Raw genomic sequence first — 57671 nt, forward strand, 5'->3', positions numbered from 1 at the left:
CGCGCAGCGCGAGCTGTCGCCGCGCCGCGACCGTCCGGTGGCCGGCGAGCCCGACAAGGCGCTGGCGCGGGCGCTCAGCCGGTCCGACGACTAGAGCATGATCCGGAAAAGTGGAAACCGGTTTTCCCTCGCGACAAACGCCAAAGGCGTTTGCGCGGAGATCATGATCTAAGGCGCTATTTCGCGCCGAGCAGTTTCGCGATTGGCGCCAGCAGCGATCCGCGCTGCGGCTTGTGGTCGATCCGTCCCGTGAGCCGGTTCGCGATGTCCTGGAACAGTTTTGGCGTGCGGCTCAGCCCCGATATCTCCGCGATCATCTGGCCGTTGTTGGCGGCGGTGCCGAACAGCTTGCAGTCGAACGGGATGACCGCGACCGGCTCGGCCTCGACGGTCTTGGCGAAGCGCTTCAGGTCGATCTCCGGCCGCTTGGGCATGCCGACCTGGTTCAGGCAATACAGCGGCGGCCGGTCGTTCGGGCGCGAGGCCTTGAGCACGCTCAGGAGATTCTTGGCGTTGCGCAGGTTCGCCAGATCGGGCTCGGCGACCACGAGGATGTCGTCGGCATTGATCAGCGCATGCCGCGTCCAGGCCGACCATTGGTGCGGCACGTCGAGCACGATGCATTGCTGGGTCATGCGCAGGGTGTCGAAGATCGCGTCGAACGCATCGGCGCCGAAATCATAGACGCGGTCGAGCGTCGCGGGGGCAGCGAGCAGGTTGAGATTTTCGGTGCATTTGGCGAGCAGGCGCTCCATCAGCGCCGTATCCGGCCGGTCCGGCTGGAACACGGCGTTGGCGATGCCCTGCAGCGGATCCTGGTTGTAGTCCAGTCCCGCGGTGCCGAACGCCATGTCGAGATCGATGACGACGGAATCCAGCGTCAGGTCGCGCGCCATGCTCCAGGCGACGTTGTGGGCGACGGTGGAGGCGCCGACGCCGCCCTTGGCGCCGACCACGGCGATGATGCGGCCGGTGATGACGGCCTCCGAGGCCGAGAACAGGCTGCAGACCGAGCGGATCACGTCGATGGTCTCGACCGGGCCGATTACATAGTCGTTGACGCCGCGCCGGACCAGCTCGCGATAGGCGACGCCGTCGGACGGGCTGCCGATCAGCACCACGCGGGTGCCGGGATCGCAGACGCTGGCGAGGTCGTCGAGGCCGCCGAGAATGTCGCCGCCGGGCCTGGTCTCGATCAAGATGACGTTCGGCGTCGGCTGCGAGTGATAGGTCTCGATGGCGCGCGGCATGCCGCCCGCCTTGATCGTGATGTGGGCCTTGCCGAGCCTTCGGTCCTGGCTCGCCGCGAGGATCGCGGCCGAGGTCTGGTCGGTTTCGCAGAATGCCTGCACCGAGACGCGCGGGACCGGCGCGATGTGATCGTCGAGGGCCGGGCCGGTGGGGCCGGGCTGCTCATCCTGGCTCTGACGGGACGCGTTGATCATTTGCCTGTATCGCTGAGCTTGGCCTTGTCTGACTCCGGATACGCCACCGCGGTCGACTCGCCCTTGCGGTACTTCTCGAACAGCGCGGAGCGGCGCGGCGTGTAGGCGGCCATCTCCGAGCGCGGCTGCTCGAGATCGGCCGGGTTGTCGATCATCGCAGCGAGATTGCGCTGCGTGGCGCAGCCGAAATTCTGATAGTGCTGGTTGCTGCTGTAGCCGGGATTGTTGATATTCGGCCCGAGATCGTCGGGCCACAGCCCGCAGGGACCGGCGACGGCGGCGATCTTCGGATAGCTCAGCCGGATGACGGCGAGCTGCCGCGGATCGTCAGGCATGGTGTTGCGCATCGAGATCGCGTGCGAGGGCACGCCGCCGGCGGTCAGCACGGCGCGGATCTCGCGATAGGCGTCGGCCGCGGCGCGCGCATTCGACGTGCCTGCCGGCACCTCCGCCATGATCCCGCCGGTGCCTTCGCGCAGCCATGAGCGCGCGAGCCCCGCGACGTCCACGCGCTGCTGGTAGGTCAGGCCGCCGCGGCCGTTGCCGATGAAGACGACGGTCGACTGCCGGCCTTCCTCGATCGCGATCGGATGGCGGATCTTGTAGTCGTCCGGGATCGTCGCGACGACCTCGCCGGTGGTGGTGTTGCAGGCGCCGAGCGTGAGCGCCAGCCCCGCGATGGCGCCGATCCGGCGCAGCGTGCGTCCGCCGCCTGGTGTGGATGTTGCCGACATGATCGTTCCCCCGTGCCCCGTCGTCCCGCAATCTCAGTCGATGATGAAGCCGAAGCCGGCCGGCTGCCCCGTGGCCGCGTCGACCCTGGCGGCGATGCCGTACAGCCGGTTCATGCGGCCGAGCAGCGCCGACTCCGAGTCGGTGGCCGGCGCGAAGCCGTCGTCCGGACGCGACAGCTCCTTCTGCGCCACGGCGCGCACGACATAGGGCGTCACCAGCACCATCAGCTCGGTCTCGTTGTTGACGTAGTCCTGGCTGCGGAACAGCTGGCCGAGCACCGGCAGCTGGTTGAGCCCGGGCAGGCCGTTGATCGCCTGCTTGGTCTGGTTCTGGATCAGGCCGGCCATCGCCATCGAGCCGCCGGAGGGGATCTCGACCGTGGTCTCGGCGCGGCGGGTGCGGATCGCGGGGATCGTCACCGACGAGGTCGAGGCCGAGGTCAGCGCATACGACACCGTGATCGCATTGTCGTTCGACAGCTCCGACACCTCCGTCATCACCCGCAGGCTGATGCGTCCTTCGCTGAGCACGACCGGCGTGAAGTTGAGCGAGATGCCGAACTTCTTGTAGGTGATCGAGGTGCTGCAGACCCGCGTGGTGGGATCGCAGGAATAGCCGCCGGGAATCGGGAATTCGCCGCCCGCGATGAAGGTCGCGGATTCGCCGGAGATCGCGGTCAGATTGGGCTCGGCCAGCGTCTTGGTCACGCCCGCCGTCTCCATCGCGCGCATCGTCGCCGAGACCGACGACAAGCCGCCGCCGGTGGCGGAGAGGCCGTTGGTGCCGACCAGCGACCTGCCATAGGCGGTGAACGGGTTGGTGTTGTTGAAGTTCACGACCGCGGTGCCGTAGGTCATGCTGGCGCTGAGATCGATGCCGAGCTGCTTGACGATCTCGCGCCGGACCTCCGACACGTTGACCTTCAGCATCACCTGGTCGCGGCCGCGCACGACGATCGAGTTGACCACCTTGTCGGCACCGCCGACGAGGCGAGCGGCGATCTCGCTGGCTTGCTGCGCCTCGACCGGGCTCGACACCGAGCCGGTCAGGATCACGCCCTCGCCGACGCCGTCGATCTTGACGCCGGGAATGCTCTGGCTCAGCGCCTGGCGCACGCCGTTGAGATCGCGCTTGATCGCGATGTCATAGGCCGCGACCTGCTGTCCCTCGCCGTCGAAGAACACGACGTTGGTCTGGCCGACCGCCGCGCCGATGATGTAGGCGCGCCGGGCCGAACGGACGACGGCGTTGGCGACCTTGGGATCGGCGACCAGCACGTCCTTGACGTCCTGCGGGAAGTCGACGACCACGGACTTGCCGATGCCGAGCGAGAGGAAGCGAACCTTCGACGACCCGACCGACACCACAGGCGTCTCCAGCCTGTCGTCAGCCGCCTTCACCGGCTTCAGCGCCGGATTGAGCGCGAGGCCGATCACGGCCGATGTCGATAGCGCGCGGACGACCCACGTCCCGAATTTTGCGCGTTGATGCCCACCCATCATCTTCCTCGTCCTTTCGGTCACTTCTGCGCCGTGAGCGAGCTCGTGATCCCATAGCGAATGATCTCGATGGCGCTGCCCCGTCGCGCCATCTGCTGCTGTTGCTGCATCTCGGTCTTGTTGCCGTCGGCGGCGTTCACGTCGGCGATGCTGCGCAGCGCCAGCGCCAGCGAGCCGGCCTGTCGCGCGCGCGCCAGGGTCTCGGCCTGCTCGGGCTTGAGCTCGAGCGTCACCGTCTTGCCGACGACGGTGTTCTGGCCTTCCTTCTCCTTCGGCGCCTGGTCGATCGCGAGCACGCGGACGTTGGAGAGAATGATCTCGGAGCTGACGAAGTCGGCGGCACCGGGCTTGTCCGGATTCTTGTCGCGCTTCGACAGGATGACGTCGACGCGGTCGTTCGGCAGGATGAAGCCGCCGGCGCCGGTCTCGGGCGAGATCTCGGTGGAGATCGCGCGCATGCCTGCAGGCAGGATCGCCGCCATGAAGCCGGAGCCGTCCGCCTTCACCAGCTTCTGCTCGCGGATCGGCTCGCCGATCACGAACGGCGAGCGGGCGATGGTGCCGACCAGCTGATTGGCCGCCTCGGGACGGTCGCCGCGCCGGATGAAGATGTTGCTCGCGGCCTCGGGCCAGGTCTGCCAGATCAGGTCGCCGGGCTTGATCGCCTGACCGAGCCCGATGTCGTTCTTGGCGACCAGCACCTCGACCGTCGGCAATTGCACGACCGGCGCCGCCGGCGTCTGCCGCTGGCCGTCGGAATTGCTGACCAGATAGGCCGCAACGCCGCCCGCGCCGAGAGCGATGGTTAACACCACGATGCGTGCGGTCATCATACGCGTGACTACTTTGCTTACTCATACGCCTGGGGCGACGCGCGAGCCGACTGACAGCCGTCCCCCTCACTTACGACTAAGCGGCAATAGTATATGCGAAATTGAACAGCATAGGCGGCAGCGGCTGCCGTGCGGACCGATTGCGCAAGTGGTGAACAGGTTGTTAGCGAGCAAATAGCGAAACGACGCGAACGTGTTAGCTGTTTGCTGGCGGCGCGGTTGCGCGCGCTGATAGTTGCTCACTCGATTGAATGAAATTGTGAGTTGCAACCGCGCCTCGTTGGTCGCCCGTTAGGATGAATCATTGACTAATCACGTTGAACGCGAACGCACTCTCATCGTGAGACGGTGTGCGTCGTGACGCGATCGCGCCGCGGCTGATGCGATCAGCCGTTCGTGCCTGGAACGAACACGTGCCGCGCCCCACCGTAATCTGACGGGCCGGCATTTTCAGAAAGCGGAAACGGGTTGGACATACGATTCCGTTGAGCGGGATTTCCGTTTCGGATTCAGATTTCCTCAAGAATTTGCGCGCACGGTCCGGGGCATGGCGGCTTTGCCCATTTCGAGTTAGTTCGACCGAAAATGCACGCAGAAATTGTAACAAGCACATCGTGCCTCGGCGGGGGCCGGGCCATCGGGGACATCATGGGTTCGAGGGGAGACGTGCAATGTCGGTTGCTCGATTCCTGAAGCAGCGCGCGGTCAGGATTCAGACGGTCGGGTCCTACACGCTTTCGAACTGGTATTCCCCGGAAGGACGGCTGCGATCCTTCGCCTGCCGCACCACGCGGGTGTCGCCGTTTCGCGCGCTGCTCGAGGTGCCCGTGGTCGGCAAGGTCGGCGATCGTCTGACCTCGTATTTCCGCGACTTCGGCAAGTTCGAAGGCGAGATCAGCGACACCGTGCATGGCGGCTTTCTGCTCGAGCTGGAGATGACGCGCGCCGAGCGCGCCAAGCTCGCCGAGAAGCTGGTCTGGCTGGAGAAGAAGCAGAAGGATCCGTCGATCCGCGACTCCCGCCGCGATGCGCGCTTCGTGCCGAACTCGCCGCATTCGGCGCTGACGCTCGCCGACGGCCGTTGCATCCCGTGCTTCGTGATCGATGCCTCGATGTCGGGCGCGGCGGTCTCGGCGGAGATCCAGCCGGAGATCGGCACGCCGCTGGCGGTCGGCAGTTGCATCGGCCGCGTCATCAGGCATTTCCCCAGTGGCTTCGCCGTCCGCTTCGTCGACCAGTTGGCCGGCGCCAACGAGCTCGAACGGCGGGTGATCACGCCGCCGGCGCGCCCGATGCGGCGGAAGCTCTTGGTCCACGGCGATGACCGCCTGATCGGAGCGCCCGAGGACTTCTTCCTGGTGTGACGGCGGCGCTCCTGCGGCGTTCGACGGCGGCCGCTCCGGCCTGCGCGGTTTCGCGTATGGAGCGAAGGCGGAAATCGCGGCATGGGAACTGGAGGCCGTCCGCACGGTTAACGCGATGTTAATCGGCATCGTGAAAGCTTGCGTTGCCGGGTGCATTGCCAGGAGGACCAGTCCCATGGAGGCCCAGAAGACCGCGGTGGATGCCATCGTCGTCCTCACCGGCTGCGACCGCGACGCGGTGGCCGTCTTCATCCGCCGCATGTATCTCGCCGGCGTCCGGGACCCCAAGCGGCTGACCTTCAAGGGCCTGCAGGAGCTGACGCGGGCTTAGCATGATTGCAGCCGGGGCCGGCGACTGTTGCAGCCGGGTCACGCCGCAGAACTTTCAACCCCGATTCCCGTTCACAACCCATGTGCGAAGGGATGCGGCCGGCCGCGCTTGCGGCTAAATTGAGGCGCTTGGCCGGCATCAGAGCACCATCTGAATCCTCGCCCAGAAGGCGACACGGTTCTGCGCAACGCGCTCTGAGCGGCCGGATCATGGGTCCCGGACATGCTCAGACAGCTCTTCGCGCCACAGCTCATCGGCCTCTACATCCTGATCGGGGCCACCCTCTACGTCCATTTCCGCGGCAAGCAGCGGCTGCGCTTTGCCCGCCAGCTCGGCGACCACTCGACCTATCTCGCCCCCTACAACGTGCTGATGTATGCCGGCTCGGCCGTGCCCAACACGCCGGTGATCCCGGTCGAGCAGTTTCCCGAGCTGAAGACGCTCACCGACAATTGGCAGGAGATCCGCGAGGAGGCGGTACGGCTGTTCGACGAGGGCTTCATCCGCGCCGCCGCCGCCAACAACGACTGGGGCTTCTACTCGTTCTTCAAGAGCGGCTGGAAGCGCTTCTATCTGAAATGGTACGACGACTTCCTGCCGTCGGCGCGCACGCTGTGCCCGAAGACGGTGGAGCTTTTGAATGCGATCCCGAGCGTGCACGGCGCGATGTTCGCGATGCTACCGCCCGGCGGCAAGCTCGGCGCCCACCGCGATCCCTTCGCCGGCTCGCTGCGCTATCACTTAGGGCTCGTCACGCCGAACTCCGACAAGTGTCGCATCCTGGTCGACGGCGTGCCCTGCGTCTGGCGCGACGGCGAGGCCTTCATGTTCGACGAGACCTTCATCCACAGCGCCGAGAACTTAACCGAAATCAACCGCATCATCCTGTTCTGCGACGTCGAGCGCCCGATGAAGCTCGGCTTCATCGCCGCCATCAACCGCTGGGTCAGCCACCACATCGTCAAGGCCTCGGCGACGCAGAACGTCGAGGGCGAGCATGTCGGCGTGCTGAACAAGGTGTTCGGCAAGCTGTACGAGTTTCACTTGGCCACGCGCAAGGTGAAGGCGTGGAACAGGACGGTGTACTACACGGCGAAGTACACGCTGACGGTGGCGATCGTCGGGGCGATCGTGGTGTCGGCGTTTCGGTGAGGGGGGACAGAGTAGGGCGGATTAGCGGAGCGTAATCCGCAGTTGATGCGTCGCGCATGGATGGCAGGTTACGTCCACGGCTAACCTACGGCTTTCTAATGAATACCTGATAGTTTGGAGCGCGCACTCGGCGTGATCGAAGGGTTACGTCTGCTCTATCACGTTCGCGGCCAAGTTCGTGCGGCAATGCAATATATCACCCTGCTCATAGTAATCGGTGGGGTTAGCTTCTTTGCAGGAAGGCACGATCCAGTCCGAATCGGTCGGCCACCCTATCTCGCGCTTATCCGGCCTTTTCAAATTCTTCCTATATCATATCGCGTAAACGAGCACCAATATGGGGGACGATCCCCGATTTTGATAAGCGTCATGCAGCCTATGATTGAACGTCTTGGAAGGATGCGCAATAGTTGATCCGAGCTATTTCCGGCCGATGCGCGAATGGCACGATGCATATTGAATCTGTAAAGCTTCAAAATTTCCGCTGCTTTGGACCAACCCCCGTCGAAGTTTCGTTGGGTAGAGACCTGACCGCTCTGATCGGCGCAAATGGTGCTGGCAAGAGTGCATTTATCGAGGCGCTACGGCGGGTCTTTGGAGTGACCCGAGACGAGCGTACCCTAAGCCGAGCGGATGTACATTTCGGACCGAATGAAACGGCTGAAGATGTTGATAGCCGCGAGATCATCATAGACGTGGTGTTCGCGTTTCCAGAATTGGCGACCGGAGGGGCAGAAGCTCTCAATACGATCCCAGATGTGTTCCGGGTAATGACCGCAGCTGCCACAGGTCAGCCCCCTAAAGCTCGGATGCGATTGGAGGCGCTTTGGAAGCGAGGTGAAAGCTTTGTCGATGAGATCGACGCCGCTCTCTACTGGGTTCTGACACTTGGCGAGGTCGCATTTGGCGAGGATGGCGGCGCCGGCTTGGATAAGCAACGCGTCAGCAGTTCGGACCGCAACAGAATTCAACTCGTCTACGTTCCTGCCACTCGGGACGGGGCTGCCGTAACTCGGCATGCTCTACGCCAGCTTCTCCGGCGTATTGAACGCAGTGGTGATTTCGGCAATGACACCGAGAGTGACATTCAGGAAATCAGCGAAACGCTCCAAGAAACAGTCGATGACCTTCCCGCTTTGAAATGGGTTACCGAACGACTAGCAGCGAATTGGGGCTTATTGCATAGTTCCGCCCATTTAAAAACACCACGTTTCGTAGTGATTTCGCAGGAGTTTTCGCAGCTTCTGCGCAGCTTGACAGCACGACTTTCACCAATGCCGGATGGACGAGAGCGTGGTCTTGAAGAACTCAGCGAGGGTCTCACATCGCTCTTTTTTCTAGCGTTGGCCGCAACGCTCGCTCAACTTGAAGCAGAGCTTGCTAAATCGCCACCGCCGGAGGGCTTCACTGCGCTTGATGTCTCGCCTCCAGCACTTATCATCTACGCTGTGGAAGAGCCTGAGAATCACTTGGCGCCGTTTTATCTTTCGCGTCTAGTCAACCTTCTTACTGAATTGTGCTCTGGTCATCAGGCTATGGGCCTTATTACGAGTCATGCGCCGAGCGTGATGCGCCGCATCGGTCCTGAGTCGGTTCGACATTTCCGCCTTGATCCGACCTCATTAACAACAAAAGTGAACGCCCTCCGACTTCCTGATGATGACGACGAGGCTGAAAAGTATGTGCGTCAGGCAGTCCTCGCGCAGCCGGAACTCTATTTTGCAAGTCTTGTTATCTTAGGAGAAGGAGACAGTGAGGAGATTATTGTTCCGCGAATTGCAAAGGCGCTGGGCGTCGATCTCGACCCTTCATTCGTTGCATTTGCCCCTCTCGGCGGTCGTCACGTCAACCACTTCTGGCGACTGCTCGATGATTTGGATATCCCTGTTCTAACGCTTTTGGATTTCGATCTCGGGCGGCATGGCGCGGGCCCACTCCGCCTGAAGTACGCCTATGATCAACTTATGGCGATTTGGGATCTCCCCCCGCCGCGAAATATTCGCGGAAATCCGGAGCAGATGGCCTATTGGCGAAGCCGTGGACAAAAAGGCATTCGACTATGGCGTCGTTGGTTGGCTAAGCAAGGCATATTGTTCTCATATCCTCTTGATCTCGATATGATGATGATCCGCGCTTTCCCAGATGCTTACGGTGTCGCAGACGCCGACGAGCCCGATGATGAAGATAAGCTTGAAGCCTCGGTATTTGGGAAGGGAAATGGGCTTGACGACTATGACGAGAAAGCTCCAGCGGACGATCGGCCATCCATCAATGAACTCGTCACGTACGACAAGCTTTTCAAGAAGCGCAGTAAGCCGGGATCGCATTTGAAGGCAATAGCTGAACTCTCAGATGAAGAACTTCGTGACGGGTGCCCAGACCCTCTCAAGCAGCTGGTAAAGAAAGCAGCCAAAATCCTGAGCAGCCTTACTGGCAGAAAAGAGAATTGAAGTGGTTCGCCTCATACGCCCCGAAGATTGGCAACCGAGCGACGGGATACGCCTAGAGGACGCAGCGCACCGCGTCGTGACCTCCGCCGGGAACAAAAGCGTAATTGCAGGGCCGGGTTCCGGGAAAACAGAGCTGCTGGCCCAGCGTGCTCTGTATCTACTTCAAACCGGCCTCTGCAAATCACCACAGCGGATTCTAGCGATAAGTTTCAAACGTGATGCCGCCAAAACGCTGAAGGAGCGTGTATCGCGTCGGTGCTCGCCGGAGCAATCGCGGCGGTTCGATTCCTACACGTTTGATGCGTTTGCCAAAAGTCTCGTCGACCGATTTCTTTCTGTCGCGCCAGAATGGTGCAGGCCACCTCGTGACTATCGCATTGTCTTTCCGCACCGCAACGAGTGGCTGGACTTTCTGCGCGGTGTAAGGCCACCTGCTGAATTTGGCGGCAATGCCGCCGCTCATGCCCTTAGCGGTGAACAAATCGAACGATGGGGCCCGCTACCGTTAGAGCCCGATCCGCAAGATGCACTTTCCTGGGTGGCGCGCGAGTGGTGGCGCGTCAGCATTGGGGGCCAGCGGCCTAGCTTAACCTTTGCCATGATTGGACGCTTGGCAGAAGCAATTCTTGCTCACAATCCGCAGGTTCTAAGAGCTTTACAGCTTACTTACTCACATGTGTTTCTTGATGAGTTTCAGGATACAACCCGCGCACAATTCCGCTTCGTGCTAACGGCCTTTTCGCAGGCTACAGCTGCATTGACTGCCGTTGGGGATACCAAGCAGCGAATAATGACCTGGGCCGGTGCTGAAGCCGAGGTGTTCGCATGGTTCGAGCAATATTTTAATGCCGGCCGCGAGCGACTGCAGTTGAATCATCGCTCTAATCGGCGCGTCGTCCAAATCATCAACGATTTGGTCCACGCCATTGAGCCAGACGCGGTTGATACCTCCTGCGCCCGCCCTGACGCTACTATTCCAGAAGACGCTGCTGCCTTCTGGATTTTCGACACCGACGAAGAAGAGAGCGCAAGGCTAGCGGATGTGATTGCAGCAGACATTGAGGGCGGCCTGAGACCGGACGACTTTGTGTTGCTTGTACGCGCTCGGGCTGATGAAGCCGAGACGCGTTTGCGAGATGCTTTTGCAGCTAAGGGAATTAGGCTTCGCAATGAGGCTCGCTTAATCGGCGGGATTGGCGTGCAGGAGCTGCTTTCTGAAGAACTTGTTGGGCTGATTATTGGTCTTGTACGGCTCGCAGTCGGAGTGCGCGGTCATGATATTTATACTGCAGTGCAGGAATCGCTCGGTGCCATCTTGGGAATTGATTTTGAAAACGCCGCCGATACTAAGCGATTAGACATTTCACTGCGCGATATAGTCACGCGCATTAAAGAGCACACAGATGGGCGATCCGCGGAAGCCGATATGGAATCGCTCATTGGGGGAATCGTGGATGAGTTGGACGAAGCTCGGATTCGCCGGGTATTTCGGCAATACGAGAATGAGGACTATTTTGAGAACGTGCAGTCGGCGCTTGCCTTGCTTCTCGACGAGTACAAGGACATGTCTGACAGCTGGAAATCACTGATCGACGCCGCAGAGGGAATTGGTCAGGTCAAGCTAATGACGATCCATAAGAGCAAAGGCCTCGAATATCACACCGTGATCTTCGTAGGGCTTCATCAAAACGCGTTCTGGGGTTATCGAAACAATCGCGAAGAGGAGACAAATGCATTTTTTGTCGCGCTCTCACGAGCTCGAGAAAGAGTCTATTTTACGCGTTCCAAACAGAGCGGAGACACAAGGCAGATCCAAGGGCTTATTGATCTCCTTGCCGGTGCAGATGTCCCATTTATCGAATTTTAGACCTACGGCCGTGGGTTGCTTGCCCCGACCGTCGGGCAAATCACGTGCCCATCCGAAACCCTGTCAAGTCCTTCCGCAAAACATAAAACGCTTGATGTCTTCGGCTAATCAGCATTATGGTCCACGCATCCCGTTGCACGGTAGGGGACGGTTCGCGGTCGTCACGGACGTTGGCAGCGGAGAGCGGTGGACGCGGGGCGGCGGCGTGTGATGAGCACGGACGAACGCTTGGCTCGCGGACGGCGAAGGCGTGTGGTTCTGATACTCCGATGCTAGTATTAACCCGGCGATGAAGCTCGCTTCGCGCTGGGGATGGTGGCCAGAAAGCCCGGTGCACCAGGAAGAGCGCGCTATAGCCTGTTAAAACCATCGCGCGGGGAAGGCCGGGTCTGTCCGGCTGTACCTGTGGTGACTGCCGCCTGCTTTTTTCTGCAGGCGGGCCACGGGCCTCAGCCGAGGTCCGGCCTTCCTCGCGCCCTCCATTCTGAAGAGGGCGGGATCTGGAGCACAACTCGGGCGCGGGATGCGTCGCGAGACGGTGGATGCTCGTGTCCCTGATCAGCCCGATGCTGTTTGAGATTGTGGATCAGATGATGGTGCATGCCCATGTGCCGGCTGATGTCTTGTGCGGTCGTGCCGCGAGATTGCCGCTTGTGACGGGCCGTATGGTTCGAGACGCGCCGCAAGCGGCGCTCCTCACCATGAGGGGCGAGGTTATCGCCACGGAGGCGGTGAGCTCCCCTCCCCCTTGCGGGGAGGGGGTGGGGGTCTCCGGGCGTTGAACGATCTTGGGGGGCGATTTTTCTCCTCACGTGGCGTGAAGAGGTTGCGCCAAGTGTGCGTGCGCGATCGAGAGACCGGAATTTGGGGACCCCCACCCCCGACCCCTCCCCGCAAGGGGGAGGGGAGGCCACCGTCGGTGGGGCGGGTGGGGTGCTCCCTTCGGATGTCAGGCAAAGGAAAAGGCCGCGCTGGGCGCGGCCTTTTGACAGGTCTGCGGCGGTGAGCCGCCTTGCGAGGCGAGGCGGCTTACTTCGCCGCCGGGCCGATCGAGACCTTCAGCGTGCCGACGCCGTCGACGCCGCATTCGATCTTGTCGCCGGCCACGATCGCCGCGACGCCCGCGGGCGTGCCGGTCATGATGATGTCGCCAGCGGCGAGCTCGACCTGCTGGGACAGCTTCCAGATGATCTCGGGCACGTTCCAGATCAGCTCGGAGAGGTCGCCCTTCTGACGCTCGGTGCCGTTGACCGACAGCCAGATCTTGCCCGTCGCGGGGTGGCCGATCTTGGCCGCGGGCACCACCGCCGAGCAGGGCGCGGAGTGGTCGAACGACTTGCCGACCTCCCAGGGGCGCTGCATCTTGCGGGAGGCGAGCTGCAGGTCGCGGCGGGTGAGGTCGATGCCGACGGCGTAGCCGTAGACGTGGTCGAGCGCCTTGTCGGTCGGAATGTTGAGGCCGCCGCTCTTCAGCGCGACCACCAGCTCGACCTCGTGATGCATGTCCTTGGTGAGCGGCGGGTAGGGGATCACGGCGCCGTCCGGCTCCAGCATGTCGGCATGCTTGGCGAAGAAGAACGGCGGATCGCGCTCGTCATTGCCCATCTCGCGGATGTGCTCGAGATAGTTGCGACCGACGCACCAGATGCGGCGAACGGGAAAGACGCCGGCTTCGCCCACCACGGGCAGCGACGGTTGCGGCAGGGCCGGGATGACGGTGGAGGCGCTCATGAAACGATCTCGGGTGCGGTGAAATGGGCGGGTCAGGAGGTGGCGGTCATGGGGATCACATTCGGCCCCATGTCGCGCTGTTGCAGGCGGAAGAACGAAGCATAGCGGCCGCCACGGCGCAACAGATCGTCATGCCGGCCGCGCTCGACGATCTCGCCGGCCTCGACCACCAGGATGGCGTCGGCGTTCATGATGGTGTGCAGGCGATGCGCGATGACGATGGTGGTGCGATTCTGGCAAAGATGCTCGATGGCCTCCTGCACCTGCCGCTCCGACTCGGAGTCCAGTGCCGCGGTGGCCTCGTCGAGCAGGATGATCGGCGCGTTGCGGATCAGCGCGCGCGCCACCGCGATGCGCTGGCGCTGGCCGCCGGAGAGCTGGGTGCCGTGCTCGCCGACCGGCGTGTCGTAGCCGAGCGGGAAGCTCATGATGAAGTCGTGCGCGCAGGCGGCCTTCGCCGCCTCGATGATCTCGGCCTCGGTCGCGCCCGGCTTGCCGAAGGCGATGTTGGCGCGGATCGAGTCGCGGAACAGGTAGACGTCCTGGCCGACATAGGCGGCCTGCTCGCGCAGGGAGCGGCGCGACACGTTCGAGATCGACTGACCGTCGATCAGGATGTCGCCTTCGGTCGCCTCGTAGAAGCGAAGGAGCAGCGCCAGCACCGTCGACTTGCCGCCGCCGGACGGGCCGACCAGCGCGGTGACCTTGCCGGGCTCGGCTGTGAAGCTCATGCGGTTGAGCACCGGCTCGTTGTCGCGATAGGCGAAGGAGACGTCGCGCAGCTCGATCCTGGCCTGCGTCAGCTTCAGCGCCGGCTTGTCGTCGTCAGGCTGCTCGCTGGCGGGGCTGTCGACCACTTCGAGCAGCATGCGCGCGCCGACCAGCTGGCTGTTGAGATCGATGTTGAGCCGCGCCAGCCGCTTGGCCGGCTCGGTCGCCATCAGGAAGGCGGTCATGAAGGAGAAGAACTGGCCGGGCGTGGCGTTGAGCGCGACCACGGCATAGCCGCCATACATCAAACAGCCGGCGACCGCGAAGCCGCCCAGCATCTCCATCAGCGGGTTGGAACGGTTGGAGACGCGGGCCATCTTGTTGGCGTTGCGCTCGACCACCGCGATGTTCTCGTCGATGCGGGCGCGCATCGCGTCCTCGAGCGTGAACGCTTTCACGGTGCGGATGCCCTGCAGCGATTCCTGCATCGTCTCGAGGATGTCGGCATTGCCGGTGAACTGGCTGTGCGCGAGGCCCTTGATGCGCTTCACCAGCTTGCGCAACACCAGCATGGCCGGCGGCACGACGACCAGGCCGAGCAGCGACATCCAGGGATCCTGCGCGACCATCACGGCGATCATGCTGATCAAGAGCAGCAGGTCGCGGCCGATTGCGTTGATCAGCATGGTCAGGACGTCGGTGATCGACTTGGCACCGGCGGTGAGGCGCGCGAGGAACTCGGACGAGTGACGCTCGGAGAAGAAGCCGATGCTCTCGCTCATCAGCTTGGCGAACAGCTGGCGCTGGTTGTTGGCGAGGATCGCGTTGGAGATTTTCGACAGGATGACGGCGTAGCCGTAGGTCGAGACGCCCTTGACGAACAGCAGCAACACGGTGACGCCGGAGAGCACCGCGATGCCGGGGATGCTCTTGTCGACATAGGCCTTGTTGATGACCTGGCCGAGGATGTAGGCGGCGCCGGCGCTGGCGCCGGCCGAGACCGCCATCAGCGCGAAAGCAGTGAGATAGCGGCGCCAGTAGAGGATGCCCTGTTCCATCACGAGGCGGCGGATCAGGATCGCGGCGCCATAGGGATCGTCGGTGATCTTCTTCGGAAATTCGGCCATTCTGGTCCCTGGCCGCCGGGACAAATCGCCGGGCGGACAGCAGTGCTTGCCCGCTCGGGGCGGCTTTTTCAAGCCCCCCGGCGTCCGGCTAAGTCGTTGATTCTAGGCCGAGGCCCGCTGCAGCGTGCCGCTGTGGCGTTCCAGGAACAGTTTCTCCTCCCAGGTCAGGGCGTGGGCGGCGATTGTTTCCAGATCGTCATAGGTCGGGGTCCAGTCGAGCAGCGCCTTCAAACGGCTGGTGTCGGCGACCATGCTCATGATGTCGCCGGGGCGGCGCGGCGCGTATTGGACGGGAATGGCGCGACCGGAGACGCGCCGGACGGCCTCGATGGTCTCGAGCACGGAATAGCCGCGGCCGTACCCACAATTCAGCGTGACCGAGCCGCCGCCGGTGCGCAGATAGGCCAGCGCGGCGCGGTGCACCTGGACGAGATCGCAGACATGGATGAAATCGCGGATGCAGGTGCCGTCGGGGGTCGGATAGTCGGTGCCGAAGACGTCGATCTTGGCGCGCTGGCCGGTCGCGACCTCCATCGCGATCTTCATCAGATGCGTCGCGCCGACGGTGGCAAGCCCGCTGCGCCCGAACGGATCGGCGCCGGCGACGTTGAAGTAGCGCAGCACCACGTAGTTGAGGTCATAGGCCGAGGCGACGTCGTGCAGGATGATCTCGGCCATCAGCTTCGAGGTGCCGTAGGGCGAGGTCGGACGGGTCGGCGCGCTCTCGGGCACCGGCACCTCGTCCGGATTGCCGTAGACGGCCGCGGTCGAGGAGAACACGAAGCGGCTGACGCCGCGCTTGACCGCCGCATTCAACAGGCTGCGCGTGGTCATCGTGTTGTTGCGGTAGTAGAGCAGCGGATCGCGCACCGATTCCGGCACCACCACCGAGCCCGCCAAATGGATGATGCTGTCGACGCCGTGCTGGCTGATGACGCCATCCACGAGATTTTCATCGCCGGCATCGCCGATGAACAGCGGTACGCCGTCCGGGACGAATGCGGAAAAGCCGGTCGAGAGGTTGTCGATCACCACGACGCTTTCGCCGGCTTCCGCCAGCGCCAGCACCATGTGGCTGCCGATATAGCCGGCGCCGCCGGTCACGAGCACGGTCATTGTTTGACGCGATCCCTGTTTGTTTTCCGGCAAACTAACGCCGGCGAAGTGAAGGACCTCTTGCGTGCATAGCGAACTGGCGGCGATGCTTAATGTTGCGTATAGGGAACCGCTGCAATTGGAGTGAGTGGTGCAAGCCGAGCGTGTTTCTGCCGCCGATCTCGACGTGATCGTGCCCAACCTGCACCGGCGCTATTCCGGCGTGACGGCGACCAACCGGATGGTGGCGCCGAAGCTGGCGCAGCGCGTGCGCGCCGCCTGGCTCGGTTCCTACGCGCCGGATGGGATTGCGCGGATCGGTGCGAGCGGCCTCTTCAAGCTGTGGGGTCGGCGGCGGCCGCTGATCTGGCACGCGCGCCGCAACAACGAGATGATCGTCGGCGTGATCATGCGCGCGCTCGGCTGGCCGTTCAAGCTGGTGTTCACCTCGGCCGCGCAGCGCCATCACAGCTGGATCACGCGCTGGCTGATCCGCCGCATGGACGCGATCATCGCCACCAGCGACATCTCGGCGTCCTATCTGAAGCGCGACGCGACGGTGGTGACGCATGGCGTCGACACCGAGATCTATACGCCGCCAGCGGATCGCGCCGCGGCCTTCGCCGAGAGCGGACTGCCGGGAAAACATGCCATCGGCTGCTTCGGCCGCGTCCGTGCGCAGAAGGGCAGCGATGTGTTCGTCGCCGCGATGTGCCGGCTGCTGCCGCGCTTTCCGGATTTTTCCGCCGTGCTGGTCGGCGCCGTGACGCCCGAGCAGATGCCGTTCGCGAGCGAGCTGAAGAAGCAGATCGCCGCCGCGGGCCTGGAGCAGCGCATCGTCATCACCGGCGAGCTCGACATCGCCGACGTGCAGCGCTGGTACCAGCGTCTCACGATCTACGCCTTCACCTCGCGCAACGAAGGCTTTGGTCTCACGCTGATCGAGGCGATGGCGGCAGGAGCGGCGCTGGTCGCGGCGCGCGCCGGCGCGGCGGAGATCGTGGTCGAGGACGGCATCACCGGCGTGCTGGTGCCGCCGGGCGACGTCGATGCGCTGGTCGCTGCGCTCGAACCGTTGATGCGCGATCCGGATGCGGCGCGGGCGATGGGCGAGCGGGCGCGGCAGCGCGTGGTGGAGAGGTTCAGCCTCGAGGCCGAGGCCGACAAGATCGCCGCCGTTTATCGGCGACTGGTCTGAGCGATGATGTCGGCGACGAACGCATCGAGATCGCCGCCGGCGAACAGGAAGCCGGGCAGGCCGGCCGCCTCGGCGGCGGCGATGTCCGAGGTGCGGTCGCCGATCACGAAGCTGCCCTCGCGCCTGATGGGCCAGTGCTGCATCAGGTCGAGGATCATGCCCGGCGCCGGCTTGCGCCAGGGATGCTCGCGCAGATAGCGCTCGACCGAGCCTTCGGTGTGGTAGGGGCAATAGCGGATGTCGTCGATGACAGCCCCCTGCGCCGCGAGCTCCGCCCGCATCCAGTCGTGCAGACCCATGACGTCGTCTTCGCTGAACAGACCGCGGGCAACTCCGGACTGGTTGGTGAAGAGGAAGACGTGATAGCCGGAGTCATTGAGGCGCCGGATCGCGTGGGCCACATTCGGCATCCAACGGATGCGCTCGCGCGAGCCGATGTAGTTGTCGTCGTGATTGATGACGCCGTCGCGGTCGAGAAACGCCGCCGGCTTGAGCTGAGCAGTCGTCATCTAGCCCTCGTCCTGCATCAGCGCCGCTTCGATCACCTCGCAGATGCCGTGCGCCGTCGCGAGGTGGATCTGCTGGATCAGCGGCGTGTCGTCGCTCGGCGCCACCAGCATCTCGTCGCACGATTCGCCCATCGCGAGGCCTTTGGCGCCGGTGAAGCCGACCGTGACCAGCCCGCGCTCGCGCGCCTTGCGCAGCGCATTGAGGATGCTCGGCGAGCGGCCGGAGGTCGAGATCGCCAGCAGCACGTCGCCCGGTGTACCGAGCCCTTCGACCTGGCGAGCGAAGACGTGATCGAAGCCGTAGTCGTTGCCGATCGCGGTCAGCGCCGAGGTGTCGGTGGTCAGCGCGATGGCGGCATAGGCCGGCCGCTCCTGCTTGTAGCGGCCGACGATCTCGGCCGCGATATGCTGGGCGTCCGCCGCGCTTCCGCCATTGCCGACGATGAGCAGCTTGTGGCCGCCGCGCAGCGCCGCGATGATCCTCGCCGCGATCCGTCGGGCGCTGGCGAGCATCGCGGCATCGTCGGCGGCGCGCTCCATGGCGGCGCGGGAGCGGGCGAGATGGTTGGCGATCGGGTCGGGGGCGCGGGTCACGTGGCGGCTCGGGTTACGTCAGGGCCGGTGTATGGGGCGCGGTGCCGCTTCGCAAGCTAGTGCGCGACCGGTATGGCCGCGTCAGCAAGGATCCGCTGGGCGATGGTGGCAACATCGGTCGCCGGAATGTCGCGCATGCAGCGGTGGTCGTTCATCCGGCAGACCGGGCGGTGGCAGGGCTGGCAGGGGACCTGTGTCCTGGTCTGGACCGTCGCCGCAAGACCGTTCAGCGGCGCCCAATGGTAGGGGCTGGTCGGACCGAAGATACCCATAGTCGGCGTCCCCAGCGCCGCGGCGATGTGCATGAGCCCCGAATCATTGGAGATGGCGACGCTGGCCGCGGCCATGGCCAGGATACCGTTGCGCAAGTCGGTTCCAGTCAGGTCGCGGACGGCCGGTCCGCCGGCCGCGACGATCTCGGCGGCCAGCGCCTTCTCGCCGGGGCCGCCGACCACCCAGACGTCGAGGCCGGCATTGCGCAACAGCCGGGCCGCCTCGCCGTAATAGGGCCAGCGCTTGGCGGCACCCACCGACCCCGGTGCCAGCGCCACGGCCGGGCGGTTCCCCAGGCCATTGGCCTCGCGCCAGCGCGCGACGTCCTCCGGCGGCACCCGCAGCTGCGGGACCGGCCATTCCGGCGGCAGCGGCGCCCCGTCGGGCAGCGCCAGCGCGGCATTCTTGTCGATGAAGCGGGGCAGCGCCTTCTCGCCCCAGCGCCAGCGGTTGAGCAGGCCGAAGCGGACCTCGCCGACGAAGCCCACCCGCTCGGGGATGCCGGCCAGCGCCGGTGCCAGCGCCGATTTCCAGGTTCGCGGCATCACCAGGGCGGTCCGATAGCGACGTTCGCGCAACATCGCGGCGAGCTGCCATTGCCGGCCGAGCGCCAGCCGGCTGCGCGGCAGATCCCAGACGATGCCAGAGCGGACCCCGGGCATGTAATCCACCAGCGGCGCGCACAGCGAGGTCACCAGCAGGTCGACCGGCCGGTTCGGCCAGCGCTCCTTGAGCACCCGCACGACGGTGTGGCCGCGCACGAAATCGCCGATCCACATATAGGGAATGATCAGGATCGGGCTGGTGTCCGCCGCGTCCACCTCGACCTTGGTCGAATTCGAATTCATTCTTTGTCTGCCTGGCTTTGGCGCGCTGGTAGCCGCTCGGCCGCCGCAGGTAAAGTGGCCCGAGCGAGCCGACACCAAAGCGCTTACACTTTGCCGTCGCATGCGCTACGCGAGGGCGGGGTTTTCGGGATCAGGACGGGTTGCTGAATGTTGCTGGTGACCGGCGGCGCCGGGTTTATCGGATCGAATCTGGTTGCAGCGTTGAACGACGCGGGACGCACGGATGTCGTCGTCTGCGACACGCTCGGCAGCGAGGGCAAGTGGCGCAACCTCGCCAAGCGGCAGCTGGCGGACGTCGTGCCGCCATCCGATCTGGGCGAATGGCTAAGGGGCCGTCGGCTCGACGCCGTCCTGCACATGGGAGCCATTTCCGCCACGACGGTCACCGACGGCGACCTCGTGATGGAGCAAAATTTCCGGAGTTCGCTGCGCCTGCTCGACTGGTGCACCGAAAGTTCCACGCCGTTCATCTTCGCCTCGTCGGCGGCGACCTATGGCGACGGCGCGCAGGGCTTCGTGGATGATCCGTCGCTCGCGGCGCTGAAGACGCTGCGGCCGATGAATCTCTATGGCTGGAGCAAGCATCTGTTCGACATGGCGGTTGCTGCGCGCGCCGAGCGCGGCGAAAGGCTGCCGCCACAATATGCCGGGCTCAAGTTCTTCAACGTGTTCGGTCCCAACGAATACCACAAGGGATCGATGATGAGCGTGCTGACCCGCCGCTTCGACGACATCAAGGCCGGGCACACCCTGCAACTGTTCAAGTCGCACCGTGAAGGCATCGCCGATGGCGACCAGCGCCGCGACTTCATCTACGTCGACGACGTCGTCCGCGTGATGCTGTGGCTGTTGGCCTCTCCTACCGTCTCGGGCCTGTTCAACGTCGGCACGGGACAGGCGCGCAGCTTCAAGGACATGATGCTGGCGGCCTATACCACGCTCGGTGCGACGCCCCGGATCGAGTACATCGACATGCCAGAAGCGATTCGCGGCAGCTACCAGTATTTCACCCAGAGCAAGGTCGACCGGCTGTTGGCCGCCGGCTACAACGGCGGCTTCACGTCGCTCGAGGACGCGGTCGCTGGCTATGTCCGAGACTATCTCGATTCCGCCGACCGCTTCCGCTAGACGATCTGGTTCTGACCACTCACCGAGACTGCCGCTGATGTTCGACTTTGACGATCTCTCGCAAGCGATCGCCCGCCAGACGGTGCTGTGCATCGGCGACCTCATGCTGGATGAGTTCGTCTACGGCGAGGTGTCGCGGATTTCCCCCGAAGCGCCGGCGCCTGTCATCGCGGTCCAGCGCAGCGAGATCAACATCGGCGGCGCCGGCAACGTCGCGCGCAACATCGCCGCGCTCGGCGCCCGCTGCATCTTCGTCGGCCTCGTCGGGCAGGATGCGGCCGGCGACCAGCTGGAGGCCGAGCTCGCCAAGGAGGGCGGCATCGAGAGCGTGCTTGTGCGCGATCCCTCGCGGCCGACGACGCGCAAGGTGCGTTTCGTCTCCGAGCATTTCTCCACCCACATGCTGCGCGCCGACTGGGAGCGCGCCTCACCGGCGATCGGCGAGGTCGAGCAGAAGCTGATCGAGGCCATCCTGCCGCTGATTGCGCGGGCCGACATCGTGCTGCTGTCGGACTACGCCAAGGGCGTGCTCACCGCGCGCGTCCTGCGCAACGTGATCGACGCGACCCGCAAGGCCGGCAAGCGCGTGATCGTCGATCCCAAGAGCGCAAATCTCGCGATCTATCGCGGCGCGAGCGTGCTGACGCCGAACCGCAAGGAGTTTTCGGAAGCGACCCGCAGCCGGGCCGAAACCGGGCACGAGATCGCCGCAGCCGCGCAGGATGCGATCTATCTCGCCGACTGCGAGGCAATTCTGGTGACGCAGAGCGAGCGCGGCATGACGCTGGTACCGCGCGAGGGCGATCCGATTCACGTGCCGGCCTATCCCGTGAAGGTGCGCGACGTCTCCGGCGCCGGCGACACGGTTGTTGCCGTGCTTGCCGCGACGCTCGCGGCCGGCGCCGCCTGGGCGGATGCGTTGCGGATGGCGAGCGCCGCTGCGGCGGTGGCCGTCAGCAAGCACGGCACCGCCAGCGTGACATCGGCCGAACTGCGCCGAAAGATCCTGCCGCATGCCTATCGTGCCGCTGAGGAAAAGATCATCGAGAGCGATGACGAACTCGCCGCCCGGGTCGAGGGGTGGCGGGGAGAGGGCCTGCGCGTCGGCTTTACCAATGGCTGCTTCGACATTCTGCATCCCGGCCACGTCAAGGTGCTGACCGCGGCGCGCGCCGCCTGCGACCGTCTCGTGGTCGGGCTGAACAGCGATGCCTCGGTCAGGCGGCTGAAGGGCGAGAGCCGCCCCGTTCAGGACGAGCGCGCGCGCGCCGAGGTGCTGGCCGCGCTCGAGGCGGTTGATGTCGTCGCCATCTTCGCGGAGGACACGCCGCTCCGCTTGATCGAGCTGGTCCGGCCAAGCGTGCTGGTCAAGGGCGGCGACTATACGCGCGAGCAGGTGGTGGGGCACGAGATCGTCGAAGCCGCCGGCGGCGAGGTGATTCTGATCGACATCCTGAAAGGGCACAGCACGACCGCGCTGGTCGATCGCGCCCGGAGCGAGGCGCGATGAGCGCGCTGGCAGGTCATCCCGGCCCAGCGCTGCTGGCGCGCCGCTGGCGCGATCCGGCGGCGTGGCGGACGACGGTCGATGTCGTGGCGATTCTGCTGGCGGCGTCGCTGCCGTGGTCGACGTCGCTGGTGTCGATCCTGGGCGTGGTCATGCTGATCACGATGCTGCCGTTTCTCGACGTCGAGCGTCTGCTGCAGGTCCTGAAGCGGCCGATCTCGCTGGCGCCGATCGCGCTCTTCCTGTTGGCGCTGATCGGAACGCTGTGGTCGGACGTGGCGTGGGGCGCACGGCTCTACGCGGTGGGACCGGCGGCGAAGCTTCTGGTGCTGCCCGCGCTGCTCTACCATTTCCAGCGGTCGGAGCGCGGGCTGTGGGTCTTCGCCGCGTTTCTCGCCTCCTGCGTGCTGATGGTCGTGGTGTCGACCGCGGTCGCGTTCAATCCTGCGCTCGCGCTCAAGGCCAATGCCGATCGCGGCATCTTCGTGAAGAACTACATCGACCAGGGCCAGGAGTTCTCGCTCTGCGCCGTGGCGCTGGCCTATCCGATCGCCCAGTTGCTGCGCGCCCGCCGCTTCCTTCCGGCCGGCCTGCTCACCGCGATCATGATCGCGTTCCTCGCCAACATGATTTTCATCGTTGTCTCGCGCACCGCGCTGGTGACGATCCCGATCCTGCTTGCGGTGTTCGGGCTGATCCACTTGAAATGGCGCGCCAACCTGCTGATCGCGGCCGGTGCCCTTGCGCTGGGTCTCGCTGCATGGACCGTGTCCCCGCAATTGCAGGGCAAGGTGGCGACGTTCACGAGCCAATATCAGGACTACAGGAACGATCGCGCCGTCACGTCGATCGGCGAGCGGCTCGAATTCTGGCGCAAGTCGTTGCGGTTCCTGGCCGACGCGCCGCTGATCGGACACGGCTCGGGCTCGACGCGTCACTTGTTCGAGCTGGCCGCGAGCGGGTCGCGCGACCTCTCCTCGAGCCAGGTCGTCGGCAATCCGCACAATCAGACGCTCTACGTCGCGGTCCAATGGGGAGCGTTTGGGATCGTCATTCTCTACGCGATGTGGGCCGTGCACCTCCTGCTGTTCCGCGGTGACGGGCTGGCGCCCTGGATCGGACTTCTCGTGGTCGTGCAGAACATCTTCACCTCGCTGTTCAATTCCCACATCTTCGATTTCCACGAAGGGTGGATGTATGTCATCGGCGTCGGCGTGGCCGGCGGCATGGTGCTACGATCGAGGATAGAGCCCGATGCGGAGCCCGTCACAGCATGACGCGCCTCTCGCAACTCACCTCCCGGAACCTGCTGATCGCCGCGCATGACCTCCTGGTCAGCGTCGTCGCGCTGTTCGCGGCGTTCTATATCCGCTTCGAAGGCGCCAGCACCTTCTGGGAGCGGGTGCCGCTGCTCTTGCAGATCCTGCCGTACTTCATCGCCTTCAGCTTCGTCGTCTTCTACTTCTCGAACCTTCTGACGACGAAGTGGCGGTTCATCTCGCTGCCGGACGCGCTGAACATCGTCCGCGTCGCGACCGTGCTGACGCTGGCGCTGCTGGTGCTCGACTACATCATCGTCGCGCCGAACGTCCGCGGCACCTTCTTCTTCGGCAAGCTCACGATCATTCTCTATTGGTTCCTGGAGATCTTTGCGCTGAGCGCGCTGCGTTTCGCCTATCGCTACTTCCGCTATACGCGGGTGCGACGGCACGCTCGGTCCGAGGACGCCGCCCCCGCGCTCCTGATCGGCCGTGCGGCCGACGCCGAGGTCGTGCTGCGCGGCATCGAGAGCGGCGCGGTCAAGCGCATCTGGCCGATCGGCATTCTCTCGCCGTCGACCGCCGACCGGGGGCAGTTGATCCGCGGCGTGCCGGTGCTGGGCGGGATCGATGATGTCGAGGACGTCGCCGCCGACTTTGCCCGTCGCGATCGGCCGATCGCGCGCGCCCTGATGATGCCGACCGCGTTCGATCCGGACTGTCATCCGGAGACCTTCCTGATGCGGGCGCGCCGGTTGCGCCTGATCGTGAGCCGCCTGCCGTCGCTGGAGAGTGGCGATGCGCCGAGGCTCGCGCCGGTCGCGGTCGAGGACCTCTTGCTGCGGCCGAGCGAGAAGATCGATTACGGCCGGCTGGAAGCGCTGGTGCGTGGCAAAACCGTCGTGGTGACCGGCGGCGGCGGCTCGATCGGCGCCGAGATCTGTCAGCGCGTGGTTGCGTTCGGGGCGGCGCGGCTGCTCATTCTGGAGAATTCCGAGCCGGCGCTCTATGCGATCACCGAGGCGCTCGCGGCCGATCCCGAGGCGAACGTCGCCGTCGAGGGGCGCATCGCCGACATCCGCGATCGCGACCGGGTGTTCGCGCTGATCGGCGAGTTCAAGCCGGATCTGGTCTTCCACGCGGCGGCGCTGAAACACGTGCCGATCCTCGAGCGCGACTGGAGCGAGGGCGTCAAGACCAACATCTTCGGCTCGATCAACGTGGCCGATGCCGCGGTGGCCTCAGGCGCCGAGGCCATGGTGATGATCTCCACCGACAAGGCGATCGAGCCGGTGTCGATGCTCGGCCTCACCAAGCGCTTCGCCGAAATGTACTGCCAGGCGCTCGATCGCCAGCTCGCCGACCGGCCGACGGGACGGCCGCCGATGCGGCTGATCTCGGTGCGATTCGGCAACGTGCTGGCGTCCAACGGCTCGGTGGTGCCGAAGTTCAAGGCGCAGATCGAGGCGGGCGGCCCCGTCACGGTGACGCACCCGGACATGGTGCGCTACTTCATGACCATCCGCGAGGCCTGCGATCTCGTGATCACGGCGGCCTCGCATGCGCTGGCGCCGCAGCGCCCGGATGTCTCGGTCTATGTGTTGAACATGGGCCAGCCCGTCCGCATCGTCGATCTGGCCGAGCGCATGATTCGCCTGTCCGGCCTGCAGCCCGGCTACGACGTCGAGATCGTGTTCACGGGCATCCGGCCCGGCGAGCGCCTGAACGAGATCCTGTTCGCGAGCGAGGAGCCGCCGGTCGAGATCGGCGTCGCCGGCGTCATGGCGGCGACCCCGAACGAGCCTCCGATGCAGACGCTGAAGGCATGGATCGCGGCGCTCGATCAGGCGATCGCGCGCAATGATCCGGTGACGATCAAGTCGGTGCTGAAGGATGCGGTGCCGGAATTCGGCTCGAGCGCGGCCTGAGTCTTCAATGGCGCCGCCGCGAGAAGCGGCTCAGCACCCAGGTGACGGCGCCGAGACCGAAGACGAGCAGGATGGCGTCGGCCGTCATGGAACGCTGCGCGACCGAGATGGCTGCGAGCGTCGCAAGCACGACATTGAGGATGAACACCTCGCTGACGACGCGCGAGACGGTGAAGCCGTTATCGGTGGCCTGTTGATAGAAATGCGTGCGGTGCGCCGCCCAGAATGACTCGCGCCGTGCCATCCGCCGCAACAGGGTGAAGGTGGCATCGATCAGATAATAGAGCGGCAGCAGCAGCGCCGCCGCGACGTAGCCCTGCCAGGCAAGATGGAGCAGGCCCCAGCCGAGCAGCAGCCCGATCGGCAGGCTGCCGACATCACCGAGAAAGACTTTTGCGACGGGACGGTTGAAGGGCGCAAAGCCGAGCATGGTGCCACCCAGCGCCGCAGCGATGGCGGTCGCCGGCCAGGGCAGTTCACCGGAGAGGCCAAACAGGGCGAGAGTCGCCGTGATCGGCACGGCCTCGGCCACGGTCATCAAATCGAGCCCGTCCATGAAGTTGACGAGGTTGACGAACCACAGGCCGGCGATCAGCAGCAGCGTGCGCTCGACCAGCAGTGGCATCGGAAACAGCTTGAGGTCAGCCGGTGCCGTGAACAGGATTAGGCCGACGGCGATCCCCTGCAGGATGAACCGCGGCAGCACCGGGATCGGCCGGATGTCGTCGACCAGGCCGACCAGCGCCAGCATCGGTGCCGCGATGAATAGCATGAGCAGCGGTGCAAAGCCCGTCACGGATGCAAAGGCGCCGCCGACCACGAGCGTTGCGCCGACGACGGCAATGCCGGCACCCTGGGGCGTCGGGATCTTGTGTGAGGAGCGCGCGTTGGGCCGCGCCAGCGCGTAGCGCTGCAGCACCGGGCGCAGCAGCACGATCAGCACACCGCACATTGCGGCCGCGAGCACGGCAATGGTGACGAGAATTGCGGCTGGATGGACGATCATCCGCGCGCGTCCGGCGCCGAGGTGAGGCGGTCATAGAGCGCGACCACCGAGCGGCCGATGATCCTGGCCGAGAGCTTGTCCTCGACCAGTTGACGGGCCGCCGCGCCATAGCGGGCGCGCAGCTCGGGCGAGGTCGCCAGCTGCGCCATGGCCTGCGCCAGCGCGGGCGCGTCCTCGACCGGCACGGAGAGGCCGGTCTGGCCGTGGATCGCGATCTCGCGGCAGCCCGGCGCATCGGTGGAGATCAGCGGCCGGCCGCAGGCGGCGGCCTCCAGCAGGCTGACCGGAAGACCTTCGCGATGCGACGGCAGCACGGCGACGTGGCAGCGGCGCCAGAGCTCGGTGATGTCCTTGATCTGGCCGAGCAGGGTGATGCCGGGTTCCTTCCGCCAGGCCTCGACCTCCTCGGCCGAGACCGAGGCCGGGTTGGCCGGATCAGGCGAGCCGGCGATCAGCAACTGGTCGTCGCGGCCCTGCTGGCGCAGCATGCGGTGCGCAGCGACCAGGGCGCGGACGCCCTTGTCGGTCAGCAGCCTTCCTGCGAAGCCGAAGGTGATCGGTCCGTCCGGCTCCGGCAGCGGCTGGAAGCGATCGGTGTCGACGCCCGAGCCCGGGATCAGCGTGATCTTGTCGCCCCGGACGCCCATGGCTTGAAGCGCGTCGCGATCATCCGGATTCTGCACCAGCACGCAGCTCGGTACCCGGTTCATCAGCCGCGGCAGCAGCCACAGCAGGCCCTGCTTGAGCAGACGCGAGCGCCAGCTCGCCGACGTGAACACATAGCCGAGGCCGGTCATGGCGTTGACGACCGGAGTGGTGCGTCCGAGCGCGGCGAGCGATCCGAGCACGCTCGATTGCAACCCGGAATGATGCACCACGTCGGGGCTGATCGCAGCCTCGACGGCGCGGATCGCGCGGATCGTGGGCAGGGCTGATGACGGCGACAGCCCGCCGCGCTGGAATGGGATCGGATGCAGCATGAAGCGCTCGGCGGTGATCGCGGCGGCACCGGCATTGACATTGGTCGCGACATGCACCTCGTAGCCGGCCTCGCGCGCTGCGCGCGCCATCGGCAGGCGGTGCATCAGGAAGGCGTAGTCCTCGTTGGCCACGTAGAGCAGGCGGCGCGGCGAAGGGAAGCGGGGCGGGGACATCAAACTCACGATCTCGGGCGGTCGAAGCGCCGTATAGGCCAAGAGCGACCCTCGCGCGAGCCGTTATCTGTCCTGTGACGGGCGGAAAACCACCTGCCGGGCACCCTTCGACCCCGAACGGCGGAGACGACGCCTCGAATGCCGCCGGTCCTCAGACCAGATGGAAGCTCGACAGGTGAGACAGCAGCTCGGCCGTCGACACGTGCTGAATCGTGATGGTGTCCAGTACCGCATCGGTGATGACGGCGTTGCCCGCGGCGTCGTCGTGGATGGCGGCCTGCAATGCGGACGGGTCTGCGAAGATGCTCTGGCTGAACGCGATCTTGTCGGTGCCGACCGCAAAGTCGGAAATGCTCACCTGACCGAAGTGCTCGGCGAACACGAAGGTGTCGTGACCCTGCAGCGACACCGATTGGGATGCCGTGCCGCCTGCTGACGCTGCCACGCCCGAGATCAAAGTGCCGGAGATCAAAGTGCCATCCTGGCCGTCAGTGGCGAAGTGGAAGTTGTCCTGCGACAGCGGGCCGACGAAATGCAGCGACGCGCTGTTCGCCCCATCGCTCAGCGACAGCATTCCGCTCGTCTCGTCGAAATGCATCTGAAGCGACGTGAATGCGATGCTCTTGAGATCGATCTGAGCGGCCGTGCCGCCGAATCCAATGAGATTGCCGCTGAAGGATGGCGCGGCGAGGACCAGGTCGACCGCGCCCGACGTCGTGGCCGCCTGTGCGCTCGCCGTCACCGAGCTGATGGTCGGGATCCCGATCGTGCCGTCGCCATTCAGGTCCTGATGGAAGCTGCTCTCGAGGGCTTCAAGGGACGACGAACTGCCGGAAACGGCGCCGATGGCATTGCCGGTGTAGTTGCCGCTGCTATCGGTGTTCCAGACCGTGTAGAGGTCGGCGCCGTTCATCTTCCAGGCGACCTGATAGCCGCTGCCCGAGGCCTCCGCAGCGATCGCCGCCCAGCCGCTGAGCTGGCCGGCAACGATGACGCTGCCGCCGAACATGACCTGCGTTGCGGTACCTCCCGACACCGGCGCCATCAGGTAGGTCGTGCCCGACAGCGACAGGCTGGTCGACCCTAGCGCTTCGATCACGCTGCCGCCCGGCGTCACGCTCGGGGCGCCGATGGTGCCGTCGCCGTTCAGATCCTGGTGGAAGCTGGGCTCCAGCGCTTCCAGGGATGCGGAGCTTCCCGCAACCGCGCCGATGACGTTGCCGGTATAGTTGCCGCTACTGTCGGTGTTCCAGACGGTGTAGAGATCGGCGCCCGCCATTTTCCAGGCGATCTCATAGCCGCTGCCGGACGTCTCCGCGGCGATCGGCGCCCAGCCGCCGAGCTGACCGACGGTCACGATGCTGCCGCCGAACATGATCTGCGGGCCGGTGCCGCCGCCGACGGGATTGAGGAAATAGCTCGACCCGGCCAGCACCAGGCTTGTCGATCCCGCGGCCTCGATGACCGTGCTCGGAATGCCGATCATGCCGTCGCCGTTCAGGTCCTGGTGAAAGTTCAGCTCCAGCGCCTCGAGCGCGCTGCTGGTCCCATTCACTGCGCCAATGGCATTGCCGGTGTAGTTGCCGCTGCTGTCGACGTTCCAGACCGTGTAGAGGTCGCTGCCGGCCATCTTCCAGGCGATCTGATAGCCGCTGCCGACGGCCTCCGCAGCGATCGGTGTCCAGCCGCCGAGCTGTCCGGGGCTGACAGTGCTGCCGTTGAAACTGATCTGCGGACCTGTCCCGCCTGCGACCGGATTGAGGAAATAGCCGTTGCCGGACTGTACGAGGCTGGTGGTCCCCACGGTCTCGATGACCGTGGTGACGACGCCGATCGTGCCGTCGCCGTTCAAATCCTGATTGAACGACGTCTCGAACGTTTCGAAAGCGGACGAGCTTCCGGAGACGGCGCCGATCGCGTTGCCGTTGTAGTTGCCGCTGCTGTCCACGTTCCAGACGGTGTAGAGATCCTGACCCTGGAATTTCCAGGCGACTTCGTAGCCGCCGCCTCCATTGGCTTCGACGCCGATCGGCATCCAGTTGCTGAGCTGGTGAACGACCACGTTGGCGCCGTTGAACCGCAGCGCCACCGAAATGCTGGTCCCGATGGTGTTGAGATCGTAGATCACGCCGTACTGGGCGAGGCTGACGGATCCGAGCGCCTCAACGATGGTGTTGGCGAAATAGGGCGCCGCACCGACGGCAGGATTGATCTGGGCCAGGCCCGCGCCCGCCACCGCCTGGTTGCTCATCGGTATGGCGGTCTGCTGCAGGATCTCCGAGACGTCGGCGTAGCTCAGCGTCGAATTGGCCGTCAGGATCAAGGCCGCGATCGCAGCAACGCTGGGGGCGGCTGCAGACGTGCCGTAAAAGGCGGTGAAACCCGAGACCGTCGTTGCGATGTTGTCGATGCCGGAGACCACGACAGGGCTGAGCTGAAGCGGCGTTGCGAGGCGTGTGCCGTCGTTGGCAAACAGGATCTCGGTTCCGGCTCCCGATGACGAAAAGCTTTCCGAGACCGGAGTATAGCCAAAGGCCGGCGTATTGGCGCTATTGACCGCTCCGACGGTGATCACCCCCGGTGTCATCGCGTGACCGAAAACCGTTCCGACATTGGCGCCGGTGATGGATACGGGGACACCGTTGCCAGCCAGGATCTCCTTGATCGTCGATGGCGTGGGACCCGAAACGTCCGCAATGACGATCTGATAGGTGCCGGACACCGAGAAATGCAGGCCGATCCACGGATTCTGATAACTGTTGGGAACGTGTCCGAGGTATTGTCCATTCTGGTACACGTTGACCGAGAGATGCGACGCGGCTTGACCCCAAGCCTGGTCCCATTGCACGAGCAGGTTGGCGCCCGCGGTCACGGTGATGGTTTGCGCGATGTTGCCGCCGAAGCTCAGCGCATTGCCATCGTAGTACATTCCTCCGATGCTGCCGGAGATCGAGGTCCAGGACGTCTGATAGGCCGAGCTTCCATTGTTGCCGGCCGACGTCACATAGGTCACGCCCATGGCCTGAACGGTCTGAATGGCCTGGGCGACAATGCCGTTCTGGAAGAACGGCTCGTCGGAGTAGCTCACATCATCGACGATGACCTTGCAGCCCGCATTGGCAAGCGCGATGATGCCGTTGGCGAAATCCTGCTCGCTCTGGAACGCCGTATAGAACGCAAGGCTCGCATCGGGCGCGATGTCGTGGATGATCTGCATCATCGCACGGCCTTCGTCACTGCCCCCGGAGGGCATGTCCTTCAAGATCTGGATCTTGGAAGCGGAGGGCAAGGCTCCGCTGGCTTCGTCAGCCGTCGCGCCGCCGAGATTGTCGAAGCTGCTGGAGAGGACACCGATCTTGAGACCGGCTCCCGTCACGCCGGTGGAATTTCCGCCGAGCGCCTGCACGACCTGGGCGCTGGTCGCACCCTGTCCATTCGCGGCCGACGCGATGGCTTCCGTCACCGCGTCCTGAAGCGACGGCGCGGGCTCGCCGCTCGGTCCGGCGTGCGCTGTCGCAACCTTTCCGGGGCCGCTCAGCGACCATGTCTGCAGCGATGCGCTGGCGCTTGACCACATCTCGACGCTGATCGAGAGGACGACTCCGCTCGAGTTGATGCTCTGCCCGGCATGCGCCGGTTCGATGGAGACGTTGCCGGCAATCGGTGTGGTCGGATCGACGGACGTCTCCTGGGTGACTTGCCAGGTCGAGCCGGCGGCCACCGTCCAAGCCGTTGGCTCTGCCGCCTCCTGCGCCGACGTTTGGGCCCGCGCGCTCACGTCGAAGAACTGTGCGACCACCGTTGCCCCGGCGTCGCCTTGCGCGAGGATGCCGGGCGTCTCGCTCGGAGCATCGGCGGTCGGCGCTGGGGCCGCAAGATCGATCTGCTCGGCCGGGCCGTGCTGCGTCTGCTCGATGGTGGAGGCCGGCTTGGGTTCGTCCGCGACAGGCTGCTGCACATGCAACTCATGACGGCCAGCAGCAGGATCGAAAATGAGGGACTCGGCAGCTTCACGCCAACGGTCAGGGATGTCTTCGGTGCGGCCAGATTCGTAAAGCATGCATGCAACGATGGTGATCCTGTCCTCGAGGCCGACAGGCGAATTGGAATTGAAGCATCGTGCAGTGATGCCCCTCGATCTTGTATAAAATTGTACCGAAGAATGGCGGCTCCGACCATACGCCATTGTTCGATCTGTCCGATCGAGTTCAACCATTGATTGTGTTCAGGAGGACGGCTATTGCCGCGGGTTCAAGCTAGCCTTCGCAGGGGGGGCCACTCCGGACAGAGGCAGAGATCGGAGAGGGCGTTGCGTCGGATTGCTCCCGTCAGCCCGCCCCGAAGACTGCTGGCGTGCCGATCAGACCAGGTGGAAGCTGGACAAATGAGTCAGCAGGTCCGCCGTCGTGACGTGCTGGACGGTGATCGTGTCCTGCGCGGCATCGGTGATCACGGCGTTGCCGGCCGCATCGTCGTGAATCGACGTCAACAGCGCCGCCTGACTTGCGAACAGGTTGTGGCTGACGACGAGCGTGTCGCTGCCCAGATGGAAGTCGGCGATGCTGACCTGACCGAAATGCTCGGCGAAGACGAAGGTGTCATGTCCTGCCAAGGAGACGGCTTGTGGAGCCGGGCCGCTCGCCGGACCCGCGGTCGCGGCGATCATCGTGCCGCCCTGGCCGTCTTCGGTGAAACGGAAACTGTCCTGCGACACCGGTCCGAGGAAATGTAGGGAGGTGCTGCTCGCGCGGTCGCTGAGCGACAGCAGCCCGCTGCTGTCATCGAATTGCGCCCGCAGCGAGTTGTAGGAGATGCTGTTGAGGTCGATCTGATCGCCGCTGCTGCCGAACCCGATCAGATAGCCGCCGAAGCTGGCGGGCACCGTCAGGACCACGTCAGGGCCACCGGCCAGCGACACGGCTTGCGTGCTCGCTGCGACGTGAGCGGGCACACCGATGGTGCCGTCGCCGTTCAGATCCTGATGAAAGCTGGTCTCCAGCGTCTCCAGCGCTGCCGAGCCGCCCGGAACGGCGCCGATTGCATTGCTGACGTAAGCGCCGCCGCTGTCGGTATTCCAGACCGTGTAGAGATCGACGCCCGCCATCTTCCAGGCCACGAGGTAGCCGCCGCCGGAGCTCTCCGCGCCGATCGGGTTCCAGCCGCCGAGCTGACCCGCGGTGACGACGCTGCCGCCGAACACGATCTGTGGCCCGGTGCCGCCACCGACCGGATTGAGGAAGTAGGTCGAACCGGATTGCACGAGGCTCGTCGACCCCAGGGATTCGATCACGGCCGAGGGGATGCCGATCGTGCCATCCCCGTTCAGATCCTGATGGAGGTTCGTCTCCAGCGCTTCCAGCCCGCTGTTGGTGCCATTGACGGCGCCGATCGCGTTGCTCGTATAGGCGCCACTGCTGTCGGTGTTCCAGACCGTGTAGAGGTCCGCGCCGGTCATCTTCCAGGCGATCTGATAGCCGCCACCGACGGGGTCCGCCGCAATCGGCATCCAGCCGCCGAGCTGACCGACCACGAGAACAGAGCCGCCGAACTTGACCTGCGGACCTGTGCCGCCGCCGACCGGGTTCAGATAGTAGCTGGACCCGGACTGCACGAGGCTGGTCGATCCCAGCGCTTCGATGACGGTGGTCGGAATTCCGATCGTGCCGTCGCCGTTCAGATCCTGGTGGAGGTTGGTTTCCAGCGCTTCCAGGCCGCTGTCGGTCCCGCTGACCGCACCGATCGCATTGCTCGTGTAGGCGCCGCTGCTGTCGGTGTTCCAAACCGTATAGAGGTCGGCGCCGGCCATTTTCCAGGCGATCTGATAGCCACTGCCCACGACGTCGGCGGCGATCGGCGTCCAGCCGCCGAGCTGACCGACCACCAGATTGGCGCCGCCGAACTTCACTTGCGGGCCCGTACCACCACCGACGGGATTGAGGAAATAGCCGTTGCCGGCCTGGACGAGACTGGTCGATCCGACGGCCTCGATGACGGTCGTCGGAATGCCGATCATGCCGTCGCCGTTCAAGTCCTCATGGAAGGACATCTCGAACGCCTCGAATGCGGCCGTGCCTCCCGAGACGCCGCCGATGGCGTTGCCGGTGTAGTTGCCGCTGCTGTCGACATTCCACACCGTGTAGAGATCCGCACCCGACATCTTCCAGGCGACCTGATAGCCGCTGCCGCTGGTCTCGCCCGCGATCGGGGTCCAGCCGCCCAATTGTCCGGGCTGGACGACGCTGCCGCCGAACTTGATCTGCGGTCCGGTGCCGCCGCCGACCGGATTGAGGAAGTAGCTCAGTCCGAGCTGGACCAGGCTGGTCGATCCCAGCGCCTCGATCGTCACCGGCGTTGCGGAAACGAGATGGAAGCCGAGCGCGTCCATCTGCTTGAGATCCACGGCCGTCAACGTCTGCAGCGTGCTGTAGGTGTAGAATTCGTTGAACGGATCGTTGCCGCCCTGCACGCCGCTGTTCAGGAAGTCGCTGGGGTCCGAGGACTGGCCGTAATCCGCGAGCTTCGTATAGCCGCCGTCGAGGGAGAAATAGGCGGTCCCCGCCGTCGCGCCGCCGGTCATCAGCCGGACGCCCGGGCTGGAGAAGCGGAACAGATCGAACACGTCCGGCTGCGGCCCGTAGGGCACGCGGCCGAACGCGTGTGTCAATTCGTGCAGCGCCACGCCGACCAGCAGGTTTGAGTTGATGTCGGTCGCGAAGGTCGCGCTGCCGTCGTCGGTGGTTGCATCGTTGGCACCGAGGCCGCCCCACAGCTTCAGCTGCGAATTCCACACCGCGACGTAGGACTGTCCCTGGATGCTGGATCCCGCCGGCAAGGCATTGAAGGTGGTATCGCCTGGGCTGGCATAGTTGATCAGGTTGGACCTGACGGAGGAGTAGCTCATCCACTGACCGCCGTCAGGACCGGCCGCCGCGCCGCCGCCGACGCCGCTATAGTCGATCTTGATATTGACGGTGATGCGATCTGAGATCATCGAGGTGAGGATCGCGGCGGCCTGCTGAATGCCGGCGCGAAAGCTCGCAGGCGCATTCATCGCCGCCGTGTCGAACAGCAAATTGATGGTCAGTCCGCCGGCGCTCACCGCGGTGACCGCGCCGATACCCGCGAAATCGCCTTGCGCGAGCAGGGATTCGACGGCTTCTTCGGGAAGCTCGACGGGGTTGGACGGAGGAGGGCCGACCCCCTCGTCGATCGGGTCGGTGTTAGGGGAGCCCTGTAACAACGCTGGCATTGCCTCAGTCCCTGCCGTTCGGATCGACGGAGCACGGATCGCAAATGTCGAGTCTCGCTCGAGGCGATTCGCGACCGTGCCGACGTTACCTATCAGGCCGATCGTCTTGCCCGAAGGTTAATGGGCGTTGCGAGAGCGCGGAAAACGACGGGTGGCGACTGATGTGGGCGTCGATCGAACGGGCTTCGGTCGCGCGTTCATCCCAGCAATTCCGGAAGCCGATCGAGAAAATCCGGCACTGGTAATGCAGCACCAAAGTTATAGGGATTGCCGCTGAGTGCGGCGCGATAGCGATCGAGCAGGGGCCCTCCTGCGCGCAACGACCGGCCTGGTTCGTCCAGGCAGTCGAGCTTGTAGCGAACCGCTGCGGTGATGTCCTGCGCGGTATTCGGATGGATATCAAGACCGTGACGCGCCAGCACGGCTGTGTCGATCAGCAGCGCCTGCAAGGGCTGACGATAGGTCTCACGTAGCGACAGATAGCGCCGCGTACGGCGGTCGTAGACCGGGCGCACGGTGAAGTCGGTGTGCTCATGCCAGAACTGGCAGTCGTTGGAGATGCAGTTGACCAGCAGCATCGGCGTTCCCAGTGCCTGCACGGCCGTGGTCAGGCCCGATGTCGTGCCGACGAACAGACGAGCGGCGGCGCAGAGATAGAGGTCCATCTCCGCCGATTTGATGTCGCTGTGCGCGTAGTCGAACACGCCGGCCATGCCGCGCAGCGGCGTCATGCTGCGATCGCCGAGCCTGACCACGGCGCCGCCGCGTGCGGTGATCGCGGCGATGGCGTCGAGGTAGTCGCCGACATTGGCGGAGCGATGCTGCCGCGTGGTGCCGGGCCCGTCGCCGTGATAGCCGCCCTCGCGGATGTGCATCGCGACGAACCAGTCGGCGGTGACACCCGCGGCGCGCAGCCTGGCAGCCCCGGTTTCCATCAGCTCCGATGGGACCTTCACGATCGGCCGGCGCTGCTGTTCGGCCCAGGCGACCTGCGCGCGCGACGCCGCGTGGGCCCATGGCTCGGCCAGGCCGTCCTTGCCCCGGACGGCGATGAACTGGTCACCGACCAGCCGCTGATAGGGCAGCAGATCGTCGACGAGAGCGGGGTCTTCGACGATCGTGACATGCGGCGCGAACAGCTTGAGGAAAGGCTGGTTGACGACCTTGCTTGGCGGGGCAAGCAGCACGTAGTTGGCGCGCGGCAGCATGCCGAGCGCGGCCATGCGCAAATGGCAGTCGATGAAACCGATGTGGCCGATCAGCGTCACCCATTCGTAGCCGAGCAGTCGGACCGGAAGCGCGGGATCGAAGATGTTGCTGGTGGAGGCGATGCGCTGGATCAGCGCGTCGGGAATCGACCATTTGCGCGCCAAGGCGTCCTGATGGTCGAGCGCGGCCTGATAGCAGCGGAACGTGTCCTCGTAACGGCCCTGGTGATAGAAGTTCTCGCCGAGTTGGATCAGATTGTCGTAGATCAGGAGCTCGCCGGCACGCTCCAGCTCCCAGGCGCTAGGCGTGTAGGTCGATGGATCATAGCCGCCGGCATAGTTCTGGTGCGCCATCACCGAGCGAGGATCGCGTGCGACCGACGCCTTGAAGCACGCGGCGGCCTGGACGTGGTCGCCCGCCAGGGCATGGACGGCACCGAGCTTGCGCAACGCGTTGCCGTCGCCCGAAGCCGCAGCCGCTGTCAGGAAATGCGCCGCGACCGGAAGATTGCCGCGATACATGTGGGCGACGCCGACCGCGAAATTGATCGCGAAGCTGTCGATCGTCTCGGGCCGTGGCACCTCACGCACGATCCGGTCATAGGCGCTGCACAGCGCCAGGGTGGTGAAATAGGCCTGCGCGCCCACACCGGCCCGCGCGCGCACGTTGCTGCGGAAGATCAGGTTCAAGATCCGCACTGCACGCAGCGCGCTCGGCTTGCGGCTCGCGGCGAGATGAACCTGCGCGGCCGCGGCCAGCGTGGTCGAGGTCGTCAGCGCCAGCAAACGGCCGAGGCGCGATCCCCTTGCCAGTTGCCGATCCATCAGCCGGAGCAGCGTCGCCCCGGCCGGCGCAACGACCAGCCTGCTGTCGACGATGTCGGCGGTGCGGGTGGTCAGCGGCAGCAATTGCCGGCGCCGCGCGCTCAGGAACGCATAGAGACGGAACGCCGATGCCGTCAGCCACGTCCGCGGCGACCAGCGGCTTCGTGGCGCCTGCAAGGGCGGTGCGGCGGGCACGCTGGGAGTCGGAGGGGACGTCAGCTGCCGCTTGCCAAAGCGATGACGCAGAGAACCGAAGGGGGCGCGCTTCGTCATGGCGCGCGGTACGCTGGCGTTGCGGAGATGATCTGACGTCGCGCCCCGTGCTGGGCGAGCAGGCGCGTCAACGACATCGGCCGCGTCCGCAGCGTGATCCAGGCCAGCGCAGCCAAATGGCCCAAGCGTCCTAAGCTCAACATCAATCCAAGCACGTACGTGTCGAATGCATTGCCGTCGATCAATGCGGATACGCGCGCGGCCTTGGCCGCCGGGGGCGTATCGCCGTCCAGCACCATCCGTGCCGCGCCGAAGCGATTGCGCCGCGCGAAGACCTCCTCATACCCTTCCGGGAACAGCTTGCTCTGAGCAATCAGTGCGCCGATGTCGGCCAGCCTGGCGTTGAGCACCGCCGGATCGGTTGCCGTCGCCGTCGAATAGTTCTGGCCGTGGATGCGCCAGTAGCCGAGCGCCTCGGCGACGAAGTAGCAGCCATAGGTCAAGGCCAGCCGCCGGGCGAGAAAGGCATCGGAGAACGAGCCGAGCTTGACGTCGAACCCGCCGAGCGCCTGCAAGGCCGTGCGGCGATAGAGCGAGGTCGTGCCGGAGAAGTAGTTGTCGCCCTGCCGCAGGATTCGGCGGACGTCCGCGGGCGCCAGCATCGCCGATGACGACGCGGGCAGCATCATCGGCCGCAGCATCCGTCTTGCGGACGGCCCCTGAGGGCCGATGATCTCGCAGCAGGCGAAGACCAGGCCGGCTTCGGGATGGTTGGCCGCCTGCGCCATCGCCTTTTCGAGATAGGCCGGATGCAGCGCATCGTCGGCGCCGAGAAATCCGATCCATTCGGTGTCCGCGATCGCCAGCGCCTCGTTCTGGCCGCGCACGACGCCCTGGTTGGCGTCGTGGCGGATCAGCCGCCAGCTCGGCCGGTCCGCTACGAAGCGTGAAATGACCGCGATGCTGTCATCCGTCGAGCAGTCGTCGATGATGATGACGCGGTCTGGGGCTCGGGTTTGGTTCGCGATGCTGCCGAGCGACTCGGGCAGGTAGTGGGCGTGGTTGAAGTTCGGGACGACCAGCGTGACGGTCGGGGAGGCGGCGCGGGCGGTCGTCGTGGTCATGGTTCAGCGAGCTTCCTGCCGCATGCTGTCGAGCCCGGCCGCTCAAACCTTGGGCAGCTCTTTGAGAACGTCGTCCAGGGCGCCGAAGGCCCGCACGCGGCCGCCATCGAGATAGAGCCCGAGATTGCAGGTGTCGCGCAGCAGGCCATGATCATGGGTGGCGAGCACGACGATTCCCGAGCGCATCGTGATGTCCTGCAGCCGGCCGTGGGTCTTCTTGCGGAACTGCGCGTCACCGACCGCGATCCACTCGTCCATCAGGATGATGTCGCCGTGAATCGAGGCTGCGATCGAGAACACCAGACGCAGCAGCATGCCTGAGGAATAGGTCCGGATCGGCAGCTCCAGATAATCGCCGAGCTCGGCGAATTCGGCGATCTCCGGCACGCGCTGCTCGATTTCCTCGGGCGAGAGCCCCAGGATCAGGCCGCGCGTCCTGATGTTCTCATACCCCGACGCCTCTTCGTCCATGCCGAGACCGATGTCGAACATCGGAACGTTCCGTCCGACGACCCGCAACGAGCCGCGCGTGGGCTCGTAGATGCCGGCGAGCACGCGGATCAGCGTGGTCTTGCCGGCGCCGTTGTGGCCGATCAGGCCGAGCCGGTCGCCCTGCTTCAGGGTGAAGCTGATGTCGTCGAGCGCCTGGACGAACTGGAACGAGCCGTCGCTCTTCGAGACCCGGCCGCCGACGCGTGAGGCCGCCTTGATGGCCAGATGCCGGAATGATCGTGCGTTCGGCGGCGCGACCGGAAATTCGATACCGATTTGCTTGGCTTCAATGAGAGTCATTCGAGGCGGATCCAGAGGTCCTGGCCATGATATCAGGCCCAATACACGACGCGCGACCGATAGCGCGTGTAGATATAGATCATGGCGGCGGTCAGGACCGCGACCGATCCAATGGCACCGGCCCAGGTCGCAAGGCCGGGAACGTCGCCCATCAGCGGACCGCGCGTGACCGCCAACAGATAGGCGATCGGATTGAGCGTGACGATGAACTCGCCGCCGCGGATGCTCGACGGTTCCCAGATGATCGGAGAGACGAAGAACAAGAGCTGCAGCACCGCCGCCATGACCGGCGGCACGTCGCGATAGCGCACGCAGATCATTGAGACGATCACCGAGGCGCTGACGACGAAGACGTAGACGATCATCAGGCCGAGGATGGCCAGGACCATTCCGAATCCGATCGACCATGGATAGACGAGCCAGATGAACGGGATCACCGCGATGTTGTGCAGGAAGATGATCAGATTGCGCTGAACCATACGCATGACATGGATCAGAATCGGCATGTCGACGGCCTTGATCATGCCGCCTGCATTGATCATCGTGTAACAGGCTTCGCTGAGCGAGGACGAGATGAAGCTCCAGATGGTCATGCTGACCATGAAGTGGGGCAGGTAGGTCTTCATGTCGGCGCCGAGGAAGCGGCCGGCCACCGTGCCCATGATCAGGGCGGTGATCGCGTTGGTGGCCGTGATCCACCACGGGCCCAGCATGGTACGGCGGTATTTCGATCGGATGTCACCGGCAGCGAGCGCGCGCCAGGTGACGTGACGGGTGATGAAAGGTGCGATGTCCTCGCGGCAGCGCGCCCAGGAGATGCGACGCCGATCCGCAACCACGAACCGCTCGACCTGTCCATCGGTCAGGGTGGTCATCCTTGTACCTCGCGTGAGCCGTAAGTGTTTGTCTTACCAGCCGAATGCGGTTGGACCCCCGCCACGCCGGCGGCCAATCGCCGGGGCTTGCTGGACCATGTTACGAGGGCACTGTCAACCGTCAGCTCAGGCCGCCGCCGCGGCTCAGATCGCGACCGAGCCCGCGGCGCCGACGATCCGCGGCTCCGGCAGCGGCACCAGGAATCGGCCGCCTGCGTCCAGGTAGGCCTGGTTGCGCTTCAGGATCGGGTCCGCATAGATCCAGGCGAGGATGACGACGATGTCGGGCTTTCGCGTCGCGAGCTCGCTGGAGGGCAGCACCGGGATGTGGGCGCCCGGGCTGAAGCGGCCGTGCTTGAGCTGGTTGTCGTCGACGATGAACTTGATCCGGCTCTCCAGCTCGAAATGGTAGAGCAGGGTGGTGGTGGTGGTCGAGGCGCCGTAGGCCGCGACCAGCTTGCCCGCGGCGATGGCCTCGTCGAGGGTGGCGAGCACCCTGCGCTTGCAGTCTTCGATGGCGACGAACCAGTCCCGGTAGATCTGCGGCTTGGTGACGCCGCGCCGCTCCTCCTCGGCGATCAGTTTCGACAGCTCCGCCGAGCGCGGCCGCTTGCCGGTCGATTTCGGCTGCGCAAAGGCGCGGATCGAGCCGCCCTTGGTGCCTGTCCTCTCGACATGGAACAGCGTCATGTCGTGCCGGTTCAGGAAGGTCTCGAGCGGGATCAGCGCGTGATGCGAGACGTGCTCGTGGTAGATGGTGTCGAACACCATGTTGTCGATCATGTCGACGATGTAGGAGACCTCGAAAACGAAGGCGCCGTCGTCGGCGAGCAGGAGGCGGATGCCCTTCACGACGTCGGACATGTTGTCGATATGCGCAAACACGTTGTTGGCGCAGAACAGCTTGGCTTCGCCCTGCTCCGACTTGATGCGGGCCGCCAGCGCGCTGGTGAAGAAATCCGGGATCGTCGGCACGCCTTCCTTGGTGGCGGTCGCCGCGATGTCGCGGGCGGGGTCGATGCCCTGCACGCGCATGCCCTCGTTCTTGAACGCCTTGAGCAGCGAGCCGTCATTGCTGCCCATCTCGGCGACCAGGCTGCCCTTGGGGATGGCGAGCGAGGACACCACCGATTGCGCATAGCGCTTGAAGTGCTCGACGAGGCCGAGCGAGACTGAGGTGCGGTAGGTGTAGTCGCGAAACAGGATGTCGGGATCGACGACGTCGAGATTCTGCAGATGCCCGCAGTCGAGGCAGAGATAGCAGTCGAGCGGGTAGAGGTCCTGCGGCTCGCTCAGCCGGTCCGCCGTCACGAACGCGTCGCCGATCGCCGAAGGCCTGATCGGCAGCACGTGATCGAGCGAGGTCGAGCCGCACAGGCGGCAATCGGTCTTGTGCTTGACGTGCTGCATGAGGTGTCGATCCTGGGTTGGCGATCCCGCAGGCGGGATGGTCGGCCGGAGAGGAGTTTGCGGCGGGTTTTACAGGCCCGCGAAGCTCTTGGCGACCTCTTCTTGCCAGACTGTGGACACTCCGCCATCCAGGAACAGGCTCTGCCCGTTGATGAACGAAGCGCGCGGGCTGCAGAGGAAGTCGAGGGCGTCGGCGCATTCCTCGGCCGTCCCGAGCCGGCCCAGCGGGACCAGCTTCCGGTAGGTCTCCATCAGCTTCTCGTTCTGCTCATAGAAGATGCGCGATTCGCGCTTCAGATAGGTCAGCGGCATGATCGCGTTCACGCGGATGCCGCGCCGGCCGAGCGTCGCGGCGTAATGCCGGACCATCGCATTGAGGCCGCCCTTCACGACGTGGTAGCCGACCGGCTGCGAACTGCCGACGAATTCGGCATAGACCGAGCTGACCACGCCGATGGCGCGATCGCCATCATCAGCGAAATGGCCGGAAAAGCCCTCGATCAGGTCGCGCGAGGCGGTCAGGCCGACCTGGATTTCCCCGGCCCAGGGATCGCCCTGGCCGCGAAAGCGCTGGCTCAGGACGAGGTAGCGGACCGGGCCGTTGGCCTCGGCGATCTCACCCCAGAGCCCGGCAAAGCTCTCGCTGCGTTCGAGATCGGCGGAAAAATGCTTCAAGCCGGGCTGATCGGGAAAATCGGCCGGGCGCTGCCGCGACACGACGCTGACGGCGCAACCGCGCGCCAGGAAGCGTTCGACGACCACGCGGCCGAGGCCGCGGGTGCCGCCGACCACGACGGCATGGCTGGTCATGCGGCGGCGTCCTGCCGTGCGGCGACACGCCGGACGAGATCGGCCTGATAGGCCTCGGCCCCGGCGGTGTCGCTGTCCTCTGGCGCGAAGTCGGCGAACACGCTGGCGCCGGGGCGGAACGGGCCGTTGGTGATCTCGTGCACGATCAGCAGGTCGCTGCGGATGATCAACGTATGGAAGAACGCGTTCGACATCCGGTAGTAGAACGGCCGCGCTCCGCCCGGCGGCCCCAATTCGACCACGCGCTCGATCCGGCCGTCGTCGTCGAACACCACGATATCGACCTCGCCCTCGATGATGTGGAACGCTTCGCTCTTGCCCGGGTGCTTGTGCGGCCGGATGTAGGAGCTGGAATCGATCGCGATGATCATTTCATGCAGGGTGTCATCGCCGTCCGGATGGGCGTTGATCCGGGCCCGCCGCTTCGGGCTGGCCTTCACCGCGGCCTTCAGGGTGCTGATCTCGGATTGCCCGACCGCCGCAATCGGGCCCTCGGCGAGGAACACCTCGGGGGATTTCTGGACGAGCGTCATGCGTGATCCCTCATGATCGAATTGTCGAGCGCGGCGTAGATCGAGCGGAATTCCACGCCCCTGGCGGCAAGCGGAGCAAGCTTTTCACGCACCTTGCCCTCGATATGGGGGGCCACGGCGAACAGGCACAGCCTGATCCGTTCGTCATCCAGCAATCGTTGCGAGCCTACCACAGGCGTATGGAGACCGGGGGGGAAAAAGCCCGCCTTGTCGGCGTCATCGTCGACGGCCACCGCGATCAGGTCGGCCAGGCCGAAGGCGTTGACGAACATGATGGCGTGATGGCCGATGCCGAACAGCGCGATCCGGTCGCGGTCGGGACCGGCCAGGGCCATCAGCTTACTGCGCAGTTGCGCGCGGGTGGCGGCGAAATTGTCACGATAGGCCTGGAACAGGCTGGAAGGTCCGCGAGGCGCGACCGGCGGGGCGGGACTATCGGCCGGGGTGAGGACGGCGACCAGGGCATCTTCCAGGGCGCCCGGATAGCGAAGCAGGGCCAGAACGCGATAGCCGCTCACCTCAGCCAGACGCCGCAGCGTGTCCTCGACGAAGTAGCAGCTGTGCTCCTCCCACAGGAAGCAGTAGTCGCGCGCCGCGAGGAACTTGCTGCTGTCGGGGACCTCGATCAGCAGCAGGCCATCGGGATTTAGCAGAACCTTGAGTGCTTGCAGCGCCTGCACCGGCTCCGGCGTGTGCTCGAGGATGTAGCGGCACGATACAATGTCGAAAGTGCCAAGCTGCGCCGCTTCTGCAGCCAGCCGTTCGGCACGGAGGGTGGCTTGCCAGGTTTCCAGATAGGGATAGCGCCCCGCAGCGCCGTCGGCACCGAGCGCAAGGGCGCTCGCGGTGAGCCCGCGGGCCTGCAATCTGCCCAGCAGGGGCCCCTCGAACGGACCGGTGCCGAGGGCGGCGCAGGCCCGCGGCTTCAACGACAGCAGTTCTCCGACCAGGGCGTCGAGATGGCCTTCCGGCTCCCGGTAGCGGATCCATGGCACCTCGGGAACAAGCACGTCTGGCGGTGGAGGCTCGCGGAGCTGGACGAGCTGACACGTGTCGCACGCGACGATGTCGAGGGTTATCCGAAGCTGGACATGGTTCTCACGCGCGAACCGGTTGCAGACCGGGAGCTCACCAAGCGGGAGCGCCTGCGTGGAGATCGGCTGACCGCACAATCGGCAGCCGGATCGTGGTCCGGTGGACATGGCTCGGCTGGATCGCTCGATCAATGGACACGCTCAGGCTCGCCGCTGCGTCCAGCGCGCCGGCTGCTATGGATGTTGCCATCTGGAGGCAACCTCCATAGCAGTGTAATCGGGAACATGACAACGTAAAATGTTCGGCTTGGCACAGACCCTGGAACTCGCGTCATTTGTGATGTTTCGCGTTACTATTGCTCTTTGAGCGCTCGCATCACTCCTTCTCGGTTCAACCGACGAATCAGTGTCAAGAACGCCAGTAGATATTTGTTCTACAGTAGCGGGGATTGTGCGACTGGGCAGTCTTCCAGCGAAGATGCTACACATGATGACCAGGGGCTTTGGCGGCTATTGTTCCGCCGCATGAGATCTAACGTTGGTAAGAGGGGGCGCCGGCGTGAAGGATATGGTTTTCGTTTTAAGATCGATCTTGCGCACCGTCTGCGTGAGCACGGTCCTCTTCTGTGTTCTTCTTGCAGTCGGCGCAGGGTTCCTCAACGCCTTGCTTGCGGGATTTGTGGCTTTCGTCTTCATCTTGCTGGGGATCGGCCGGCTCGTGCTCGAGCGGCTGGCTCTGTGGTCGACAATTCTGCTGATTGTCGACAGGGCAGGGCTGTTGCCGATCACCGAGTGGGTTCACGGGATCATCACGCTCATTGGTCGCGGGTTGGCTTGACAGCCCGACAGGCATGCGGCGTGTATTGCCGACAGCCAATTCGAGACAGGCGACAAACGGCATAGCCTTCTCCTGGTCTGCCGCAGGGCGGTCTGGATGTTCGAGAACGGGGGCCTGGCCGTGAGCCGAAGACGGATTTGGGGTAGCCGATGCAGCGCTTCAAGGAGCCGCTAGTTCTGCAGAGGCCAGTGCGCAGACGCGGATTCCTTGAGCTGTTCAACGCACTGGAGACTCTGCCAGCCGAATCGGCCCGTTGGGGAGAGCGGTCTCTGCTGGGGCCGCAGCGATGGGCGCGCATCCTGATCGTCGGGACTGCCAAGCTGCTGCGCCTGCTGCCGCCGCGGCTGGCCTTCCTGATCCTCGCCTTCTTCGAGATCGGAGACCTTCGCGATCGCCGCCTGCTGCAAAGAGCCTATCAGGTCTACTGCGCGTCTCTGCTGGCGAAGGATCCGGACCTGCGGTTTTCGGGATTGCTCGGACGGTGCTTTCCAATGCTGTCAGCGGAACTGCTGCTTCGGATCGGGGCCGATTGGGAAGCCTATGATCTGGTCCTCCAGGATCAACTCGCAGCCCGCTCGCCGGAACTGGCGAACATGATGATTCGCGCGCTCTTCGAGCTCGGGGAGTTCGACAAGGCCTATCGGCTGGCCTCCCAGCTGGATCTGAGGGCAAGGTCGGAATCGGAGATACATCTCGCCTTTCTCAAGGGCATGCTTGAGATCATGGTGGGCAACGAGGCCCGCGCCGTCGAATGCATGTCGGACGCATGCCGTGGCATTCCCGACTACATGCGTCCTCACCAGAACATGGCGTCGCGGCCGGCGCGCAACTATCATCCCAACCCCCTCGATTTCACCTGCGGCTCCGCGGGCAGGCTGTTCGATCTGTGCAACTTCACCGGCCAGCGCGTGACTCATGTCGGCTCTGGCGACGTCGGCATCGGTCTGTTCACGAGAGCGCTTGCGGCGCAGTCGGAGCTGCTCGGCAAGGCGGCGCCGGCCGTATCAGCGGAGGCCAGCCACCTGTTGCGCAGGTTGGGAATTCCACTGGAGCAATTGCGGGTCCTTCCCGAGGAATGGACGACCCAGATCGGTCACCTCGGGATGCTGGACATCCTGTTCCGAATGCGCGACCTGGGGTGGTGGTCGGGACGACCGCTGATCGTCGTGCGACCGAACTGCGTGGCGAACAGGGCGTTTCTTCGGCTGTTCGAAAGGTTCGCCGATATCGTCGTGATCGGGGAAACCGTCTCTCACGCGCTCGGCGAAGAGCTGCTGTCGCTGCAGCGTTGGTACGGCATGAACTTCAATGTGTTTCGACTGCCGAACGGCGACGTGGTGCCGTGGCAGGAAGCCGGGGCGCTTGCCATCCTGCAGTGGGAGCGGGATGGCCGCGGGCATCCCTTGCGCGACGAGTATGACCGCATCTACGAGGCGGCGCCGAAATTGCAGGACGACTATCGGCGGATGCGCGAATCCTGGGGCATGAAGCCGGACGACTGGTACGTGTGCCTGCACACCCGCGACGGTTCCCATTATTCCGAGGTCGACGGCACCGGCCAGACCCATCGCAATGCGCCGATCGAGACCTACCTCGATGCGATCCACGCGGTCACCCGCAGGGGCGGCTGGGTGATCAAGCTCGGTGGTCCAAATTCACCCGGACTTCCGCCGCTCGACCGTGCAATCGATTATGCTCAGAGCGGGTTCAGATCCGAACTGATGGACATCTGCCTCATCCGGAATGCCAAAGCCTTCATTGGCACGACTTCAGGATTGACGAATGTCGCGATCAGCTTCGGCATTCCAAGTGCCCTCGTGAATTGCATCACCACGGATCCGCAATTGTGGAACAGCGCTGTTCGGTTTGCGCTGAAGCCGGTGCGTCTCGCCGACGGAAGGATGCTGACCCAGACTCAGCTCACCTCGCCGCCTTGGCGCTGGCGCTTGTTCGACGCCTGCGTTCTCAGCCGCAACGGAGCGCAGCCGTTGAACAACACGTCAGACGAAATCCTTGCGGTCGTCGAAGAGGTCGTCGATCTCGCTTGCGGGCACGCGGCCAACACCGCCTCGCAGCAACTCCTGTCGCTCTGGAGGGAGCAGCTTCTGCTGCCTCACTATTACGGCGGCGGCACGATCAGTGCCCACTATCTCGCGAAGTACGAAAGTGCATTCTTGGTGCCTGGACCGGCTCCGCTGCGGAAGAGCCTCCCCGAGGCCGCCATGGCACGACAACGCTAGTCCGACAGCACGGCCCAACTCTTCGCGGCCGACGTCCTCAGGTGCGCGCCTGGTCCAGGCGGCATCGCTCGATGCGTTGCGCTGTCCTCACGGTTCTCTCAGCAGGTCCTGAGCGTATTTCTCGAGGAAATACCGGCTCGGCCGCGAACTGCCGAAGAAGCCCGGCACCTGGACGTGACGCTCCCATTTGCCGTCCACGCCGGGGGCGGGTCCTTTCCGCCGGGGATCGGAGATTTCGAGCACCTCGCGCACGGCTTCAAGGATTTCGTCGGAGCTGCTCTCGCTCACGGCGAGTTTGGCACGCGCCATGGATTCGTGGGTCGGGTAAGCCCAGCGATACTCTTCCGAGGTCCATTCGCTCAGCGAAAGCATCCGGCCGTCCGCCGTGTGCACGGGCTTGAGCGCAAAGCGGGTGTCCGTCGACCACAGCAGGCCGATCGAGCTCAATGCATTCACCATCGCGGTGGGGATGCCGAAGCTGCTTGCCACATAGGCAAAGCCGGAGGTCGTGCCGATGAACATGCGGGCACGGCGCATCAAGTGAATGTCCATCTCCGGAAACGCATCGTCGCTGCGGGCATAGTCCACCACCCGTTCCATTTGCGGGAACGGCGGCACCTTGCGACCGCCCATCCGGACAACCCATCCGCCGCATTCGGTGATGTGGCGGACCGCATCGAGATAGCTCGCGAGCGACGCGTTGCGGATGGATTCACCGACGCCTTCGGTATCATTCCGGGTCTGGGCGTCGCGCACGTGCAGGCAGACGAACCAGTCGCCGTCTGCCATGCCCCACCTGCGCCGGTAGTCCTGGTACGTCTGCTCGACGCGGTTGTCGGCAAGCAGTCGGCGGTCGTAGATGTCGCGCAGCGGAAAGCTTCGTTGCCGGCTTTCCCATTGCTTGAGCGCGAGTGAGCCCGCATCGTTCCAGTACACCGCGCGTCCGTCCTCGAAGCGGAATGCCTGGTGGGAATCCCCGATGAACGGGGTGAGGCTGGCGAGTTCGTGCCATAGTCCGGCGCTGACGTTCTCGCCCAAGGTGAGCGTCGGACAGATCTCGGAGAACAGCGACAGAAACGGCTTGTTGGCGATCCGGTCCTTGTAGGCCAGGAGCAGCGGCTGGCCCTGCCACCACTCCATCTCGCGCATCATCAGATGAACGTTGAGATGGCCGTTATGCCCGATCAGCGCGCTCCAGTCCGGAGAGAGCAGCCTGACGTCCGACAGATCGGTGTCGAGCTTCTTGAGAAGGGCCTTGAGCTCGGGGCTTGGCGCGGGAAGATGACGGCGCAACCGCTTCTGTGTCTCCGTCAGCTTGGTGTAGACCTGCGGGACATGGAAGCCCTCGCCGCTGTGATATGTCGTCAGCAGAAGGTGGCGATAGGCGTAGAACAGGTTGATCTCCGACAACACCTTGCGCTGCGGATGGTCGGCGGGAAAGCGCTCCCAGTATTGGCCGCGGTCCTCGCGTGCGGCGAGGATATCGTCGTGCCGGGGGAGACCGAGCTGAGTGACGAGGGTCTCGATCAGCTCCTTGTCGCAGAAGAAGTTGGGAACGTAGCGGTCGAGCGGGGCTTCGAACAGCTCGGGGTCGCCGTCTCGGCGCGCATCGTATTGCCGTCCTTCGAAGGACGTCTGCTCGAAACGAAAGTTCCGGTGCTCCAGCATGATCTTGATCAGCTCGGCAAACCGGCGCAGGTCTTGCGGACGAAGTGCGGTCCAACTGATGGTGTGGGCCTGCGCCAGCAGCTCCATGAAGTAGCCGGACGTCAGCTTTTTCGTCAGTTTGCCGATCGCCTCCATGAACTCGTCATCGACCCGGTCCCAGTCGATTCTGGGAAACAGCTCCAGAACGCGCTTCTCCTTCTCGCACATCAGAAGGAAGAGGATCAGCTCGTTGCCGTACTGACCCGAGTGGCCCCGGGCGAGCACCCATTGCATCTCCTTTTCGATGTCGGGACCGCAGAAATAGCGAAACTGCCGGTCAAACTCGTTCCGGTGTGCATAGCGGTGGAAGACGAGCGCCACCATGAAGGCCTGTTTGAAGGTCAACAGGGCGAAGATCAGGTCCTTCAAAGATTCCGCCCGTTCCTGGCCGGCTGCATTCAGAAGCCAGCCGATCGCCCTCGCGGCACGTCCGGCGAGGTTCGACTTCAACGCTTGTACCCGACTGCGTTGACGTGGCGCGGGATGCCCGGCTGGATCTGAGTGAACGGACTCGAAGAACATTTCCAAGGCCCCATGACGATATCGAAGGTTTCTCCGGCGCACTGCTTCTGCAGCCCAACCGCCCGGCATTGAAACGGGCCTGCCAGCTTTCCAGACCAGACAGGGATTGCGCCCAGGCGTGGCAGGAGCATAGAGCGCGAGTCGGTTGGCCGCCAGTCCAAGCGCTCGCCGCCTGTCAGGAGAGGGGGACTTGAACGGACCGCTGCCAACGACGATGGCAGCTCTCCGACGGGGCCGTTCGGATGGCTGTTGGGCTCGCGAGAGCGGATCCGGAGCCCCTGGGGCGTCGGCAAGTCCGGCGGCAGTGCTTCGCCCGATTGAACCCGGGCGCGCCGCAATTCTGACGGTCTCCCCACAAGCGAAGGAGGCGAATTCACGCTGTCTCCGATGCAGGCATCACTAGGCACAACGTGCGGCCTATGTCCCCGAAGGCGGATATCGAAGGCGGGCGCGGCGGCTCCTTCCGCCGGATTCGGGTTGATCGGGTGGGGCCTTCACAGTAATCGTTGCCTGCTGTTTCCGAGGTTGCGCCGGAGGTGCGGTTTGCCGCTCGACACCATTTCGACCGAGGGCCCGCCCGTCGGCAGCTCTCCGGTTCGCGACCTGACGCTCGCGGAACGTGCATTCGGACGGCATTATCCTCTATTGCGCCTTCTCGCGCGGCTTCCGGGTCGGCATTTTCTGCGCAATCTGGCATTCACGGTGTTGCCGTTCAGGGCGAGGTTTTGGCTGACGGTACAATTCCGCCACTTCTTCCAGCATCCGGGCCTGGACCGCCACTTCGTCTTTTTCTGCGGTCCCTTCCTGGGACGGCACTTGCCCTGGATCTTCAACAGCCCTGTTTGGGAGCGGTACCCGAACGAGGTGGCATTCTATCTTCTACTCGCCGGGTACCGGAAAGAAGCGCTGCCGTTGTTCCGCCGGTTGAAGTGGGATGGCGAGCACCCGATTGCCGAGCTCGCCTTGCACGGAACAGGCGTCGTCGGTGACGGATACTCGATGGATATGCTGACGCAGATCCATTATCTTGACTGGCAGCAGGCTGCCGAGCGGTCGCCAGCGATGCGGACCTTCGTCCGGCTGATGTTGGAGCATCGCAACTTTCAGTATGAAGAACGGGCTTTTCGCGGGCGTGTCGAGTTCGATCACGTTCCGAGGGACGTTCCGGCCGAGCAATTCATTCCTTATTTCTTCCGCGACCGCGAGGTGATCGCGCGGCTGATGCAGGAACTCGGTCTCGTCGATTCGACGGGTGTCCTTCGAGAGCTGGATGAGTCCGGGCAGTACTGGGAAAGCCTCCCCGCGCATCTGCCTGATCGCGGGGTCTGTCTCGACATCTACTTGTTCTATGCTTATCGCGAACTCCTGCTCAGGACTTACCACAACGGTGAAGGAGATAAGGTCCCTCTCGTTTACAGACGCGGTCTGGACACGCAACGTCGCCTTCGCCGTCATCTTCCGAAGCCGTCTGCCGAGCTGAAGCGTGTGCTCGATGGGGTCGGTGCCGAGCTCGGCGATGTCAGATTGCTCTCACCCGATTGGAGCGCGCTGATCGGTCACAATGGTCATCTGAACGTGCACCTGATGATGCGGAGCATGGGGTGGTGGAAAGGACAGCCGCTTCTGCTCGCCTACAAGGATCGGATCGCCAACAAGCCTTTCCTGTCGCTGTTTTCCGAGATCTGTCCAACGCTCACCCTGGGCGAGAACGTTTCTTCCGGCGCTTGGTACGAGCTCGCCAGCCTGACACCTTTCCTCGGTGACTCGCATCAGGCCTTCCAGTTCGAGGACGGCCGGACGATGTATTGGAACGATGCAGGCGCGATGGCTCTCCAGCAGTGGGAGCGCGCAGGCAAGGGTTTTCCGTTGCGCGACATCTATGACGCGCGCATGCAGGCTGACGACAGGACCGAGGTGCTGTACCAGGCGCTGCGTCGGAAATGGGGACTTGCACCCGGCGATTGGTTCGTCTGTCTGCACATGCGCGACGCCGAAGCGCGCGGCGAGACCCTCGGCACGGGCGAGTCGATCCGCAGTGCCACCATCGGTAACTATCTCGACACCGTCCGCTACGTCACCCAGCAGGGCGGCTGGGTGATCCGCATGGGCGGACGCAAGGCGCCGCCGCTGCCGGACATGCCGCGCGTGGTCGACTACGCGAGAAGCGAGGATCAGGTGGCGGAGATGGACATCCACCTGATGCGCCGCGCCCGCATGTTCATCGGCACGACCTCGGGCTTTGCCTATGTCGCGACCAGCTTCGGCATCCCGACCGCAATGGTGAACGCCCTGAGCTCTGTCGGCCTGTTATGGTCGAAGGATACGCGCTTCTCGCTCAAGCCCGTGCATACGCGCGAGGGGCGCATGTTGTCATTGAGCGACGTCACCTCCGAGACCTGGCGCTGGACGTTTCCGACCTATGAGACGGTCAAGGCTGCCGGCCTCACGGTCGGCGAGAGCTCCGCCGACGAGATCCTGGAGACCACCCGGGAGGTGCTGGATCTGTCCTCCGGGGCGCCGCCCGTCATTCCGCCGGTCGACGATGCCTGGGAAAAATGTGTGAACATCCAGGGATTCTTCGGCAACTCGCGACCGTCCCGCTATTTCCTGGACAAATATGCGGCGTCGCTGCTCGATCGCTCCTGAAACGAACCGGTCCGATGAACTTTGCCCAACCGAACATGTCCCTGGAAGAAGCCCGCGCCACGCCGCTCGGCTACCGCGCTGACATCGACGGCCTGCGTGCCGTCGCCGTGCTGCCGGTTCTCTTCTACCACGCGTTTCCCACGGCCGTGCCCGGCGGCTTCTATGGCGTCGACATCTTCTTCGTCATCTCCGGCTATCTGATCACCGGGATCATCCACAAGCAGATGCTGTCGAAGACGTTCAGCATCGCCGATTTCTATGCCCGCCGGATTCGCCGCATCTTTCCGGCACTGATCACGGTGGTGCTGGTCACCTTCCTGATCGCCTGGTTCGTGCTGCCGCCGCGCGAGCTGAAGTCGCTCGGCACCAACATCGCCGGCGGTGCCGTCTTCATCCAGAACTTCATCCTGCTCGGGCAGGTCGGCTATTTCGATCTTGCCGCCGAGAAGAAGCCGTTGCTGCATCTGTGGTCGCTGGCGATCGAGGAGCAATACTACATCGTCTGGCCGCTGCTTCTGATGCTGATCGGCTCATGGCGGCGCAGGAGCCTGGCGATCACGGTCGCGCTGGCGGCGGCGTCGTTCGTCGCGTGCCTGATCGTGCAGCCGCGCGCGCCAGAGTATGCGTTCTATCTGCCGGTGACGCGGGCTTGGGAATTGCTGGTCGGCTCGGCCCTGGCGCTCTGGGTCAATGGCCGCAGTGCGGAGGCTCGTCCGCAGCCGCTGATCGACGTCCCGTACGTCCGCGAGCTCATCGCGCTGGCCGCGCTGCTCGCGATCGTGGTCGCGTTCTGGCGCTACGGTCGCCTCACCCCGCATCCGGGCGTTCACACGTTGCTGCCCGTGCTGGGCGCAGCCGCCCTGATCGCGACCAGCGGCACGCTGGTGCATCGCTATGTACTGTCGTCGACACCGGCCGTCTTCGTCGGCCTGATCAGCTATCCGCTCTATCTCTGGCACTACCCGCTGATGGCCTATGCGCGCATCCAGTTCATCGATGCGGTGCCGGTGTGGGTCATGGTCGCGATCATCGTGGCCAGCATGGTGCTGGCCTGGGCCACCTACCGCCTCATCGAGCGGCCGATCCGCTTCGGCCGACGCCTGGTGCCGCTCAAGGTCGGTGGACTGCTCGGCGGCATGGTCGCGCTGGGCATCGTCGGTGTGGTCGCCGACCGTACCAATGGCCTGCCGGCGCGCATTCCCGCCGAGCTTCGCGGCTTCATGCTGGACGGCAGCGAGACTGCCCGCTTCTGGCGGGCCGACAAATGCCTGCTGAAGCCGGATCAGAGCGCGTCCGAATTCTCTCCGGAATGCGCGGGCACCGGCCGCCATCCGCTCATTTTGGTCTGGGGCGACTCCTATGCGGCATCGCTCTATCCGGGACTTGCTCATTTCGGTGCCGAGCGGGGATTCGAGGTCGCAGAATTCACCGCCTCCGCCTGTCCGCCACTGCTCGGTTTCGTCCATCCGGAACGGCGGTTCTGCAAGGGCGCGAACGACTTCGTCATCCAGAAGGTCGCCGAGCTGAAGCCGGATCTGGTCCTGTTCTATTCGACCTGGAGCTATGGTCCGGACGACCTGCGCAATGGGCTGGATAGAACGGTTGCCGCCTTGAAGGAGCTCAATGTTCCGAAGATCGTCCTGCTCGGGCCGCCGGCGACTTGGCTCGGCGAAAGCCTGCCCGCGAACATGCTCGACTATTATTTCCGGACGCATTCGCTGTTGCCGGAGCGCACCAAGTTCCGCTCCAACGACAACTGGACGCGGGCGCTCGACGAGTTCCTGGAGGCGCACGCGCAGCGCGTGGGCATTCAATACATCTCGGCGCGCCGCATGATGTGCAACGACGACGGATGTCTCGCCCGGATCGGCGCGGACGGATCCGACCTGACCGCGTATGACAGCGGCCATTTGACCTATCCCGGCTCCGTCTTCATTGCCAGACAGGCGCTGGAGGCGTTGCCTGGCTTCGACAAATAGCCGCGTCGTCCGCCCCGGGGCCGCCATGGATCGTCGGACAGAGCAGACCGGTTGGGCCGGGCATGAGGCCGGCGACGGCCTCGGCCGGGCAGGGCGCTATCTCGCCAGCCTGCTCGGGATGACGGCGGCGATGCTGGGTGGTGTCAGCCTGTGGCTGGCTGCGCAGGGCGGCGACCATTTCAGCGCGATCAGCAGGGTTGGCAATGCCGCGTGGTACCGCAATTTCGGCGGCGACAGCGTCACCGAGATCCAGGACCAGGACCTGTTCTACCATGGCATCGGCCGCTCGATCGACAACGCCCGCCAGGCCGACGTCATCATCCTCGGCTCGTCCCTGGTGTCGTTTGCGGTCGACGAGACCGTCATGCGCGAGCGCCTCGAGCACCCCTATGGCCTCAAGTTCTACAACATGGCGTTCGTCGGCGTTGCCAGCGGCGAATTCGCGCGGCAGATCGCGCTGAAGCATCACATCCACCCGCGGCTGTGGATCGTGAACGCCGACGATGGCGGAGGCGGCGGCAACTTCTTCCACCGCAACCTCACACGCGCGTTCGGCGCCGACGTCCGTCCGATCCCGAGCACGAAGCTCAGTCGCTACGGCGCGACCTACGAGATCATCCGGCGCAATCTGCGCTGGCGGTTCGAGGACGTGACGCGGCCATGGCGTCAGGCTCTCGCCGGTCCGCGGTCCGGACCGCTGCCGCGCTTCGACCGCGATGATCGCACGGGCGCGGCCGACATGAGCACGTTTCCCCGCTTTCTCGCCGAAGGCAATCCGGGCGTGAAGATGACGCGCGATCCCGACTGTCACACCACGCCCGAAGTGATCGCCAATGCGCGTGACCTCGTGCAGTCGCTCGGCGCGCCCGTGGTCTTGACTTTCGTTCCCAATTTTCACGGCTGCCTGACCCAGGTTCGTGAGATCGCGGCTGCGATCGGCGTCGAGACGGCGCTGCCGGCGCGGACCGACTATTCGAGCTGGGATGGCGGCGGCCATCTCGACGCCAGGGGCGCGGCTGACTTTACCCGCGACCTCGTCGGCGCTCTGGAAAAGACGCGAGCGTTTCAGGGAATGCGTGAGAATGGCGATCACCGAAAGCCTTGATCATGCGGCCGCAGCGGATCGCCATGAGCGGCCGATCAGCCGGGCGCACGCGCTGCTCTATCGTCCCGACATCGACGGCCTGCGCGCGATCGCCGTCGTCGCCGTGCTCGTCTTTCATACCTTCCCGCGGCTGCTGCCCGGCGGTTTTGCCGGCGTCGACGTATTCTTCGTGATCTCCGGCTATCTGATCACGGGCATCATCGATCGGCAGTGCGCGGACAAGAGCTTCAGTTTTGCGACCTTCTACGCCCGCCGCATCCTCCGGATCTTCCCGGCTCTCATCACCGTGGTGCTGGCGACGTTCGTGATCGCCTGGTTCGTATTCCCGGTCGCCGAGATGGAAGCGCTCGGATCCAACATCAAGGGCGCCGCCGCCTTCATCGAGAACTTCATGCTGCACGAGCAGATCGTGGGCTATTTCGATCCCGGTGCGGAGCGCCTTCCGCTGCTGCATCTGTGGTCGCTCGGCATCGAGGAGCAGTACTACATCGTCTGGCCCGCGATGTTCGTGCTGATCGCCCGATGGCCGTCACGGAAGGCGGCCATGGTGGCCGCGCTCGGGCTCGGGTCGCTGGTGGTCTGCCTGTCGACCCCTGCAAGGGAGGCGGCGTGGGCATTCTATTCGCCGACCACGCGGGGCTGGGAGCTGCTGGCAGGCTCGCTCCTGGCGGTGTGGCTGCGGCAGCGTGCCGATCGCCCGATCGGTCCGACCACCAGCAGCATGCTAGCGGCTGTTGGTGTGGCGGGCCTCGCCGTCGCCTTCTTCGCGTTCAGCGCAGCCTCGCCATGGCCCGGCATTCGCACCATCGTCCCCGTGCTGGCGACCATGGCCCTGATTGCGGCCGGCGGCACGCTGGTTCAGCGGATGTTGGCGTGGCCCGCGCTGGTGTTCGTCGGCCTGATCAGCTACCCGCTCTATCTCTGGCACTTTCCGCTGATCGCCTTCACCAAGCTGCAGTTCGGCGGAGCGGCTCCGGCGTGGATCCTGCTCGCGGTGCTCGGGCTGAGCGTCGTGCTGGCCTTCCTCACCTATCGCTTCATCGAACTGCCGATCAGGTTCGGAGCCGCGCCCGTCGCGTGGCGGGCGTGGTCTTTGCTGGCCGTGATGGCGGCGATGATCCCGATCGGCGTCGCGGCGACGAGCACGCGCGGCCTGCCGGTCCGGTTCGCGCCGGAGATCAGGGGCTTCATGCTGTCGGGCAGCGAGACCAATTCGCATTGGCGCCGTGGCCGCTGCCTGCTGCTCCTGCAGCCTGCCTCCGCATTCGGCGCCGACTGCGCCGGGCAGGGACGCCGGCCGCTGCTGCTGATCTGGGGCGATTCCTACGGCGCGGCGCTCTATCCGGGGCTGCTGCATCTGTCGACGGAGCGCGGCTATGACGTCGCGCAATATACGGCCTCCGCCTGCCCACCGCTGATCGGCTACACCTTGGAGGCCCGGCCGTTCTGCAAGAGCATCAACGACGACGTCGTGTTGCGGATCGGCCGTCTCCGGCCGGACGTCGTCATCCTCGACGCGACCTGGGGCCACGCCGAGTCCGTGCTGCGCGAGGACCTGCCGCGCACGGTCGCGCTGCTCAGGGCCAACGGCATTGCGAAGATCGTGCTGATGGGACCGCCGCCGAGCTGGCAGGGCGTCGGCCTGTCGCACAACGTGCTCGACTACTACCGGCAGACCGGAACGGTGTTGCCGGAGCGGACCCTGTTCCGCTCCAACGACGAATGGACGCGCGGCCGCGACGCGCTGTTTCGCGAGCTGACCCGTGAGCTCGGCATCGATTACATCTCCGTGCGCGACGTGTTCTGCAACGACGAAGGCTGTCTCAGCCGGATCGGTCCGGACGGCTCGCAATTGACGGCATTCGATCCCGGGCACCTCACGGTGCCCGGTGCCGTCTTCCTGGCGCGCCACACCATCAACAGCCTGCTTGGCCCGGCCCAGCGGCCGTCGCCGTGAGCCGCATTACTCCGGATCAGCCGGGATGCCGCGATAGGCGTGGATGATGAAGCGGGTGCCGCCGACCGAATAGTCGCCGCCGTTGGAGGCCTCGATCGCGAACATCTCGACCAGCTCCTTCCAGGCCTGCCGTTCGCCCGTGGTCGGAATGGCACGATTGGCGTTCCAGTCGTCGAAGCAGATGACGGCGCCGGTCGAGATCATGCCGCGCTCGAACAGTGGGACGAGCGCATCCATGGTCGACTGGTAGAGGTCGCCGTCGAAATGGATCATCGCAAACCGCGTCTCGGGCGGCAGCGTTTTCACGGTGTCGGCGAACCAGCCCTCGTACAGTTGAAACCGATGCGGCGGAATGATCTTGCCGATCAGGGCGCGCAACTGCGGCGCGGCCAGCACCTTGCAGCCGCCCTTGGCCCACGCGCCGGAGATGACATGCGGCGCGACCTGGTCGACCGGCGAGGTGATCTCGGGAAGGCCCTCGAAGCTGTCGAACAGGCGCAGAATACGGAACGGGTTTTCCCCGGACGCGCTCTTGCCGAGCGGCTGGCGCTGCAGGTCGAACACCATCGACGTGGCGATCGCGCGGGCGCTGAAGCCGCCCATCGTGCCGAACTCGGCGATATCGCCGTTCACATGGGCACTGTTGATGTATTGGACGCACAGGGTGAGCGTTTTGGCGATCTCCTGTGCCGGCAGGATCAGCACGTCGGCATAGCCGTAATATGCGCCGGGCGAGGGAAGCTGCCGCGCGCTGTATTTCTCCAGCGCGATGTCCTGGATGATGCGTCCGTCATCGACCGTGTCGGCGGACGGGGCTGCGATTGCCACGGCCGGAGGCCTTTCCTGTACGGTGGCGCTGC

General features: G+C 64.7%; 41 protein-coding genes (2 of these 41 only partly in view). 17 read left to right on the forward strand and 24 right to left on the reverse strand.

The genetic code is table 11. From position 1 onward, the window contains the following. Positions 1-94, forward strand: the 3' portion of a protein-coding gene (locus QX051_RS18325; protein WP_315777087.1) for a tetratricopeptide repeat protein. Its footprint begins 767 nt before the window's first position; the window shows 94 of its 861 coding nt (coding positions 768-861); the start codon falls outside the window, past its left edge; its stop codon occupies positions 92-94. An 82-nt stretch (positions 95-176) separates the two neighbouring features. Here QX051_RS18325 and QX051_RS18330 read toward each other — a convergent pair whose 3' ends face one another. Genes QX051_RS18330 through cpaB form a run of 4 tightly spaced genes read right to left on the reverse strand, consistent with a single transcriptional unit; the run spans position 177 to position 4512 of the window. Next, positions 177-1445 (reverse strand): CpaE family protein, encoded by a 1269-nt coding sequence (locus QX051_RS18330; RefSeq protein WP_315777088.1) that lies wholly within the window; start codon positions 1443-1445, stop codon positions 177-179. Beyond that, positions 1442-2179: a CpaD family pilus assembly protein gene (locus QX051_RS18335; RefSeq protein WP_315777089.1), complete on the reverse strand. Its 738-nt coding sequence runs from the start codon at positions 2177-2179 to the stop codon at positions 1442-1444. Before QX051_RS18335 ends, QX051_RS18330 begins: the two co-directional genes overlap by 4 nt. Before the next feature lie 33 nt (positions 2180-2212). Continuing rightward, positions 2213-3682 carry a type II and III secretion system protein family protein gene (locus QX051_RS18340; RefSeq protein ID WP_315777090.1) on the reverse strand — a complete coding sequence of 490 codons (1470 nt, stop codon included), beginning with the start codon at positions 3680-3682 and terminating at the stop codon, positions 2213-2215. A gap of 17 nt (positions 3683-3699) precedes the next feature. Beyond that, positions 3700-4512, reverse strand: coding sequence for a Flp pilus assembly protein CpaB (gene cpaB, locus QX051_RS18345; RefSeq protein WP_315777091.1), 813 nt, complete (start codon positions 4510-4512; stop codon positions 3700-3702). Positions 4513-5183: 671 nt separating this feature from the next. Here cpaB and QX051_RS18350 point away from each other — a divergent pair. From QX051_RS18350 to QX051_RS18370, 5 genes are all read left to right on the forward strand, one after another. After that, positions 5184-5876: a PilZ domain-containing protein gene (locus QX051_RS18350; protein ID WP_315777092.1), complete on the forward strand. Its 693-nt coding sequence runs from the start codon at positions 5184-5186 to the stop codon at positions 5874-5876. Between the two features lie 175 nt (positions 5877-6051). Next, positions 6052-6207 (forward strand): hypothetical protein, encoded by a 156-nt coding sequence (locus QX051_RS18355; RefSeq protein ID WP_315738952.1) that lies wholly within the window; start codon positions 6052-6054, stop codon positions 6205-6207. Positions 6208-6429: 222 nt separating this feature from the next. After that, on the forward strand, positions 6430-7359 hold the full coding sequence (locus QX051_RS18360; RefSeq protein WP_315777093.1) for an aspartyl/asparaginyl beta-hydroxylase domain-containing protein: 930 nt from the start codon (positions 6430-6432) through the stop codon (positions 7357-7359). A 449-nt stretch (positions 7360-7808) separates the two neighbouring features. Beyond that, the gene (locus tag QX051_RS18365) at positions 7809-9809 is read left to right on the forward strand and encodes an ATP-dependent nuclease (protein WP_315777094.1); all 2001 of its coding nucleotides are present in this window, start codon (positions 7809-7811) and stop codon (positions 9807-9809) included. Position 9810: 1 nt separating this feature from the next. Then, complete coding sequence (locus QX051_RS18370) at positions 9811-11676, forward strand: ATP-dependent helicase (RefSeq protein WP_315777095.1); 1866 nt, start codon at positions 9811-9813, stop codon at positions 11674-11676. Positions 11677-12705: 1029 nt separating this feature from the next. Here QX051_RS18370 and QX051_RS18375 read toward each other — a convergent pair. The 3 genes from QX051_RS18375 to galE form a co-directional block, all read right to left on the reverse strand. Continuing rightward, on the reverse strand, positions 12706-13407 hold the full coding sequence (locus QX051_RS18375; protein WP_315777096.1) for a fumarylacetoacetate hydrolase family protein: 702 nt from the start codon (positions 13405-13407) through the stop codon (positions 12706-12708). 32 nt (positions 13408-13439) lie between these two features. Continuing rightward, positions 13440-15245, reverse strand: a complete 1806-nt coding sequence (locus tag QX051_RS18380; protein WP_315777097.1) for an ABC transporter ATP-binding protein — start codon at positions 15243-15245, stop codon at positions 13440-13442. Positions 15246-15347: 102 nt separating this feature from the next. After that, entirely contained in the window at positions 15348-16361 is a 1014-nt protein-coding gene (gene galE / locus QX051_RS18385) for a UDP-glucose 4-epimerase GalE (RefSeq protein ID WP_315738944.1), read from the reverse strand. A 130-nt stretch (positions 16362-16491) separates the two neighbouring features. Between galE and QX051_RS18390 the strand changes: the two genes are divergently transcribed. Then, a complete protein-coding gene (locus QX051_RS18390) occupies positions 16492-17538 on the forward strand; it encodes a glycosyltransferase family 4 protein (RefSeq protein WP_315777098.1) in 1047 nt (348 codons plus the stop codon). Here the strand turns inward: QX051_RS18390 and QX051_RS18395 are convergent. The 3 genes from QX051_RS18395 to waaF all read right to left on the reverse strand — a co-directional run bounded on the left by QX051_RS18395 (position 17520) and on the right by waaF (position 19762). Then, entirely contained in the window at positions 17520-18047 is a 528-nt protein-coding gene (locus QX051_RS18395) for an HAD family hydrolase (RefSeq protein ID WP_315759124.1), read from the reverse strand. The two genes, QX051_RS18390 and QX051_RS18395, sit on opposite strands and share 19 nt — an antisense overlap. Further along, positions 18048-18587, reverse strand: coding sequence for a D-sedoheptulose 7-phosphate isomerase (locus QX051_RS18400; RefSeq protein ID WP_409998114.1), 540 nt, complete (start codon positions 18585-18587; stop codon positions 18048-18050). Between the two features lie 110 nt (positions 18588-18697). Further along, complete coding sequence (gene waaF, locus QX051_RS18405; RefSeq protein ID WP_315777099.1) at positions 18698-19762, reverse strand: lipopolysaccharide heptosyltransferase II; 1065 nt, start codon at positions 19760-19762, stop codon at positions 18698-18700. Positions 19763-19909: 147 nt separating this feature from the next. On the opposite strand from waaF, the gene rfaD reads away from it, so the two are divergent. The 4 genes from rfaD to QX051_RS18425 are packed head-to-tail and all read left to right on the forward strand — an operon-like array spanning position 19910 to position 25584. Beyond that, on the forward strand, positions 19910-20890 hold the full coding sequence (gene rfaD / locus QX051_RS18410) for an ADP-glyceromanno-heptose 6-epimerase (RefSeq protein ID WP_315777100.1): 981 nt from the start codon (positions 19910-19912) through the stop codon (positions 20888-20890). A gap of 37 nt (positions 20891-20927) precedes the next feature. Continuing rightward, positions 20928-22400 (forward strand): D-glycero-beta-D-manno-heptose-7-phosphate kinase, encoded by a 1473-nt coding sequence (gene rfaE1, locus QX051_RS18415; RefSeq protein ID WP_315777101.1) that lies wholly within the window; start codon positions 20928-20930, stop codon positions 22398-22400. Next, positions 22397-23674 (forward strand): O-antigen ligase family protein, encoded by a 1278-nt coding sequence (locus QX051_RS18420; protein WP_315777102.1) that lies wholly within the window; start codon positions 22397-22399, stop codon positions 23672-23674. The genes rfaE1 and QX051_RS18420 overlap by 4 nt, the downstream gene beginning before the upstream one ends. Beyond that, positions 23671-25584 (forward strand): nucleoside-diphosphate sugar epimerase/dehydratase, encoded by a 1914-nt coding sequence (locus QX051_RS18425; protein ID WP_315759118.1) that lies wholly within the window; start codon positions 23671-23673, stop codon positions 25582-25584. The genes QX051_RS18420 and QX051_RS18425 overlap by 4 nt, the downstream gene beginning before the upstream one ends. A 4-nt stretch (positions 25585-25588) precedes the next feature. Here QX051_RS18425 and QX051_RS18430 read toward each other — a convergent pair whose 3' ends face one another. The 12 genes from QX051_RS18430 to QX051_RS18485 all read right to left on the reverse strand — a co-directional run bounded on the left by QX051_RS18430 (position 25589) and on the right by QX051_RS18485 (position 43985). Beyond that, a complete protein-coding gene (locus tag QX051_RS18430) occupies positions 25589-26590 on the reverse strand; it encodes a glycosyl transferase (protein WP_315738931.1) in 1002 nt (333 codons plus the stop codon). After that, a complete protein-coding gene (locus QX051_RS18435; protein ID WP_315777103.1) occupies positions 26587-27744 on the reverse strand; it encodes a glycosyltransferase family 4 protein in 1158 nt (385 codons plus the stop codon). Before QX051_RS18435 ends, QX051_RS18430 begins: the two co-directional genes overlap by 4 nt. Before the next feature lie 151 nt (positions 27745-27895). Then, positions 27896-31702 (reverse strand): S8 family serine peptidase, encoded by a 3807-nt coding sequence (locus tag QX051_RS18440; protein WP_315777104.1) that lies wholly within the window; start codon positions 31700-31702, stop codon positions 27896-27898. A 402-nt stretch (positions 31703-32104) separates the two neighbouring features. Further along, on the reverse strand, positions 32105-34993 hold the full coding sequence (locus QX051_RS18445; RefSeq protein WP_315777105.1) for an NF038122 family metalloprotease: 2889 nt from the start codon (positions 34991-34993) through the stop codon (positions 32105-32107). Positions 34994-35190: 197 nt separating this feature from the next. Then, a complete protein-coding gene (locus QX051_RS18450) occupies positions 35191-37299 on the reverse strand; it encodes a TIGR04372 family glycosyltransferase (protein WP_315777106.1) in 2109 nt (702 codons plus the stop codon). Then, positions 37296-38363, reverse strand: a complete 1068-nt coding sequence (locus QX051_RS18455; protein WP_315777107.1) for a glycosyltransferase family A protein — start codon at positions 38361-38363, stop codon at positions 37296-37298. The genes QX051_RS18450 and QX051_RS18455 overlap by 4 nt, the downstream gene beginning before the upstream one ends. Before the next feature lie 42 nt (positions 38364-38405). Next, positions 38406-39155 carry an ABC transporter ATP-binding protein gene (locus QX051_RS18460; RefSeq protein ID WP_315738923.1) on the reverse strand — a complete coding sequence of 250 codons (750 nt, stop codon included), beginning with the start codon at positions 39153-39155 and terminating at the stop codon, positions 38406-38408. A 32-nt stretch (positions 39156-39187) separates the two neighbouring features. Continuing rightward, on the reverse strand, positions 39188-40030 hold the full coding sequence (locus QX051_RS18465; RefSeq protein WP_315738922.1) for an ABC transporter permease: 843 nt from the start codon (positions 40028-40030) through the stop codon (positions 39188-39190). Positions 40031-40174: 144 nt separating this feature from the next. Then, positions 40175-41440, reverse strand: coding sequence for a class I SAM-dependent methyltransferase (locus QX051_RS18470; protein ID WP_315777108.1), 1266 nt, complete (start codon positions 41438-41440; stop codon positions 40175-40177). Positions 41441-41509: 69 nt separating this feature from the next. Continuing rightward, on the reverse strand, positions 41510-42250 hold the full coding sequence (locus QX051_RS18475) for an SDR family oxidoreductase (RefSeq protein ID WP_315712830.1): 741 nt from the start codon (positions 42248-42250) through the stop codon (positions 41510-41512). After that, positions 42247-42783, reverse strand: coding sequence for a WbuC family cupin fold metalloprotein (locus QX051_RS18480; protein ID WP_315738919.1), 537 nt, complete (start codon positions 42781-42783; stop codon positions 42247-42249). The genes QX051_RS18475 and QX051_RS18480 overlap by 4 nt, the downstream gene beginning before the upstream one ends. Further along, positions 42780-43985, reverse strand: a complete 1206-nt coding sequence (locus QX051_RS18485) for a class I SAM-dependent methyltransferase (protein ID WP_315777109.1) — start codon at positions 43983-43985, stop codon at positions 42780-42782. Before QX051_RS18485 ends, QX051_RS18480 begins: the two co-directional genes overlap by 4 nt. A 400-nt stretch (positions 43986-44385) precedes the next feature. Here QX051_RS18485 and QX051_RS18490 point away from each other — a divergent pair, with 400 nt between their 5' ends. Together QX051_RS18490 and QX051_RS18495 are read left to right on the forward strand one after the other, a co-directional pair. Continuing rightward, positions 44386-44655 carry a hypothetical protein gene (locus QX051_RS18490; RefSeq protein ID WP_315777190.1) on the forward strand — a complete coding sequence of 90 codons (270 nt, stop codon included), beginning with the start codon at positions 44386-44388 and terminating at the stop codon, positions 44653-44655. 149 nt (positions 44656-44804) lie between these two features. Beyond that, the gene (locus QX051_RS18495; protein WP_315777110.1) at positions 44805-46895 is read left to right on the forward strand and encodes a TIGR04372 family glycosyltransferase; all 2091 of its coding nucleotides are present in this window, start codon (positions 44805-44807) and stop codon (positions 46893-46895) included. An 87-nt stretch (positions 46896-46982) separates the two neighbouring features. On the opposite strand, the gene QX051_RS18500 is transcribed toward QX051_RS18495, so the two are convergent. Further along, positions 46983-49193, reverse strand: a complete 2211-nt coding sequence (locus QX051_RS18500) for a TIGR04372 family glycosyltransferase (RefSeq protein WP_315777111.1) — start codon at positions 49191-49193, stop codon at positions 46983-46985. A 474-nt stretch (positions 49194-49667) separates the two neighbouring features. Here QX051_RS18500 and QX051_RS18505 point away from each other — a divergent pair, with 474 nt between their 5' ends. The 4 genes from QX051_RS18505 to QX051_RS18520 are packed head-to-tail and all read left to right on the forward strand — an operon-like array spanning position 49668 to position 56811. Then, the gene (locus QX051_RS18505) at positions 49668-51770 is read left to right on the forward strand and encodes a TIGR04372 family glycosyltransferase (protein ID WP_315777112.1); all 2103 of its coding nucleotides are present in this window, start codon (positions 49668-49670) and stop codon (positions 51768-51770) included. 14 nt (positions 51771-51784) lie between these two features. Further along, a complete protein-coding gene (locus QX051_RS18510) occupies positions 51785-53749 on the forward strand; it encodes an acyltransferase family protein (protein ID WP_315777113.1) in 1965 nt (654 codons plus the stop codon). A gap of 25 nt (positions 53750-53774) precedes the next feature. Beyond that, the gene (locus QX051_RS18515; RefSeq protein ID WP_315777114.1) at positions 53775-54854 is read left to right on the forward strand and encodes a hypothetical protein; all 1080 of its coding nucleotides are present in this window, start codon (positions 53775-53777) and stop codon (positions 54852-54854) included. Continuing rightward, positions 54832-56811 (forward strand): acyltransferase family protein, encoded by a 1980-nt coding sequence (locus QX051_RS18520; RefSeq protein ID WP_315777115.1) that lies wholly within the window; start codon positions 54832-54834, stop codon positions 56809-56811. The genes QX051_RS18515 and QX051_RS18520 overlap by 23 nt, the downstream gene beginning before the upstream one ends. 6 nt (positions 56812-56817) lie before the next feature. Here the strand turns inward: QX051_RS18520 and QX051_RS18525 are convergent, their stop codons facing one another. Further along, positions 56818-57671, reverse strand: partial view of a TylF/MycF/NovP-related O-methyltransferase gene (locus QX051_RS18525; protein ID WP_315777116.1) — the 3' portion only. Its footprint extends 124 nt past the window's final position; 854 of the gene's 978 nt are visible here — the last part of the coding sequence; its start codon lies off the right edge, out of view — the gene reads right to left on this strand; the stop codon is at positions 56818-56820.

Origin of the sequence: Bradyrhizobium sp. SZCCHNR1053 (assembly GCF_032381235.1) — a bacterium.
GTDB lineage: Bacteria > Pseudomonadota > Alphaproteobacteria > Rhizobiales > Xanthobacteraceae > Bradyrhizobium.

Coding starts and splice junctions, on each gene's coding strand:
- QX051_RS18330 (WP_315777088.1), bottom strand. CDS start 1,445: ATGATCAACGCGTCCCGTCAGAGCCAGGATGAGCAGCCCGGCCCCACC.
- QX051_RS18335 (WP_315777089.1), bottom strand. CDS start 2,179: ATGTCGGCAACATCCACACCAGGCGGCGGACGCACGCTGCGCCGGATC.
- QX051_RS18340 (WP_315777090.1), bottom strand. CDS start 3,682: ATGATGGGTGGGCATCAACGCGCAAAATTCGGGACGTGGGTCGTCCGC.
- cpaB (WP_315777091.1), bottom strand. CDS start 4,512: ATGATGACCGCACGCATCGTGGTGTTAACCATCGCTCTCGGCGCGGGC.
- QX051_RS18350 (WP_315777092.1), top strand. CDS start 5,184: ATGTCGGTTGCTCGATTCCTGAAGCAGCGCGCGGTCAGGATTCAGACG.
- QX051_RS18355 (WP_315738952.1), top strand. CDS start 6,052: ATGGAGGCCCAGAAGACCGCGGTGGATGCCATCGTCGTCCTCACCGGC.
- QX051_RS18360 (WP_315777093.1), top strand. CDS start 6,430: ATGCTCAGACAGCTCTTCGCGCCACAGCTCATCGGCCTCTACATCCTG.
- QX051_RS18365 (WP_315777094.1), top strand. CDS start 7,809: ATGCATATTGAATCTGTAAAGCTTCAAAATTTCCGCTGCTTTGGACCA.
- QX051_RS18375 (WP_315777096.1), bottom strand. CDS start 13,407: ATGAGCGCCTCCACCGTCATCCCGGCCCTGCCGCAACCGTCGCTGCCC.
- QX051_RS18380 (WP_315777097.1), bottom strand. CDS start 15,245: ATGGCCGAATTTCCGAAGAAGATCACCGACGATCCCTATGGCGCCGCG.
- galE (WP_315738944.1), bottom strand. CDS start 16,361: ATGACCGTGCTCGTGACCGGCGGCGCCGGCTATATCGGCAGCCACATG.
- QX051_RS18395 (WP_315759124.1), bottom strand. CDS start 18,047: ATGACGACTGCTCAGCTCAAGCCGGCGGCGTTTCTCGACCGCGACGGC.
- QX051_RS18400 (WP_409998114.1), bottom strand. CDS start 18,587: ATGGAGCGCGCCGCCGACGATGCCGCGATGCTCGCCAGCGCCCGACGG.
- waaF (WP_315777099.1), bottom strand. CDS start 19,762: ATGAATTCGAATTCGACCAAGGTCGAGGTGGACGCGGCGGACACCAGC.
- rfaD (WP_315777100.1), top strand. CDS start 19,910: ATGTTGCTGGTGACCGGCGGCGCCGGGTTTATCGGATCGAATCTGGTT.
- rfaE1 (WP_315777101.1), top strand. CDS start 20,928: ATGTTCGACTTTGACGATCTCTCGCAAGCGATCGCCCGCCAGACGGTG.
- QX051_RS18420 (WP_315777102.1), top strand. CDS start 22,397: ATGAGCGCGCTGGCAGGTCATCCCGGCCCAGCGCTGCTGGCGCGCCGC.
- QX051_RS18425 (WP_315759118.1), top strand. CDS start 23,671: ATGACGCGCCTCTCGCAACTCACCTCCCGGAACCTGCTGATCGCCGCG.
- QX051_RS18430 (WP_315738931.1), bottom strand. CDS start 26,590: ATGATCGTCCATCCAGCCGCAATTCTCGTCACCATTGCCGTGCTCGCG.
- QX051_RS18435 (WP_315777103.1), bottom strand. CDS start 27,744: ATGTCCCCGCCCCGCTTCCCTTCGCCGCGCCGCCTGCTCTACGTGGCC.
- QX051_RS18445 (WP_315777105.1), bottom strand. CDS start 34,993: ATGCCAGCGTTGTTACAGGGCTCCCCTAACACCGACCCGATCGACGAG.
- QX051_RS18450 (WP_315777106.1), bottom strand. CDS start 37,299: ATGACGAAGCGCGCCCCCTTCGGTTCTCTGCGTCATCGCTTTGGCAAG.
- QX051_RS18455 (WP_315777107.1), bottom strand. CDS start 38,363: ATGACCACGACGACCGCCCGCGCCGCCTCCCCGACCGTCACGCTGGTC.
- QX051_RS18460 (WP_315738923.1), bottom strand. CDS start 39,155: ATGACTCTCATTGAAGCCAAGCAAATCGGTATCGAATTTCCGGTCGCG.
- QX051_RS18465 (WP_315738922.1), bottom strand. CDS start 40,030: ATGACCACCCTGACCGATGGACAGGTCGAGCGGTTCGTGGTTGCGGAT.
- QX051_RS18470 (WP_315777108.1), bottom strand. CDS start 41,440: ATGCAGCACGTCAAGCACAAGACCGATTGCCGCCTGTGCGGCTCGACC.
- QX051_RS18475 (WP_315712830.1), bottom strand. CDS start 42,250: ATGACCAGCCATGCCGTCGTGGTCGGCGGCACCCGCGGCCTCGGCCGC.
- QX051_RS18480 (WP_315738919.1), bottom strand. CDS start 42,783: ATGACGCTCGTCCAGAAATCCCCCGAGGTGTTCCTCGCCGAGGGCCCG.
- QX051_RS18485 (WP_315777109.1), bottom strand. CDS start 43,985: ATGTCCACCGGACCACGATCCGGCTGCCGATTGTGCGGTCAGCCGATC.
- QX051_RS18490 (WP_315777190.1), top strand. CDS start 44,386: ATGGTTTTCGTTTTAAGATCGATCTTGCGCACCGTCTGCGTGAGCACG.
- QX051_RS18495 (WP_315777110.1), top strand. CDS start 44,805: ATGCAGCGCTTCAAGGAGCCGCTAGTTCTGCAGAGGCCAGTGCGCAGA.
- QX051_RS18500 (WP_315777111.1), bottom strand. CDS start 49,193: ATGCCGGGCGGTTGGGCTGCAGAAGCAGTGCGCCGGAGAAACCTTCGA.
- QX051_RS18510 (WP_315777113.1), top strand. CDS start 51,785: ATGAACTTTGCCCAACCGAACATGTCCCTGGAAGAAGCCCGCGCCACG.
- QX051_RS18515 (WP_315777114.1), top strand. CDS start 53,775: ATGGATCGTCGGACAGAGCAGACCGGTTGGGCCGGGCATGAGGCCGGC.
- QX051_RS18520 (WP_315777115.1), top strand. CDS start 54,832: ATGGCGATCACCGAAAGCCTTGATCATGCGGCCGCAGCGGATCGCCAT.